Annotated in this window: 53 protein-coding genes and 4 tRNA genes (1 of these 57 cut by a window edge); 29 read left to right on the top strand and 28 right to left on the bottom strand. The window is 63.0% G+C overall.

Annotated features, from left to right (window positions below; translation table 11 throughout):
• From Q0X68_RS04215 to secA, 3 genes are all read left to right on the top strand, one after another.
• A protein-coding gene (locus Q0X68_RS04215; protein WP_297748014.1) for a ComF family protein crosses the window boundary here: on the top strand, positions 1–19 show its end. Its footprint begins 611 nt before the window's first position; the window shows 19 of its 630 coding nt (coding positions 612–630); the start codon falls outside the window, past its left edge; it ends in the stop codon at positions 17–19.
• Positions 20–146: 127 nt separating this feature from the next.
• Complete coding sequence (gene raiA, locus Q0X68_RS04210; RefSeq protein WP_297748011.1) at positions 147–752, top strand: ribosome hibernation-promoting factor, HPF/YfiA family; 606 nt, start codon at positions 147–149, stop codon at positions 750–752.
• Between the two features lie 138 nt (positions 753–890).
• Complete coding sequence (secA, locus tag Q0X68_RS04205; RefSeq protein ID WP_297748039.1) at positions 891–3,614, top strand: preprotein translocase subunit SecA; 2,724 nt, start codon at positions 891–893, stop codon at positions 3,612–3,614.
• Between the two features lie 33 nt (positions 3,615–3,647).
• Here the strand turns inward: secA and Q0X68_RS13105 are convergent, their stop codons facing one another.
• The 3 genes from Q0X68_RS13105 to Q0X68_RS04195 all read right to left on the bottom strand — a co-directional run bounded on the left by Q0X68_RS13105 (position 3,648) and on the right by Q0X68_RS04195 (position 5,710).
• Positions 3,648–4,007, bottom strand: coding sequence for an Rv3235 family protein (locus tag Q0X68_RS13105; RefSeq protein WP_366127693.1), 360 nt, complete (start codon positions 4,005–4,007; stop codon positions 3,648–3,650).
• A gap of 96 nt (positions 4,008–4,103) precedes the next feature.
• Entirely contained in the window at positions 4,104–5,378 is a 1,275-nt protein-coding gene (locus tag Q0X68_RS04200) for a hypothetical protein (RefSeq protein ID WP_297748009.1), read from the bottom strand.
• Positions 5,375–5,710 carry a hypothetical protein gene (locus Q0X68_RS04195; RefSeq protein ID WP_297748007.1) on the bottom strand — a complete coding sequence of 112 codons (336 nt, stop codon included), beginning with the start codon at positions 5,708–5,710 and terminating at the stop codon, positions 5,375–5,377. The genes Q0X68_RS04200 and Q0X68_RS04195 overlap by 4 nt, the downstream gene beginning before the upstream one ends.
• Positions 5,711–5,820: 110 nt before the next feature.
• Between Q0X68_RS04195 and Q0X68_RS04190 the strand changes: the two genes are divergently transcribed.
• Positions 5,821–6,279, top strand: a complete 459-nt coding sequence (locus tag Q0X68_RS04190) for a DUF6912 family protein (protein ID WP_297748005.1) — start codon at positions 5,821–5,823, stop codon at positions 6,277–6,279.
• Between the two features lie 8 nt (positions 6,280–6,287).
• Here the strand turns inward: Q0X68_RS04190 and Q0X68_RS04185 are convergent, their stop codons facing one another.
• On the bottom strand, positions 6,288–6,758 hold the full coding sequence (locus Q0X68_RS04185) for a DUF2505 domain-containing protein (RefSeq protein ID WP_108872136.1): 471 nt from the start codon (positions 6,756–6,758) through the stop codon (positions 6,288–6,290).
• Between the two features lie 89 nt (positions 6,759–6,847).
• Between Q0X68_RS04185 and Q0X68_RS04180 the strand changes: the two genes are divergently transcribed.
• Both Q0X68_RS04180 and trpS read left to right on the top strand, forming a co-directional pair.
• The gene (locus tag Q0X68_RS04180) at positions 6,848–7,699 is read left to right on the top strand and encodes a PHP domain-containing protein (RefSeq protein ID WP_297748003.1); all 852 of its coding nucleotides are present in this window, start codon (positions 6,848–6,850) and stop codon (positions 7,697–7,699) included.
• 42 nt (positions 7,700–7,741) lie between these two features.
• Positions 7,742–8,833: a tryptophan--tRNA ligase gene (gene trpS, locus Q0X68_RS04175; protein WP_297748001.1), complete on the top strand. Its 1,092-nt coding sequence runs from the start codon at positions 7,742–7,744 to the stop codon at positions 8,831–8,833.
• Between the two features lie 22 nt (positions 8,834–8,855).
• Here the strand turns inward: trpS and Q0X68_RS04170 are convergent, their stop codons facing one another.
• The 3 genes from Q0X68_RS04170 to Q0X68_RS04160 all read right to left on the bottom strand — a co-directional run bounded on the left by Q0X68_RS04170 (position 8,856) and on the right by Q0X68_RS04160 (position 11,395).
• Positions 8,856–10,232 (bottom strand): DEAD/DEAH box helicase, encoded by a 1,377-nt coding sequence (locus Q0X68_RS04170; RefSeq protein ID WP_297748036.1) that lies wholly within the window; start codon positions 10,230–10,232, stop codon positions 8,856–8,858.
• A 96-nt stretch (positions 10,233–10,328) separates the two neighbouring features.
• A complete protein-coding gene (locus Q0X68_RS04165) occupies positions 10,329–10,553 on the bottom strand; it encodes a DUF3107 domain-containing protein (protein ID WP_297747999.1) in 225 nt (74 codons plus the stop codon).
• A gap of 53 nt (positions 10,554–10,606) precedes the next feature.
• A complete protein-coding gene (locus Q0X68_RS04160; RefSeq protein ID WP_297747996.1) occupies positions 10,607–11,395 on the bottom strand; it encodes a PP2C family serine/threonine-protein phosphatase in 789 nt (262 codons plus the stop codon).
• Between the two features lie 159 nt (positions 11,396–11,554).
• Here Q0X68_RS04160 and Q0X68_RS04155 point away from each other — a divergent pair, with 159 nt between their 5' ends.
• From Q0X68_RS04155 to nudC, 3 genes are read left to right on the top strand one after another with little or no spacing between them, the layout of a single operon-like run.
• The gene (locus Q0X68_RS04155; protein WP_297747993.1) at positions 11,555–14,560 is read left to right on the top strand and encodes an ATP-dependent DNA helicase; all 3,006 of its coding nucleotides are present in this window, start codon (positions 11,555–11,557) and stop codon (positions 14,558–14,560) included.
• The gene (locus Q0X68_RS04150) at positions 14,557–17,547 is read left to right on the top strand and encodes an ATP-dependent DNA helicase (RefSeq protein WP_297747990.1); all 2,991 of its coding nucleotides are present in this window, start codon (positions 14,557–14,559) and stop codon (positions 17,545–17,547) included. The genes Q0X68_RS04155 and Q0X68_RS04150 overlap by 4 nt, the downstream gene beginning before the upstream one ends.
• Before the next feature lie 7 nt (positions 17,548–17,554).
• Positions 17,555–18,328, top strand: a complete 774-nt coding sequence (gene nudC, locus Q0X68_RS04145) for an NAD(+) diphosphatase (protein WP_297747987.1) — start codon at positions 17,555–17,557, stop codon at positions 18,326–18,328.
• A gap of 21 nt (positions 18,329–18,349) precedes the next feature.
• Here the strand turns inward: nudC and Q0X68_RS04140 are convergent, their stop codons facing one another.
• Positions 18,350–18,550, bottom strand: a complete 201-nt coding sequence (locus Q0X68_RS04140; protein ID WP_297747984.1) for a hypothetical protein — start codon at positions 18,548–18,550, stop codon at positions 18,350–18,352.
• A 125-nt stretch (positions 18,551–18,675) separates the two neighbouring features.
• Here Q0X68_RS04140 and Q0X68_RS04135 point away from each other — a divergent pair, with 125 nt between their 5' ends.
• Entirely contained in the window at positions 18,676–20,754 is a 2,079-nt protein-coding gene (locus Q0X68_RS04135; RefSeq protein WP_297747981.1) for a type IIA DNA topoisomerase subunit B, read from the top strand.
• Positions 20,755–20,764: 10 nt separating this feature from the next.
• Here Q0X68_RS04135 and Q0X68_RS04130 read toward each other — a convergent pair whose 3' ends face one another.
• The 11 genes from Q0X68_RS04130 to Q0X68_RS04080 all read right to left on the bottom strand — a co-directional run bounded on the left by Q0X68_RS04130 (position 20,765) and on the right by Q0X68_RS04080 (position 35,469).
• Positions 20,765–22,150: a toxic anion resistance protein gene (locus Q0X68_RS04130; protein WP_297747978.1), complete on the bottom strand. Its 1,386-nt coding sequence runs from the start codon at positions 22,148–22,150 to the stop codon at positions 20,765–20,767.
• 11 nt (positions 22,151–22,161) lie between these two features.
• Positions 22,162–23,277 (bottom strand): hypothetical protein, encoded by a 1,116-nt coding sequence (locus Q0X68_RS04125; protein ID WP_297747975.1) that lies wholly within the window; start codon positions 23,275–23,277, stop codon positions 22,162–22,164.
• Complete coding sequence (locus Q0X68_RS04120; RefSeq protein WP_297747971.1) at positions 23,278–23,892, bottom strand: hypothetical protein; 615 nt, start codon at positions 23,890–23,892, stop codon at positions 23,278–23,280. It lies immediately after the preceding gene.
• Positions 23,889–25,478, bottom strand: a complete 1,590-nt coding sequence (locus Q0X68_RS04115; protein WP_297747968.1) for a VWA domain-containing protein — start codon at positions 25,476–25,478, stop codon at positions 23,889–23,891. Before Q0X68_RS04115 ends, Q0X68_RS04120 begins: the two co-directional genes overlap by 4 nt.
• A 110-nt stretch (positions 25,479–25,588) precedes the next feature.
• The gene (locus tag Q0X68_RS04110; protein ID WP_297747965.1) at positions 25,589–27,823 is read right to left on the bottom strand and encodes a glycoside hydrolase family 3 C-terminal domain-containing protein; all 2,235 of its coding nucleotides are present in this window, start codon (positions 27,821–27,823) and stop codon (positions 25,589–25,591) included.
• 4 nt (positions 27,824–27,827) lie between these two features.
• On the bottom strand, positions 27,828–28,703 hold the full coding sequence (locus tag Q0X68_RS04105) for a carbohydrate ABC transporter permease (RefSeq protein WP_366127702.1): 876 nt from the start codon (positions 28,701–28,703) through the stop codon (positions 27,828–27,830).
• 11 nt (positions 28,704–28,714) lie between these two features.
• The gene (locus Q0X68_RS04100) at positions 28,715–29,614 is read right to left on the bottom strand and encodes a carbohydrate ABC transporter permease (RefSeq protein ID WP_297747962.1); all 900 of its coding nucleotides are present in this window, start codon (positions 29,612–29,614) and stop codon (positions 28,715–28,717) included.
• Between the two features lie 112 nt (positions 29,615–29,726).
• Positions 29,727–31,082, bottom strand: a complete 1,356-nt coding sequence (locus Q0X68_RS04095) for an ABC transporter substrate-binding protein (RefSeq protein WP_297747959.1) — start codon at positions 31,080–31,082, stop codon at positions 29,727–29,729.
• A gap of 396 nt (positions 31,083–31,478) precedes the next feature.
• Positions 31,479–31,970 carry a carbonic anhydrase gene (locus Q0X68_RS04090; protein ID WP_297747956.1) on the bottom strand — a complete coding sequence of 164 codons (492 nt, stop codon included), beginning with the start codon at positions 31,968–31,970 and terminating at the stop codon, positions 31,479–31,481.
• Between the two features lie 10 nt (positions 31,971–31,980).
• Complete coding sequence (locus Q0X68_RS04085) at positions 31,981–34,425, bottom strand: DNA topoisomerase (ATP-hydrolyzing) subunit A (RefSeq protein ID WP_297747953.1); 2,445 nt, start codon at positions 34,423–34,425, stop codon at positions 31,981–31,983.
• Positions 34,426–34,434: 9 nt separating this feature from the next.
• On the bottom strand, positions 34,435–35,469 hold the full coding sequence (locus tag Q0X68_RS04080) for an App1 family protein (RefSeq protein WP_297747950.1): 1,035 nt from the start codon (positions 35,467–35,469) through the stop codon (positions 34,435–34,437).
• Between Q0X68_RS04080 and Q0X68_RS04075 the strand changes: the two genes are divergently transcribed.
• From Q0X68_RS04075 to Q0X68_RS04060, 4 genes are read left to right on the top strand one after another with little or no spacing between them, the layout of a single operon-like run.
• A complete protein-coding gene (locus Q0X68_RS04075) occupies positions 35,468–36,088 on the top strand; it encodes a DUF5998 family protein (protein ID WP_297747947.1) in 621 nt (206 codons plus the stop codon). The two genes, Q0X68_RS04080 and Q0X68_RS04075, sit on opposite strands and share 2 nt — an antisense overlap.
• Positions 36,085–37,203 (top strand): alkaline phosphatase family protein, encoded by a 1,119-nt coding sequence (locus Q0X68_RS04070; RefSeq protein WP_297747945.1) that lies wholly within the window; start codon positions 36,085–36,087, stop codon positions 37,201–37,203. The genes Q0X68_RS04075 and Q0X68_RS04070 overlap by 4 nt, the downstream gene beginning before the upstream one ends.
• A complete protein-coding gene (locus tag Q0X68_RS04065; RefSeq protein WP_297747942.1) occupies positions 37,200–38,444 on the top strand; it encodes a glycosyltransferase in 1,245 nt (414 codons plus the stop codon). The genes Q0X68_RS04070 and Q0X68_RS04065 overlap by 4 nt, the downstream gene beginning before the upstream one ends.
• Positions 38,437–39,096 (top strand): thymidine kinase, encoded by a 660-nt coding sequence (locus Q0X68_RS04060; protein ID WP_297747939.1) that lies wholly within the window; start codon positions 38,437–38,439, stop codon positions 39,094–39,096. The genes Q0X68_RS04065 and Q0X68_RS04060 overlap by 8 nt, the downstream gene beginning before the upstream one ends.
• A 13-nt stretch (positions 39,097–39,109) precedes the next feature.
• Here the strand turns inward: Q0X68_RS04060 and sepH are convergent, their stop codons facing one another.
• Positions 39,110–40,090: a septation protein SepH gene (sepH, locus tag Q0X68_RS04055; RefSeq protein WP_366127700.1), complete on the bottom strand. Its 981-nt coding sequence runs from the start codon at positions 40,088–40,090 to the stop codon at positions 39,110–39,112.
• 89 nt (positions 40,091–40,179) lie between these two features.
• Between sepH and Q0X68_RS04050 the strand changes: the two genes are divergently transcribed.
• Positions 40,180–40,476 (top strand): DUF4193 domain-containing protein, encoded by a 297-nt coding sequence (locus Q0X68_RS04050; protein ID WP_297747932.1) that lies wholly within the window; start codon positions 40,180–40,182, stop codon positions 40,474–40,476.
• Positions 40,477–40,526: 50 nt separating this feature from the next.
• Here Q0X68_RS04050 and Q0X68_RS04045 read toward each other — a convergent pair whose 3' ends face one another.
• Entirely contained in the window at positions 40,527–40,850 is a 324-nt protein-coding gene (locus Q0X68_RS04045; RefSeq protein ID WP_297747929.1) for a DUF4235 domain-containing protein, read from the bottom strand.
• Positions 40,851–40,900: 50 nt separating this feature from the next.
• Between Q0X68_RS04045 and Q0X68_RS04040 the strand changes: the two genes are divergently transcribed.
• The 4 genes from Q0X68_RS04040 to Q0X68_RS04025 are packed head-to-tail and all read left to right on the top strand — an operon-like array spanning position 40,901 to position 42,884.
• Positions 40,901–41,329 (top strand): DUF3093 domain-containing protein, encoded by a 429-nt coding sequence (locus Q0X68_RS04040; protein ID WP_297747926.1) that lies wholly within the window; start codon positions 40,901–40,903, stop codon positions 41,327–41,329.
• Entirely contained in the window at positions 41,329–41,766 is a 438-nt protein-coding gene (gene dut / locus Q0X68_RS04035; protein ID WP_297747923.1) for a dUTP diphosphatase, read from the top strand. Before Q0X68_RS04040 ends, dut begins: the two co-directional genes overlap by 1 nt.
• Positions 41,767–42,534 (top strand): DUF3710 domain-containing protein, encoded by a 768-nt coding sequence (locus tag Q0X68_RS04030; protein ID WP_297747921.1) that lies wholly within the window; start codon positions 41,767–41,769, stop codon positions 42,532–42,534.
• 2 nt (positions 42,535–42,536) lie between these two features.
• Positions 42,537–42,884 (top strand): DNA-binding protein, encoded by a 348-nt coding sequence (locus Q0X68_RS04025; RefSeq protein WP_297747918.1) that lies wholly within the window; start codon positions 42,537–42,539, stop codon positions 42,882–42,884.
• Here Q0X68_RS04025 and Q0X68_RS04020 read toward each other — a convergent pair.
• Positions 42,845–43,564, bottom strand: coding sequence for a TrkA family potassium uptake protein (locus tag Q0X68_RS04020; protein ID WP_297747916.1), 720 nt, complete (start codon positions 43,562–43,564; stop codon positions 42,845–42,847). The genes Q0X68_RS04025 and Q0X68_RS04020 overlap by 40 nt on opposite strands.
• Positions 43,561–44,229 carry a TrkA family potassium uptake protein gene (locus Q0X68_RS04015; RefSeq protein WP_297747912.1) on the bottom strand — a complete coding sequence of 223 codons (669 nt, stop codon included), beginning with the start codon at positions 44,227–44,229 and terminating at the stop codon, positions 43,561–43,563. Before Q0X68_RS04015 ends, Q0X68_RS04020 begins: the two co-directional genes overlap by 4 nt.
• 47 nt (positions 44,230–44,276) lie before the next feature.
• Here Q0X68_RS04015 and Q0X68_RS04010 point away from each other — a divergent pair, with 47 nt between their 5' ends.
• The 4 genes from Q0X68_RS04010 to dxs all read left to right on the top strand — a co-directional run bounded on the left by Q0X68_RS04010 (position 44,277) and on the right by dxs (position 50,712).
• Positions 44,277–45,389 carry a class I SAM-dependent RNA methyltransferase gene (locus Q0X68_RS04010; RefSeq protein ID WP_297747909.1) on the top strand — a complete coding sequence of 371 codons (1,113 nt, stop codon included), beginning with the start codon at positions 44,277–44,279 and terminating at the stop codon, positions 45,387–45,389.
• A gap of 211 nt (positions 45,390–45,600) precedes the next feature.
• On the top strand, positions 45,601–48,273 hold the full coding sequence (gene acnA / locus Q0X68_RS04005) for an aconitate hydratase AcnA (RefSeq protein WP_297747906.1): 2,673 nt from the start codon (positions 45,601–45,603) through the stop codon (positions 48,271–48,273).
• 87 nt (positions 48,274–48,360) lie between these two features.
• Positions 48,361–48,750, top strand: a complete 390-nt coding sequence (locus Q0X68_RS04000; RefSeq protein WP_297747903.1) for a hypothetical protein — start codon at positions 48,361–48,363, stop codon at positions 48,748–48,750.
• Positions 48,751–48,795: 45 nt separating this feature from the next.
• Complete coding sequence (gene dxs / locus Q0X68_RS03995; RefSeq protein ID WP_297747900.1) at positions 48,796–50,712, top strand: 1-deoxy-D-xylulose-5-phosphate synthase; 1,917 nt, start codon at positions 48,796–48,798, stop codon at positions 50,710–50,712.
• On the opposite strand, the gene Q0X68_RS03990 is transcribed toward dxs, so the two are convergent.
• The 5 genes from Q0X68_RS03990 to Q0X68_RS03970 form a co-directional block, all read right to left on the bottom strand.
• Positions 50,677–51,870 carry an HRDC domain-containing protein gene (locus tag Q0X68_RS03990; RefSeq protein WP_297747896.1) on the bottom strand — a complete coding sequence of 398 codons (1,194 nt, stop codon included), beginning with the start codon at positions 51,868–51,870 and terminating at the stop codon, positions 50,677–50,679. The genes dxs and Q0X68_RS03990 overlap by 36 nt on opposite strands.
• Positions 51,867–52,439 (bottom strand): DUF3000 domain-containing protein, encoded by a 573-nt coding sequence (locus Q0X68_RS03985; RefSeq protein ID WP_297747893.1) that lies wholly within the window; start codon positions 52,437–52,439, stop codon positions 51,867–51,869. Before Q0X68_RS03985 ends, Q0X68_RS03990 begins: the two co-directional genes overlap by 4 nt.
• 57 nt (positions 52,440–52,496) lie before the next feature.
• The gene (gene msrB, locus Q0X68_RS03980) at positions 52,497–52,913 is read right to left on the bottom strand and encodes a peptide-methionine (R)-S-oxide reductase MsrB (RefSeq protein ID WP_297747889.1); all 417 of its coding nucleotides are present in this window, start codon (positions 52,911–52,913) and stop codon (positions 52,497–52,499) included.
• Positions 52,914–52,928: 15 nt separating this feature from the next.
• Positions 52,929–53,729, bottom strand: a complete 801-nt coding sequence (locus Q0X68_RS03975; protein ID WP_297747886.1) for a sirohydrochlorin chelatase — start codon at positions 53,727–53,729, stop codon at positions 52,929–52,931.
• A 26-nt stretch (positions 53,730–53,755) separates the two neighbouring features.
• Positions 53,756–53,830, bottom strand: a tRNA-Val gene (locus tag Q0X68_RS03970).
• 192 nt (positions 53,831–54,022) lie between these two features.
• Between Q0X68_RS03970 and Q0X68_RS03965 the strand changes: the two genes are divergently transcribed.
• The 6 genes from Q0X68_RS03965 to thrS form a co-directional block, all read left to right on the top strand.
• A tRNA-Gly gene (locus Q0X68_RS03965) sits at positions 54,023–54,095 on the top strand.
• A gap of 45 nt (positions 54,096–54,140) precedes the next feature.
• A tRNA-Cys gene (locus Q0X68_RS03960) sits at positions 54,141–54,211 on the top strand.
• 1 nt (position 54,212) lies between these two features.
• Positions 54,213–54,287: transfer RNA gene (locus Q0X68_RS03955), tRNA-Val, on the top strand.
• Between the two features lie 90 nt (positions 54,288–54,377).
• The gene (locus Q0X68_RS03950; protein ID WP_297747883.1) at positions 54,378–54,917 is read left to right on the top strand and encodes an HAD domain-containing protein; all 540 of its coding nucleotides are present in this window, start codon (positions 54,378–54,380) and stop codon (positions 54,915–54,917) included.
• Positions 54,918–54,955: 38 nt separating this feature from the next.
• Positions 54,956–55,231, top strand: coding sequence for a GNAT family N-acetyltransferase (locus Q0X68_RS03945; RefSeq protein WP_297747881.1), 276 nt, complete (start codon positions 54,956–54,958; stop codon positions 55,229–55,231).
• Positions 55,232–55,286: 55 nt separating this feature from the next.
• Positions 55,287–56,986: threonine--tRNA ligase (thrS, locus tag Q0X68_RS03940; RefSeq protein WP_297747878.1), on the top strand; the 1,700-nt coding region annotated here is incomplete at its 3' end.

Raw genomic sequence — 56,986 nt, 5'->3', positions numbered from 1 at the left:
CGATGAACCAGTGCAATAGTGAACAAATTCACTACCACAGTCACCAGCTTTGGAAGTAGGCGGTAACGTTGTCATATGGAACAACCGCAGAGCTCAGCAACACCACTGAACTTTGCGGTTTCGCGTTTTCTACTCATGGAGGAGTCATGGACATCGTCGTCACCGGCCGGCACTGCAACCTCAGCCCTGAGCTGAAAGAGACCGTTGCCGAACGGCTCGAAACCGTTGAGAAACTGCGGGATCGGGTGATCCGCTCCGAGGTCGAATTTCACGCTCGCGAGGCCACGAAAGATCCCGAAGACGCCGTCGTTGTGCAAATCACCCTGCGCAGCAAGGGCCCGGTCGTTCGTGCAGAAGGCCGGTCGTCCGACAAGATGCTCGCCTTCGAGGCAGCGCTGGATCGGTTGAAGGCGCAGCTCCGGAAAGCAGCAGACCGAAGGAAGAACCACCGGGGGCTCCGCTCAGCGATCGGCGATATTGCTCCCGTCCCGCCCATGCCGGAGCCTCAGGACGACGATGCGGTGCCGGAGCAGGAGGTTGCCGGTCTCGTCGTCACGGGAGACGGCCCGCTGGTGGTACGTGAGAAGGAATTCGACGCAGTACCGCTCACGCTCGCACAGGCTCTGGATGAGATGGAGCTCGTCGGGCACGACTTCTTCCTCTACGAAGACGCGGAGACGGGTAGGCCGTCGGTGGTCTACCGGCGCAAGGCGTACAACTACGGCGTCATCCACTTGAACGTCGACAAGTAACCTAGCCAATCTCATCGTTCGTGGGCGTTCGGCGTAGTCACGCTGGGCGCCCACGAACATTTCCACGTGTATTGCGCGACGGCGCTAGGATGGCGAAGGCATCTGTTGTGAAATCGAAGGACACTCGACGTGGGTTTCATGGAATTCCTGAGCGGCTTGGGCTCTGGCTCGCAGCTGAAGAAGCTGCAAAAGGTGGCAGACCAAGTTAATTCGATCGAAGAAGACTTTCAAGCCCTCTCCGACGCGGAACTCCGAGCTGAAACAGACAAGTTTAAGGAGCGCGTCGCCGACGGAGAGTCGCTCGACAAGCTCATGCCCGAGGCCTTCGCAGCGGTGCGTGAAGCGTCGGTGCGCGTGAGCGGCAAACGTCACTTCGATGTCCAGCTCATGGGTGGCGCTGCCCTGCACTGGGGCAATATCGCCGAGATGAAGACCGGTGAAGGTAAGACGCTTGTCGGTACGTTGCCCAGCTACCTGAACGCGCTGTCGGGTAAGAGCGTGCACATCGTCACCACCAACGATTACCTCGCCAAGTACCAGTCGGAGCAGATGGGCAGAATCCATCACTTCCTCGGACTTCGGGTGGGCGCCATCTTGGCGCAGATGACGCCGGCGCAGCGCCGTGACGCCTATGCAGCAGACATCACGTATGGCACCAACAACGAATTTGGCTTCGACTATCTGCGCGACAATATGGCGTTGCGCAAGGAAGACATGGTGCAGCGCGGGCACCACTACGCGATCGTCGATGAGGTTGACTCGATTCTCATCGACGAGGCCCGTACGCCACTCATCATCTCGGGCCCCGCACAAGACTCGAAGGAATGGTTCCCCGTCTTCGCCCGGATGGTGAAAACACTCACGCGCGATGAAGACTACGAGGTCGACGAAAAGAAGCGCACCATTTCAATTCTCGCCCCTGGCATCGAGAAAGTGGAAGACCGCCTCGGCATCGACAACCTCTACGAATCCGCGAACACCCCGCTCATCTCGTACCTGAACAACGCCATCAAGGCCAAGGAACTGTTCAAGCGCGACAAAGACTACGTCGTGGCCGGGGAGGAAGTGCTCATCGTCGACGAGCACACCGGCCGAACCCTCGAAGGGCGCCGGTACAACGACGGTCTGCACCAGTCGCTCGAAGCGAAAGAATCCGTCAAGATCAAGGACGAGTACCAGACGCTTGCCACCATCACGTTGCAGAACTACTTCCGCATGTACGACAAGCTCGCAGGCATGACGGGTACCGCGAAGACGGAGGAATCTGAGTTCCAGAAGATCTACGGCCTGGGTGTCATCACGATTCCCACGAACAAGCCGATGATTCGTATCGACAACCCCGACCTGATTTACCGCACGGAAGAGGCGAAGTTCCAGGCCATCATCGACGACGTGGTGGAGCGCCACGAAGCGGGCCAGCCCATCCTCATTGGAACGGCTTCCGTCGAGAAATCGGAGCTGCTCTCGGCAATGCTGAAGCGCGCGAACGTCCCGCACAATGTGCTGAACGCGAAGTATCACGAGCGTGAGGCGTCGATCGTGGCTGAGGCGGGCCGCAAGAGCGCGGTGACGGTCTCGACGAATATGGCTGGCCGTGGTACCGACATCATGCTCGGCGGTAACCCCGAATTTCTCGCTGACTTGCAGCTTCGCAAGCAGGGCCTCGATCCCGTCGAAACGCCCGAAGAGTACGAAGCACAGTGGCCGGACACGCTGAAAGCGCTCGAGGAGCAGGTCGCCAGCGAACATGATGAGGTCAAGGAGGCCGGTGGTCTGTACGTCATCGGCTCCGAGCGCCACGAGTCTCGACGCATCGACAACCAGCTGCGCGGCCGTTCCGGACGTCAGGGTGACCCGGGAGAATCCCGCTTCTACCTTTCTCTGGCCGATAACCTGATGCGCTTGTTCCGCCCTGAGCTGCTCGAGCGGGCGATGACGATGCTCAACGTTCCCGACGACATGCCCATCGACTCCAAGATGGTCTCCAAGCAGATTGAGGGCGCCCAGAAACAGGTGGAGAGCCAAAACTTCGAGATGCGAAAGAACGTCTTGAAGTACGACGACGTCATGAACCGCCAACGTCACGCCATCTACGGTGACCGCCGACGCGTGCTCGACGGCGTTGACGTCTCTCCGCAGCTGCGGAAGACAGCGGAGCGATTGGTCTCCGACGTGGTGACCGAGCACACCATCGGCTTCGAGGAAGACTGGGACCTCGAGCAGATGATGACCCAGCTCGAGACGCTCTACCCGGTGAGCATTTCGCTCGACGAGCTCGAAGAGGATCTGCCCGACCAGGCAGGCATGGTGGAGCGCTTCGTCGACGATGTTGACCAGGCCTATGACCGCCGTGAGGAAGAGATCGGCGAGGAGCGCATGCGCGAACTCGAGCGCCAAGTGTTGCTCACCGTGCTCGACCGCAAGTGGCGCGAACACCTCTACGAAATGGACTATCTGCGCGACGGCATTGGGCTGCGCGCTATGGCCCAGCGTGATCCCCTCACCGAGTACCAGCGTGAGGGCGGCGACATGTTCAACGCCATGATGGGCGCCTTCATGGAGGAAGTCACCGGCTTCTTGTTCCATCTCGAGGTGCCGAAGCAAGACGACGCCGACGCTGACACGGACGCAGGCGACACTGACGATGGGGCAGCAGCCGGTAGTGATGCTGAACCACTCGCGAAGGGTCTGGAACGTAAGGAGACGGATGGCAGCTCGCTGCAGTACTCCGCTCCGAACGAGTCGGGTGAAGCCACGAAGTCTGGTGCGCAGGCGACAGCGAAGAAGAAACCCGGCCGAAACCAGCCTTGTTATTGCGGCTCTGGCAAGAAGTACAAGGTCTGCCACGGCGCTAAGCAGTGACGCTCACGCCGCACGCCATCGTGCGTGCGGGGCTCAGGCACCGAGGATGTGAAACTCGGAGCATCGCCACTGCTTGAGCAAATCGAGGCGCATCACACACACGAGCCAGCGCCCGTGCAAGGACACCCTGATGCAGACCTCGGCGGCTGTCGATGTCGGCATCTGGCAACGCCAGGAGCCGATGGTCGATCGCAGAAATTGGCCCGATTCTCTACCCGCTGCCAGGCTCTCAAAGGCATTCGCGCTCAGGTGCTGGCGCAGGTGGTGGAGGGGGCGTCGGCCAAAGAGGGATTCAACGATGGCGGTGGCGAGCCCAATCGCTTGGCGAGGTGGGGGTGACCCGGCTGTACGGGGGCGCTGAGCGCCGGCATGTGTACTGGTTTTGTGAAGCATGCTCCCACGCTAAGTGTGGAAACAGCCCAACAACTGGGTACTACAAACCGTCGGACAACACTTTCTTCTCACCCAACAATCGGGAAGGAAGAGCGGCTAGCTTCCGCCAAACATGAGCAGCAGCCCACCGACGGTGAACACCACCATCACGAGCAGTAGCGGCAACTGGCGCATCATCACCTTGCCCGCCGGGCGGCGCAGGGCGACGTCGTGCGTGACGATAACACCGAGCACATGCCCGCCGACGATGAGCAACACCTGGAGCCACGCTACGAAGGTGGGGAAGGCGAACAGATCAACGTTGGGGCCTGCCTCTGCGAAGCCAAACCAGTTCTGCCCCGTGCCGAGGGGATCGTTGAACCGAATGGCGGTGCGTTGTCCCTCCAAATACAGGTAGGTGCCGTAGTGGGCGAGACAATACCCGACGATCAGCGGCACCAAGCCGGGGGAGAGGCGGTTCATCGTGGACCGCAGCCCCTCACCCTCGTCGAGGAACTTGCAGCCGAAGGCATAGAGCGCCGCGACGAGCGCGATCATGGCAGCCAGCCCGATGGTGCCCAAAATCCACGCAGGTGTGGTGATGTCTTGGATCATGCGCTGCCATCGAGGCGTGTTGGACATGGCATCGAATGCGGTACCTCCCAGTAGCACCACCGCGACGGTGTACGTCGCCGTCGGCGGGACCCAGCTCGCGAGGTTGCGCACCGGATTCATCCGATGCACGACGCCATCCTTGCGTTTCCACGGTGACAGGCTGGCCACGGTCGTGCCGTACACCTCGAACGGATCAGCCCGTTCAATCCAGTGTGGGCGCACGAAGAATCCGACGATGCACCACGTCAGCCACAGCCCAGCCGCAAGGCGTAGGGCCGGCAGCGTGATGCCTTGGGGGAGTACGAGCTCCATGTAGAGGAAACCCGCGAGCGCGAGCGCTGCGGGCGCGCGGGAACCGGGGCCGTCGGGAGCTATCACAGCGCTGCCGCGGAAGGCGAGCAGCGTGCGGATGGGGTTCGTCTCCTTGTACGCCTTCCCCAGGAAGACGGAAAACACCACGAGCCCAACCCACAGCCAGACGTAGATGAAGCCGATGACAGGATTGTCGATCCGGTCGGCGCCGAAGATGAGCGCGATCGCGCTGAGAATCCAGATTGCTCCCACAGAGGTGCGTGCGATGATACGTCCAGGAAGACTATCGATCGCCTTGGTGAGACGCGGCATAGGCACGCCGTCATCGTCTTCAAACCGTGAGCGCTTCCAGGCGAAGAACAGAAAGTAGAACGTGACGAGTAACACCACCGCAGCGGCGAGTAGCACGAGCCAGAACGGAAGCGGGAGGTCTGAACGGGACGCGATTCCGTGGAGAAGAATCATTCGACAACCAACTTCATGTACACCTGGTTGGCGCCATGACTTTCGATTTCGTAGGCGCCCGCCATGTTGGCGGTGAAGGTGATCTCGTGCGGTTCGCCGGCTTTCGTGGGGAACGAATGCTCGTAGCCGTGGACGTGGATGTCGTCGTCGTAGGCCGTCGTCACGATCAGGGTGAGCTCGGATCCGAGCGGAACCGACTGCTTGATCGGCGTCGAGATGCCACCCTCAGGAACATCGAGGTTCACTGTCACTGGCTCGGCGGAGCCGGCGCTGCCGCACGCGGTGAGGATCAGCATTGAGCCAGCAGCGGCAAGGAACGTCCTGCGGAACATGCACATCTCTTTCTACGGGTTCGTGGCCATACCGGGGCAAAGCCTATCAATGAGTGCCCATATGGGCGCGTGGCTGAGGCGTGCCGCTCGAATGCGCCTACGCTTGGTGTGTGGTCAGAAAGCTTGTGTTCATTCCCATTGCTGCAGCAGAACTCCCCATGCTTACAGGGGAGGTCCCCGTTGAACAACGTCGCGCATTCACAGTGACGAGTGACCTGCTCGACGAGTTGGGGTACACCGAAGACATGTCCGAAGATGCCGAGTACGCGGCCATGGTGTTGGCCTCCATCTCCGGGCTGATCGAATTCGGCGAGCGCGTGGTCATCGTCGCCGAGGTCGACGCCGCGCTCATTGAAGCGGGCAAGGACTCGGCGAACGGCGAGTGCTTGCTTGTGCGGTGCCCGCATGAAGCCATGACGGCCTGGTTCGAAGACGCACCAGGGGTCGAACTCCCGACGGTGCCCGCAGGCTCAAGTATCGACGACGCCTGGGAACTGCCCGAAGTGCAAGCCTTGCTGCAAGAACACGACCTGCTATGGAACGACGTCGTGGAGTACCGACGCAGCTAGTTCCGCAGTCAGCGCGTCAGCCACACGCGAGCGCGGCGCTCCATGCCGGCAAACGCTTGGACGATGAACGGCTCCACCTGGGCCTCGACTTTCTTGCCCACGAGCGGAATCTTGACCTTGAGCTCTCCTTCGTAGTCGCCCACAGTGCCTGTACTCGTCGGCGCGAGCTTCGACGTGGCACTCGCCTCGACGGGCATGCCGGGCACGTCGACGTTCACCGTCCCCGGAATGGTGCCGTCCGAGGACTCGTCAGAGAAGGCCATGAGAATCGAAACCTTCACCGTCTTGCCCAGGATTTTTTGCACCTGTTCGGGGGCGGGCAGCATCATATCGACGCGCGTACCGACGTCGCCGACTGAGACGGTATGCTGCACCGCCCCGGCGTGCTGGGCAACGTCGTCGAGGAATGCTTCGTTGCGTAGTAGCGCCGCGACATCGCGGGGAGGGGCTGGGTAGGAGTGCTGAAAGATCAACTGCATGGGGCCTAGTCTATTGCCACTCATGCATGGTCCGGGACGGAAAATGCGCACTCCGCGTGCGGGCGAGCGCGGGCAACTACCATGGGGCCATGCGGATCGACTTGCACACTCACTCGAATGTCTCGGACGGCACAGACTCACCTACGATGCTGGTGCAAAAAGCCATTGCTGCGGGTCTGGACGTCGTGGCGCTGACCGACCACGACACCTTTGCCGGCATCACGGAGGCACAGGAAGCCGGGAAACGGTCGGGACTACGAGTACTGAACGGGCTCGAAATGTCGACGAAATTTGAGGGGAAGTCGGTACACCTACTTGGCTACGGCTGTGATCCGCGCAACGCAGACTTGAAAGCAGAACTAGCTCGTATCCGCGCCGGGAGGACGGAACGTCTGCCCCGCATGATCGATAACCTGCGGGCCGCAGGCATCGACATCACCATCGACGAAGTGTACGAGCACGCGGGAGACGCGTCGGCTGTGGGGCGCCCACACGTGGCTGACATCCTCGTGCAAAAAGGGGTCGTAGCGAGCAGGACGGAGGCGTTCCAAACCTGGATTGGGGAAGGTCAGCCGGGATATGCCGAACGCTACGCGTGCCCGCTGGAAGAAGCCATCGACCTCATCCATGGCGCCCGCGGCGTAGCCGTGATCGCTCACCCGTGGTCGCGCGGATGCCGGCAGGTGCTCACTGCTGAGGTGCTGGAACGACTCATCCGCGAGCATCAACTCGAGGGTATCGAGGTGGAGCATCAAGATCACAGCCCCGAGGCGCGGGAATTGCTGTTCCAGATGGGCGCCCGCCTCGGCCTCATCCGTACGGGATCATCGGATTACCACGGCACCGGCAAAGTCAATCACGAGCTTGGCTGCAATACGACAAGGGTGCAGGCCTACAACGAGTTGATCGCTCGGATTCGTCGGCGAGGCGGCGTCGTCTAGCGTGTAGGCGCGAAGCCGACGCAAGACGCTACGCTGGAGCGCATGACAACTTCGACCCACTTCGATCCGGAAGCATCGCTCGCGCGTTCCACGCAACGCAGCCTGGCTATTGAACAGGAGATCGCCAAGGATCCCAGCAAGTTTCGGATCCTGACGGGCGACCGCCCCACAGGCAACCTGCACATCGGGCACCTGTTTGGGTCGCTGGAGAATAGGGTGCGCCTGGCGAAAGCGGGCGTCGAGACGATGGTGCTTATTGCCGACTACCAGGTCATCACTGATCGCGACGGCGTGGGCCCCATCCGGGATCGTGTCTACTCGCTGCTAACCGACTACCTCTCAATCGGGCTGGACCCAGAAAAGGTCACCTTCTTCACGCATTCTTCGCTGCCGGAGTTGAACCAGCTCATGTTGCCGTTCCTCTCATTGGCCACCGACGCAGAACTTCGTCGCAACCCGACGGTGAAGACGGAACTGGAGGCTACCGACGGACGACCGATGTCTGGCCTGCTGCTCACCTACCCGGTGCACCAGGCTGCTGACATCTTATTCTGCAAAGCGAACCTCGTGCCAGTGGGTAAAGACCAGCTGCCGCACCTCGAGCAGGCCCGTGTCATCGCTAGGCGTTTCGACGAGCGCTATGGGCGCGCTGACGAGGCCACCCCCGTCTTCCCCGAGCCCGAAGCACTGCTGAGCAAGTCGGGAACCGTGCTCGGTCTCGATGGTGCGAAGATGAGCAAATCTCGCAACAACACCATCGAGATCGGGTTCACTGCCGACGAGACGGCCAAGCTTATCAAGCGTGCTGTAACCGATTCCGACCGCCACATCACCTACGAACCTGAGCAGCGTCCCGAGGTGTCCAACCTGGTCAACATTGCGGCACTCGCACTCGACCGTGACCCCGTCGACGTTGCCGCCGAGCTCGGCGACGCCGGAGGTGGCGGGCTCAAGAAGCTCGTCACGGAAGCACTCAACGAGTACCTTGCGCCCATCCGGGCCCGTCGTGCGGAGCTGGAACAAGATCCGGGCTTCCTGGAGAGCGTGCTGCGGGCGGGCAATGAGCGGGCACGCGAGATCGCGGTACAGACCTTGGAAGAGGTCCGCACCGCGATGCAGATGGTGTACTACTGAGCCTACGTAGCGCCGGCCGCCGTCACTTCGACGATGGCTGCGCTTTATCGTGTGGCTCCCGCACAACCTCGACGCCGTTGCGCACGCGCCTGCGTCGACGGGGCTTCGAGGAACGAGTGCGACGACGCTCCCGCTGCCCTTGTGGCTTCTCCGTGCCCTTGTCTCGTTTGGGCGGTGCGGTGGCGACGCGTCCCTTGGTGCCTTCGGGGATGTCGAGGTCGGAGTACAAATGCGGCGACGACGAGTACGTCTCGACAGGCTCCGGTTTGCCGAGATCGAGGGCCTGGTCGATGAGCTTCCAGCGATGCACGTCCGCCCAGTCAACCAGCGTGACAGCTACGCCGTTGCGTCCCGCGCGGCCGGTGCGGCCGATACGGTGCACGTAGGTGGCATCGGTGTCAGGGCACTCGTAGTTCACGACATGCGTCACGCCGGTGATGTCAATGCCACGGGCTGCGACGTCGGTGGCCACAAGAACGCGAATGGTGCCCTGACGGAACTTCTTGAGTGAGCGTTCCCGTGCGGATTGATTGAGATCGCCATGGATGGAGGCAGCGGGGAAGCCCCTGTCCACCAGATCTTCCGAGAGGCGCTGTGCTTCGCGCTTCGTACGCGTGAAGATCATCACTTTGCCAGCGTCCTTGGCCTGGATGATGCGCGAGACCACCTCCGGCTTGTCGAGCTGGTGGGCCTGGTAAATAAACTGCACGGTGTCTGGCACCGTCGCCTGGGCGTTTTCGCCTTCAGCACGAATATTGATGGGCCGGTTCAGACGCGAACGGGCCAGCGAGAGGATCTGGCCGGGCATCGTCGCAGAGAACATCATCGTCTGACGCGACTTCGGTGTGGCGTCCATGATGCGTTCCACGTCGGGGAGGAACCCGAGGTCGAGCATCTCGTCGGCTTCATCGAGCACGAGCACCTGGATTTCCGAAAGATCGAGTGCGCGACGCTGGACGAGGTCAAGCAGGCGCCCGGGGGTTCCGACGACGACATCCACGCCCTTCTCGAGCGCTTCGAGCTGGTCGTCGTAGCTGGTGCCGCCATAGATCGTCAGCACGCGAGTATGGAGGTTCTTGCCGGCCGTTTCGAGATCGCGGCCAACCTGGACGGCGAGCTCTCGGGTGGGGCACACGGCGAGCCCGCGCGGCTTGCCGTGCGTGGGTTCGTGGTCTTCTGCGAGGGCTTCGAGCCGGTGCAGCATCACGGTGCCAAACGCCAGCGTCTTGCCGGTGCCGGTTCGAGCTTGCCCAATCAGATCTGTGCCTCCCAGGGCGAGGGGGATGGCGAGTGCCTGGATGGGAAATGGCTTGACGATGCCCTCGGCGGCGAGTGCCTCTGCGATGGGCTCGGCGACGCCGAGATCCAGGAACGTGTCGTGTGCTGCCTGCTCAGTCAGGGTTCAACCTCTTGTTCGAACAACGCGGTGCGCTGACGCGCATGCCTGGGCAATCTGCCCGGACGTGATCCTATCAGCGTCTCCCCACAGGACGGGTCAGACGCGACCGAAGCCCACTGGCCTGGCATTGGGTGAGCCAAGCTCCACGTACCCCACGCGACCTGCAGGGATGAGAATTTTGCGTCCCTTGTCGTCTGCGAGCTCAAAGATGCCATTCGACTCGACGGCCGACGCCAGGCGGCTGCTGATTTCTTCGGCAGATTCCTGCGTTTCAAGCGTTATCTCCCTGGCCACTTGGACGATGCCGAGCTTGATCTCCATGATGCTCCTTGTAGATGAATGAATAATGCCCTTATTCACACTAGCGGGCAGCGTCAAACGTCGACCCGAGCGACGGTGACAGTGGTGTTGTCTTTCCCACCTTGTGCGTTTGCCCAATCGACGAGCCCCTCAGCAATGTCGCTCGGGCGCTCACAGCGCGCTCGGAATTCTTCGAACACCGCGGCCATGGCCTCGGGCGCGCTCGCGTAGTTCCACAGTCCATCGGTGCATAAAATCAGCCAGCCTGCGGTAGCAGGCTCGTGGTTGGTGACCGATGGCGTGACGTTCGATGCGTCACGGCCCAGCCACTTGGTGATGGCATGTGCGTGGGCTCCTTGTTCCGCATCGTCGCGCGACATGCCGAGCATGATGCGTGCCTGTGCCATCGAATCGTCGGTGCTGCGCAGCATGCAGGTGCCGTCGTCGGCCACCCAGTATGCCCTCGAATCGCCAATGTTGGCGATAGATATCCGTCCGGTGCGTACGTACGCGGTGATCAGTGTGCAGGCCGAGGGCTCTCCGTCGACGGTGGCCTCGAGCACGTGGCGATGCGCCTCAGAGAAGGCCTGTACGAATGCAACGTTCTCGGGTAGGCCCTGCGAGAGGCGGTCTTGCAGCACACTCACGCAGCGTTCGACGGCGACCGATGATGAGATCTCAGAGCCTGCGGCGGTCGATACGCCGTCGGCTACCGCGATGAGGGCGGTGGGATCGTCGGCCAAGTCTCGCACTGCGATGCACAGGGCATCCTGGTTTGATGTGTGGCGGAGCCCGACGTCGCTGCAGCCGGCCACCCATGCAGCGGGCATCCGAGTGTAATGAGCGCGCTCTGACTTCGACATCACGTCTCCTGGCTCGCAAACGGTTACGGTGTTCTCAATCTAATGGCATGTAGGGTTCGCCTGCCCAGCGGGGCGCGCCGAGGATGTGCGCCAGTTGGGAAACCGCTCACGGACTAGGTCGAACGAAGATTGTCAGTGCTTCGTGATTGCATAGTGAGCATGTGGACGTTACTGCCTCCCCAGTCAGTTCCTAGGTGCGAACTCGATGACGCCCAACGTGAAGCCAGTGAACCTGCCGCAGGTGTCTCCTGCGTGCTGGGCGGGCCCGGCACGGGCAAGACGGTCACCCTCGTCGAAAGCGTGGTGCGGCGCGTGCAGGAAGGCGCGCCCCTGTCAGAAATCGCCGTGCTCGCAGGCTCTCGACAAGCTGCCCAGCAATTGCGCAGAACGGTGATTGGGCGCATCGGCCAAGCGCAGACTCAACCGCTGTTCACCACGGTGCATGGCCTAGCCCTGGGGCTGCTTCGTCTGGCCGAACCATCCGACGAGCTCCCATGGGCGCTGCTGCGGGCGCCAGAGCAAGAGGAGCGCATCCGGGATCTGCTCGCGAACGGACGTGCCTCGTGGCCCACATTGTTGCAGCCAGCCTTGAAAACTCGCGGCTTTGCCCGGCAACTTCGAGAGGTGCTCGCTCGAATCCGTCAGCGTTCGCTCGACGAGCACGATGTAGCGCATCTCGCGCAGGAACGCGAGAGCCCGACGCTCGCTGCCATCGCCGACTTTCTCGACGAGTACCTCGCCGTCGGCGATCTCGCACAAACTCTCGACTACGCGGAGTTGGTATATCGCACCCGCCTAGTGCTCCACGATCCGGCCTCCAGCGGCATGGCGCGCGAACACATTCGTGAGGTCTTCGTCGACGACGCACACGACCTTGACCCGGCGCAAACCGCACTACTTGGTGATCTCGCCATGCTCGGCATCCCCGTCACGGTCTTTGGCGATCCAGATCAGGTGGTGAGTGAGTTCCGCGGCGCCACCGCGCAGGGCATGTTGCACCTCACGGAGCTCGAACCCTCACGGGTCATGTCACTCGCCCACGACCACCGCCACGCCGTCGCTGTTGTGGAGGGCCTGAATGCGTTACGCGGGCGCATCGCTGCATCCACGGCTCGCGCACCGCTCGTGCCGGTACGGAGCGAACAGGGCGAGATCTGCGTCGAGTTGTGTTCATCGGAATCAGCGGAAGTGGCGCACGTCGCCGACGGCATCCGTCGGGTGGTGGCTTCAGGGGCATCGTGGTCCGACATCGCGGTCATCGCACGGGCTGGAAAGGCGCAGCTCATGCCGCTGACGCGAGCGCTGCTTCGGCTCGGCATTCCGGTGGAAGTTGCGGCCGACGAGTTAGTGCTCGCCGAAGACGATGCGGTGGCGGCCTTGCTCAGGGCGCTGTGTTTGGCAGCGTCGAGCGAGGCACCCACTGACGATCAGGCGCGAGCATTGGCGCTCTCACCGTTGGTGGGGCTCGATGCCATCGCACTTCGACGCCTCGAACGCCACATCGATGGCGACGGGGTGTGGGCCAAGATGCTTGCTGCTGACCCGGAAGGAGAATGGGCAATCGCCCGATCCGTGGCCGACACCGTGACGAGCGTCTCGTCAGGTTTAGAGGACGGCTGCAGTGTTGCGGATGCCTTGTGGGAGCTGTGGTCGTGCACGAGTTGGCCATCGGTGTTGCAGAAGGCGGCGCTCGACGGCAACAGACAGGCCAACCATCACCTCGATGCCGTGGTCGAGCTGTTCGAGCGGGCTGGGCACGAGCCGGTCCTGAGCGGCACCCCCGGCGTATGGAAATTTGCTCGCGACTTAGAAGGCCAAGAGATCCCCGCCGACACCGGCAGAGAATCCAGAATCACCGGCACCGGTGTGCTCGTCACTACAGCCCACCGGGCCAAGGGCCGCGAATGGCAACATGTATGGGTGGTGGGCGTGCAAGAAGGGCGCTGGCCGCAGGCAGCCCCCGGCGGACAGCTCCTCGATCCTGGGCGATTGCTCGACGGGGAACCTCGCACCATCGCAGAACATCTGCAAGAAGAGCGCCGACTCTTCTACCTTGCTTGCGCTCGGGCTTGCACTTCTCTGCACGTGAGCGCCGTCGCTAGCAGCGATCTCCAACCCTCGCGGTTCCTTACCGAACTGGGGGCGCCGCTCGTCGAGGTCACAGGGTATCCTGCGCGTCCACTCACGGCGCAGGCCCTCGTTGGTGAGCTCCGACAGGTGCTCGCAGACCCGGAACGCAGCATGGTTTTGCGCAGGGGAGCGGCGGCGCGATTGCAACATCTCGCTGCCGAAGGCATTGCGTCGGCGAACCCCGCCAACTGGTGGGGGGCGTCACAACACCCACCGCATGCTGGCCACTCGGTTCTGCGTCTCAGCGGGTCTGCGCTCGAAGGCATCCTCACCTGTCCGCGCCAGTACTACCTGGCGCGACGAGCACGGGCCAAGCGCCCGTCGAACCAAGCAGCGAGTTTCGGCAGCCTCATCCACGAGGTTGCACAGCACGCCCAGACTGACAACCTCGATGCAGCTGGCATGCGGGCGTTGCTTGACGATCGCTGGAGCACCGTCGACTTCGCCGCTCCTTGGCAGGAAACCAATGAGCGGGTACAGGCCGAGAGCATGATTGACCGGCTCGCGGCATGGTTCCCTGAACAATCGGCAACGCTGCTCGGTGTGGAGCAAGGCTTCGAGGCTCGCGTCGAGGTGGAAGGGCGCGAGGTGCTCTTGCACGGCTTCGTTGACCGACTGGAGTTGATGCATACCGACGAAGGACCGAAGCTTCGCATCCTGGATTTCAAAACAATGCGTTCGAAACCCACTGCCAGTTCCGTTGCTACCAACGTGCAGCTGGGGCTCTACCAGCTGGCTGCGCAATCGGGCGGGTTCGACGCTCTCGCCCCCGGTGTGCGCGAGGTGGCGTCAGCGGCCCTGGTGATGCTGCGTATCGACGCATCTGGGTTGCCACTGGTGATGGAGCAGTCGTCGTTGACGGCGGCCCCGGAATTGCCAGACGAACCGCTGATCGTCGGCCCGACGTGGATGCACGATCGCATCGCATCGGCCAAGGCCGTGCTGGAGCGTGGCGAATTTCCGGCGACGCCTGGTGATGCGTGCCGCATATGTGACTTCCGCTCGGGCTGCCCCGCGATTCAGGAGATAGCGTGATAGAGAACACCGATCGACTCTGCGAAGCACTCGGTATCGAGCTGAGCGATGAACAGCTTGCCGCCGTGACGGCGCCGCTTGCGCCCGGCGTCATCGTCGCCGGCGCAGGGACGGGTAAGACGACGGTGATGGCAGCCCGCGTGGTGTGGCTAGTGGGCACTGGGCAAGTGCGCGCCGACGAGGTCCTCGGGCTCACGTTCACGCGCAAGGCTGCCGGCGAACTGGGGGAGCGCGTGCTGGCGGCTCTCGAACGTGCGGGGCTGCGCGCAACGGGTTCAGATGAGGGTGTCCCTAGCACCAGCACCTACGATTCGTTCGCCGCACGCATCGTCGCCGAACACGGCCTGAGAGCAGGCATCGACGATGCCCCATTATTGGTGACGGGCGCCACGAGCGCGAGGCTCATGCATCACGTCGTGGCACAGTCCAAGGGCCCCTATCCAGCGCTATCGGAGTACTCGATGCCCACCATCATCGAACGGGCACTGAAGCTCGATGCCGAGATGCGCTCCAACCTGGTGGAACCAATCGAAGCACAGCGCTTCACGGAAGACGCGCGGGCCCAGTTCTTGGCCGCGCCGGGTCACGGCAAGCGGCGCCCGAAACCGTACAAGTCGATGATGCAAGCCGCAGATCGCTGCACCGAGCGCCTCGAGTTGCTGCGCATTGTCGAGGAATACCGCGCCTACAAGCGCGAATTGCAGGTCGCAGAGTTTTCTGACCAACTTGCCACAGCCGCCCAGCTGGCGTTCGAGGTGCCGACGGTGGGGGAAACGATGCGTAGCCACTATGCCGTCGTGCTCTTGGACGAATATCAAGACACCTCGTCGGCTCAGGCAGCCTTGCTGAAGGCACTGTTCGCTGGCCACCCGGTCACCGCTGTCGGCGATCCGTATCAAGCCATCTACGGTTGGCGCGGAGCCGCCGCGAGCAATATCCCAGAGTTCCAGAACGAGTTCGGTGCCTCCACAGCGCACGCCCTATCAGTGAACCGCCGTAGCCACACATCCATCCTCACGGTGGGTAACCGGCTCGCCTCCACCATTCCGGGAGATGAGGGCATCGAGCTCCGCGCTCCCGCGGGCACTCAAGCAGGCACCGTCGAAACAATCCGGTTCGACACAGAAGACGAAGAACTCGACGCGATAGCTGAACACATCCTGCAGCTGCAAGATACCTGCGAATGGAAACAGATCGCCGTACTGTCCAGGCGCAGGAGCCTGCTGGCCGCCATGCACCAACGCTTACAGGTGCGCGGTGTTCCGACGGAGATCGTCGGACTGGGCGGGTTGCTGTGGCTTCCCGAGATCGTGCCCATTGTCGCGCTGCTTCGTTTGCTCGTCGATCCACTCGACAACCCATCGCTGGCGACGCTACTTACCGGGCCTCGCTGGAATCTTCCGTTTCCTGATCTGGAGCTGCTCGGGCGGCACGCTGCACAGCTCGCAGATGGAGGAGAACCCTGTCTCCTCGAAGCGGCAGAGCATCGCCCCGAAGGGATCACCGATGCCGGAGCACGCGAATTGACTTCGTTCATGCATGTGTTTTCCCGCTTGCGGAGCCACGCAGCAGAACCGGTCACTGACCTGCTCATGCACGTCATCCGCGGACTGGGCATCGAGGAGGAACTGCGCGCTCGCAGCCTTCCGACGGATCAGCTCGATGCATTCGTCGCCGCCTGCAGCGACAGGCCAATCATCGCCGGCGACGCGTCGCTCGCTGGGTTGGTTGCCTTCCTCGATGCGGAAGCCTCGGACGGCGAGGGTCTCGAGCAGGCGGTGATCTCCGAGTCCAACTCGGTGAAGCTCGCGACGGTGCATGCGGCGAAAGGCCTCGAATGGGACCACGTGTTTCTTCCCGCACTGAACGCAGGCGTGTTCCCGTCGACGAATAAGGGCGGCAACTGGGTCACTCGAGCCGAGCTTCTCCCGAGTCCGCTACGCGGTGACGCCCACTCGATTCCCCAACTGGGCGACTACTCCGACGCGGCGCTCAAAGAGTACGGAGAGGAACTGACGGAAGAGCACGAGCACGGAGAGGATCGTCTCGCCTACGTCGCCGCGACGAGGGCTAGAACACGGCTGGTGGCTGCCTGCCATCGGTGGGCGAACCAGGTCAAGCGGGAGCGAAAGCCCTCGCGGTATTTCCTGGTCTGCGAGGAGGAGGCTCGGCGCACAGGCACCGCAATCGATGCCACCACAGGCTGCGAGAACCCAGGACTAGCAGCCAATGTCGCATTCGCCTGGCCTGCACCACACGACGAGGACGACCAGGAGCGACAGTCGCAAGCTGCGGAGCTCGTACGCGCCGCTGAGCGGCATCATGGTGCGGAAGACTGGGTGCTGGAGTCGGGGCGTGTTGCAGATGAGGAGTTGCGCCAATTTCAGCTCTGGGATGAGTCTGCGGCTCACGTGCTGTCTCGGCAGCGGCGTCGAGAGATTCGCCTTCCACAAGGGCTCTCGGCCACGCAACTCATGCAGTTGCGCGACGATCCGCAAACATTAGCGGAACAGCTGGTGCGTCGGATGCCCCGCAAGCCGTCCGCAACGGCATCGCTCGGAACGGCCTTTCATGACTGGGTGCAGCGCCGGTTCGAGTTGCCGAGCGGATTCGATGAGTTCGAGCGTCAACCGCCCGCACTACAATCGCTCATTGACTCGTTTGAACGCGGCCGATTTGCCAACCGTACTCCGTTGGCGTGCGAGGTGCCCTTCTCGATGGTCGTTGGCGGTTTCCAAATCCGTGGCCGCATGGATGCCGTCTATCGCTGGGAAGGGGAGTTCGACGAGCTCGTCGTCGACTGGAAGACCTTCGACGCCCCCGCCGACGAGCTGCAGCTGGCGGTGTATCGTCGCGCTTGGGCCGAGGCGCGCGGAATCGCACTGGAACGCGTCGGAGCTGCGTTCTACCACGTACGATCCGACCGGTTGGTGTTCGCAAGTGCCCCGCCGGAACTCGTTGACGCAGCCGCTCAGCTGCAACGTTAGGAGCACCATGGACTGGGCACAGCCATCTGCGTTGGATCGCACACCCAACCCAGCGCTTCCTGCTGAAGTGCACGAGGTGAGTGGTGATGGGCGGGTGGCGCTCGAGCCACTGGTAGGGGTGCAGCCAACGGATGCCGACGTGCTGATTGGGGCTGCCGAGGGGGTCCGCTGGTTCGCGCGGTACTCTCCGGAGCCGGCCGGGCCGACGGTGACGTTTCGGGAACTACCCGACGATGTGGTGGCCACCGCGTCGGCGCTCGTGCGCTGGCACACGGAGGCTGTTGCGTGCGAGCGCTGTAACGGGGCGACGCAGCCCTCGGAAGAGGGTCAGCGGCGCCGGTGCACTACGTGTGGGCACCTGATGTTTTTCCGAACGGACCCGGCGGTGATCGTCGCCATCACCGATCCCGACGACCGCATCCTGCTCGCCAGACACGTCAAGTGGCCGAAGGGGAGGGTGTCCGTGATTGCCGGATTCGTGGAGGTGGGAGAGTCTCTGGAGCAGGCCTGCGCACGCGAAGCGAAGGAGGAAGTTTCGCTCAGCCTGCACAGTATTCGCTACTTCGGCAGTCAGCCATGGCCCTTTCCCCGCTCGCTCATGCTTGGGTTCACCGCACGCACCGATCATCCCGAGGCAGTACGTCCCGACGGGCAGGAAATAGCGGAGGCCAGCTTCCTCACCAGGGAGGAGCTGGCCTCACGCATCGCAGAACAGTCGATCACGCTGCCCGGCACGGCATCTATCGGTCGGGCACTGATTGACAGCTGGATGCAGGGCTGACGTCGTGGCGCAGTCAGATAACTACGCCTCGTGCAGCTTCGCCGTTTCGTCGTGGATGTGGCTGGCCACCTCGGCCAGCTTCTCGCGGTGTGCAGCGGCGTGGTGGGCGCAGAACAGTAGCTCGCCACCGCTGCGCAGGAACACGCGGAGGTACGCCTGGGCGCCGCAGCGGTCGCAGCGGTCGAGGGCTGTGAGCGTTGGGTCAGAAAGCGTTTCGGTCATACGACACCTCCGGATGAAGAACCATCGTTACGTCATCAACGATAACGTGCTTTGCAACAGTATCCAGCGGCTCGACAGGCATTTCGCTGCGAGCAAAGTCACAACACCACGGATAGGGTGGTTCGGTGCAGGTTTCTCAGAGAAAACAACAGCATTCGCGCGATTATGAGGCGAAGAACCTTCTTGTCCTCGAGGGGCTCGAAGCTGTCCGTAAGCGTCCGGCCATGTACATCGGTTCGACGGATACCCGCGGCCTCATGCATTGCTTGTGGGAAATCATCGATAACGCCGTCGACGAAGCACTTGCAGGCTACGGTGATCGCGTCCACATCAAACTCGAGCACGACGGATCCATCGTCGTGCATGACACCGCGCGAGGCATTCCCGTCGACACCGAACCGAAGACGGGCCTGAGCGGCGTCGAGGTGGTGTTCACCCGACTGCACGCGGGCGGCAAATTCGGAAACTCGTCGTACAACGCCACGGGCGGCCTGCACGGCGTCGGCGCATCCGTGGTGAATGCGTTGGCATCCAGGCTCGACGTCCAGGTCGATAGGGGAGGCGCAACCTGGGAGATGAGCTTTCAGCGTGGCGTTCCAGGCACCTTCGACGGTGATGGGCCGAGCGCTCCCTTCACGCCGGCCAGCGGCCTTCGCAAGGTTGGGAAGGTTGCCAAATCGAAGACGGGCACGCGGGTGCGGTACTGGCCGGACCGCCAGATTTTCCTCGCAGACGCCGAACTGAACATCGATCATCTTCGCGACCGAGCCCGCCAGACGGCATTCCTTGTGCCGGGGCTGGAGCTCACCGTCGAAGACCACCGGACGGACGAAGTCACCAACGAGAGCTTCCTCTTCGCTGGTGGCATCACCGAGTTCGCTGACTACCTTGCCCCCGACGCAGCCCTCACCGAGGTGCTGCGCCTGCAAGGCCGTGACACATTCACCGAAACCGTGCCGATTCTCGACGAGAACGGCGCCATGACTCCCACCGACGTCGAACGCGATCTTGACGTCGACATCGCCGTGCGGTGGGGCACCGGTTACGACACCAAGCTCAAATCGTTCGTGAACATCATTGCCACGCCCAAGGGTGGCACGCATGTGTCGGGCTTTGAGCGGGGCATCACGCGAGCCTTCACCAAGTCGCTGGACGGCACCCGCATCCTCAAAGCAGGCGAGGAAGTGGTGAAGGACGACTGTTTGGAGGGCCTCACCGCCGTGGTTACGGTGCGTCTGGCAGAGCCTCAGTTCGAGGGCCAGACGAAGGAAGTGCTGGGTACTCCGCCAGTCTCACGACTGGTGGCGAAGATCGTCGAGCAGGAGTTCTCCGAGTTTCTGCAGTCGACGAAGCCCGCAACTCGTACCGTCGCTCGGCAGCTCATGGAAAAGGTGGTCAACGCGTCCAGGACGCGCGTCGCTGCCCGTGCCCACAAGGAAAACCAGCGACGCAAGACGGCGCTGGAGTCGTCGTCGATGCCTCCGAAGCTGAAGGACTGCCGCAGCACCGACGTGGAAGCCACCGAGCTGTTCATCGTCGAGGGTGACTCCGCGCTGGGTACCGCCAACGTCGCGCGCGACTCGGAGTATCAGGCGCTGCTGCCCATCCGTGGCAAGATCCTCAACGTGCAGAAGGCGTCCGTGGGCGACATGCTGAAGAACGCCGAGTGCGCATCGATCATCCAGGTGGTGGGCGCCGGGTCTGGGCGGTCGTTCGACCTCGACAGCATCCGTTACGGCAAGGTCATTTTCATGGCCGACGCCGACTCCGACGGCGCCCATATTCGCACGCTCCTGGCGACGCTGTTCTTCCGGTACATGCGCCCGATGGTGGAGGCTGGCCGGGTGTACTCGGCGGTGCCCCCGCTGCACCGCTTCGAGCTTGTTCGCCCGAAGCGCGGCTACGACAAGTACATCTACACCTACACGGAGCAGGAGTACCAGCGGAAGCTCGCAGAACTCACGAAGAAGGGGCAGGCGTTCAAGGAGCCGCAGCGCTACAAGGGCCTCGGCGAGATGGACGCGTCGCAGCTCAAGGAAACGACGATGGATCCCCGCCATCGCACGCTGCGGCGCATCACCGTCGACGACATGGAAGCAGCCGAACGCGTGTTCGAGATGCTCATGGGCAACGACGTCGCACCCCGCAAGGAGTTCATCGTCGATAACGCCTACACGCTCGACCAGGAGCGCATCGACGCCTGAGGCGCGCGCCTCAGCGCATGACTTGCCCCGCCTGCGCGGTGATGGCCACCGGAATGTCGGGGATGGCGGGCAGCTCGAGCGGCTCGTCGGCGCGCCTCGTCAGCTCGACTACCGCGTTGGAGAGCTTGTTCGACGACTGCGAGATCGACGCCTGCGCCGTGAGCAGTGCGTCGACGACCTCCTGTCGGGCGCCGCGCCCGTACTCGAGGGCCTGGATCATCGACTCTGCCTGATCGTCGAGCGATACCGCCACCTCGAGGATGGTCTCTGGGCGTAGCGTCGGGGTCTGGATGGTCTTTGAGATTTCGCCAGCCGCTCTCCCTGAAGCCTGCGCGTAGGCGGTGAGCACCTCGTTGGCACCATCGGCCACCACCTGCTGCATCTTCGCCGCCTGTTCGGCCTGCATGAGCAAACCCCACTGCGCGATGGTGAGCTTCATCGTCGGAATGGTGAGGTTGACCATAAGCGCCAGCCGCTGGCCGAGTCCGTAGTGCAGTGAGCGGGTGTTGCGCACCTGTGGGCTCGTCGACCATGCGACGAACAACCGCTGCTGGAACTCGTTGATCCGCACCTCCATGGCGGAGACGAACTCGGACAGCCGAGAACGCTGCTCTTCGATCTCGCGATGGTTGGGGTCATCGGGGCTGATCACGGCCTGATCGAGCGCAGCGACGGCCTGATCGCGCACACCCTCCATGACGGCGACGGTGCCGATGAGCTGGCTGATGGCCTCTTCGTTGGCCTTGTAGAGCTCATCGCACAGCACCACATTGCGGCGCATCTCCCGCTGGCGGGTGGTCAGCTCGCCCGCGATCCGGTCGAGCTGCTTCTCAACGGTCTGGGCCTCTTCGAACAGCATCTCGACGATGTCGCGACCGCGCTGAAAGATACCCCGGACCGAATCCATGAACCGGTTGAATGCGTCGCGCACCTGAGGGATCGTCGGATCATACGTCTTGCGGAACGAGCGCATCGAATCGTTGATCTGCTGCATCATGTTGGTCAGCTCGGGGATCTCGACGGGGCCAATCTCCTTGAAGATGCGCGCCACCTGCATGTTGACGCCTTCGAGAGCCTGGTTGCCGAAATCGCTCAACAGCTGGGTATTGTCGAGCATCTTCGGCATGAGCTGCACGGCAGCCTCCTGCGCCTGTTGCTGCTGGGCAGGGCTCAGCATCGTCATGCACGAGAACTCACCGGCTCCCTGACCAGGTAGCCGTGCTTCGTCGGGTGAGACCTCCAGTTCGCGCGACGGGGCCTGCGCGATCTCGTGGGCGGCTTCGGCCAGCATGGTGTCGGCTGTGCCCTTTGCGGGTGCGCTGCCGCCGGTGATCGCAGAGAAGTCGATGGCGAGGGCGTCGGTGGGCTCGGCGTCGGCGTACGGGTTGTCGGTCATGGTGTGCTCCTTCACTGGCAAGCGTTGCGGTCGCGGAGGCAGTCCAGCAGCGCGAGGGTGACTTCCGAATTGGGGGCAGGGACGGTGATGAACTGCTCGGCGAGCGGCAGTGTTTCGAAGACGGACATGTCGTTGTAGGCGGCGTTTACCGACGACCGGAAGCCGTACTTAGTCCATGCGAGCTTCTGGATTTCCTCGTCCTTCATCGCCTCGATGAGGCGTTGGGCATCGCTGTTGATCGCCAGGATCGGATGGTCGGAGTAGACCGTTGGATCCGGGTACAGCATGGTGACGTTCTTCATGAGTCTCTCGGCGTTGCCGCCCACCGTCATCTGCTGGATGTTCTGGCTTTCGTAGCCGGCATAGAGGGGTGCGGAGAATTCGCCGCCTTGTGTGAGCCATTGACGGAATCCGTTGTCCGACGACGTAGCCTGCAGGCCCTGCGCGTCGTAGATCTGGCGCATCGTCGGCAATGCGGCCCGCGCTTCGGCGATCGATGGTGACTGGTACGGATCTGCGGAGGCGAGCATCGTGAGTTCCAACTGCGCCAGTGTGAAGCCCGAGTTGGACTTCACCGGGTCAGTAGAAGACACGTTGATGGGGCCACGGAGCTTGCCAGCATGGAGCTCCTGCCACTGTTTCTTGGGCACGATGTGCTCGTTCAGCAGCGCCTTGAAATCGAGGACGTGGTGTTTGTCTTGCTCGGTGACAAGACCCGCTTTCGTCAGCGCCTCGGTGCCCTGCGGGCCGGCGTAGATGACCTCAGGAGACTGCAGCACAGTCTCTGCTCGGTAGTCGGAGAATTCACCGCCATGCGTGGCCTCGAATACGTTTCGTGCTGAAGCGCTTGATGGCCACAGGCAGTTGAACCCGCGCGACTCAATCTCGTCCTTGCTGAGCAGCACCTGATCGTAGGATCCCATCGAGGTCCACTTGACCGTGATGTTGTACTTCTTGTCGAGGATCTTGACGACGTCGGGGTCTCGCATCAGATCGGACTTCTCCGATCCGCCCACACAGTTGATCGTCACCGGCTGAGGACCGGAATTCTGGTTGACGACCAGCCAGGTTCCGCCTGCCAGCACAGCAATGACAGCGATCAGTCCAATGATGAAGCGACCCTTCATCTACCCCTCCAATTTAGGAATCGCGGGTGGCGCGACGGTATCCAGATTGGCCTGGTACTCCGCCATGTCGCCCTGGGTCAACAATTGCATGGTCTCGATGGTGAACTCGTCGAATCGCAGGATCGCCTGCTTACCCTGCTCGAGCAGGATCGAGGAGTTCTTGTAATAGTCGGGATGTCTCGTGATGTCGATGTACGACTCGACAACCCCCTTGAGGCTCGCCACGTGCCCGTCGAACTTGGACGCCGACGAATACAGCGAGTTGGGCTGGTCCTCCTCGACGCGGGAGAGCATCTCGGGGACGGTACGACTGGCGCGTCTGAGTGCCGACTGGATCTCAGCGTCGGTGATGTCACCAGCCATCGAAGCCGTTTCCGCCATGTCGCGCTTGACCTTCGACGCGAGCGCCTTGGCATCGTCGCGGTAGTTGTCGTCCTCAATCTGGGCCTGGTCCCGGGACAGCATGAATTTCACACCTATCGCACCCATCGCCGCCAACGCGGCGGGAGCAGCGATGCGCAGGAGTACGTCGGAATTGCCCAACAGCAGGAAGAGCGTGAAGTAAATGACGATGGCACTCGCCAGCGCGATGGGGGTTGCGTAACGGCGGATCACTTGTACCCAGCAGCCTCACGCAGAGCCTTGACCAGATCGTCGGAGTCGACGTAGGCGCCACCCGTGGAAGTGGCAAGGGCTTGGAGCTGACGCTCGTCGGCATCACCAAACGCGATTGCGACGATGGGGATCCCCGCCTTGTTCGCAGCGGTGAGCGTGGCCTGGTTCTCGCCATCGGATACGCCATCGCTCATCACGACGATCAACTTCTTGCGGGAGTCGTCCTTGATGTCGTTCACCGCCAGGTCGACGCACTGGTAGAGGTTGGTGCCACCACCCGGAGGGGTGGTGCGGACATCCTGCTCGAGCTGCTTCAGCGCCGACGGGTCGTTACCATCGACGGTGAACGGCCCGGCCTTGATTCCCTCATTGAAGACTGTTACCGACGTTCGATCGTCGGGACCAGTCTGCAGCAGGTTAATCCGAGCACGCTCGACGTCAAAGATTTCGTGCGCCGCATTCTGGACGCCCTCCCAAGGTTCCCCGCTCATAGAGCCGGAACCATCGAGGCAATAGTAGGTGTTCACCGGCTGGCGGTAGCGCGTGTGGTAGCGATCCAGTGCTGCCTCGATGACTGACGACGCTGGGTAGGAGATGCCCTGCTCCTGGATGTCGGTTTGGATGCCCCAGTCGGGATTGAACACGGACGTGTCCGGGTTGTCCAGCGTCAGCCCGATCGAGTCTGCTGGGCGGCGGCCGAGGTCACGGATTTTCTGCAGCGCGTCGTCATCGGTGCGGAGGTACTGCTGCAGCTCGGTGAAGATGGTGCGCTTATCTTCCTTCTTGTCGCCGACGGGAAGGAAGCCGAGCGGCGCGTCGCTGATGGCCAGGGAGCCCTTCGGGTAGACCAGTCTGAACTGATCGTCGCCAGCGCGCTGCTTGTTGTGCTCGATGACGAGTGCCTCGTAGGTGAACAGCGTTTCGCACTCATCGGAGCTCACGCACTCGCTCATCATGGTGCCCGTCGAGGGTGGCGTGCGGTCCATAGCCTGCACAAATCGTTTGATGCCTTGATCGACCGGCTTCGAATCGAGCTGTTCCATAGTGAGGGGTTGGCCAGGCCCGTTGCCAGCGAAATGGTTGAGGAAAGCAAACAGCGTTGTCGCGCCGGAATTGGACTGTGTCGGGTTGGTGGTCCACACCTTCATTTTCTTGCCTTCGACAGCCTCGAGGATCTCTTCGATGTCGACGTCGGTGCGTCCTGCGAACCCCAGCTTCTCCATTGCGGGTTTCTTGCCTGCGAAGACGATCGGAGTGATGAACATAGGCTCCAAGTCGATCAGCTTGCCGTCGCTGTTACCGAGCTGCGCGAACACGCTCGACGCAAACCAATAGGCGTCGTAGTCCTCGGAACCCGATTGCAGCAGCCGAGCCTGATCCACGGAGCCCAGCAACGTCCACTCGCAGTGGTAACCCTTGTTCTTGCACCAGGGGTCGACCACTTGCTCGAGTACGGACTTTTGCTCAGACCCGGCGACGATACGGAGGGTCTTGGACTCGTCCTTTGGCAGGGAGCACCCGCTGCCGAGGAGCAGCGCAAGTACCAGGCCGACAACCGAGATGGCGCGAAGCGCGCGTCGATACATTACACCCACAGTGCATTGATACCGGATGCCGGGGTCGTGATGGTGACGAACGAGTGAACGACAGATGAACGAGGAGCCGCCGGCGACGCCTCGTCCACCCGCCGCACTAGCTAGCGTTCAAGCCCGGCATTAGCGCGATCGAGTAGTTCGGTGAGGCCGGCTCGATCAAGATCAAAGATGTTGAAATCGACGAAGGTGATCGCAGGAATGTCGGGCGCTTGAGCCTGGAACTGCGCGGGCTGCGCTTCGATCACCTTGCGGATCTCGTCGCCGATCACGGGGTTCGCCATCAGCTCTCCGATGGTGGACATGGGTGTCAGCGGCTGGCGGAGATCGTCGCCGGTGAGGGTCACCGTCGCGCTCGCCACGATGTGGCGCGAGCTCGTGCCCACAAGGAGCTTGACGTCGCCGCCTTCAACCCCCCAGCGCTGGAGCGGCGAATGCCAGAATGCGAAGCCACGGCCGCGCAGCGGCAGCTCGACGATACGCGCTTCGCCCGGGTTGAGCTCCACCTTCGCGAAGGCCCGCAGTTGCTTAGGCGGACAAGCCACCGTCGTGGATACCTCGCCCACGTACAGCTGCACCACCTCGGCGCCCCGGACGGGGCCGGTGTTGGTGACGCGCACGAGTAAGCGTCCTTCGGTGGCGCTGCCAGCGCCCTCGACGTGCACGTCCAGCAGCTCTACGTCGAAGCTGGTGTAGCTCAGCCCGAATCCGAATGGGTAGGCCACCGGGTTGTCGTGGTAATCGTGGCCGCGATAGCCCACGAACACGCCCTCGGCGTAGCGGGAATGCCCGAGCTCCCCGGGGAACGACAAGTACGAAGGTGAGTCCTGGAGACGCTCAGGGATCGTCTCGGTGAGTTTGCCCGACGGGCACACGTCACCGAACAGCACATCAACGACGCCTTCCGCCATGGCTTGTCCGCCCAGCCAAGCTTCGAGGATGCTCGGTGCCAGTGCGCGCCAAGCGTTGACCGTCACGACGCTGCCGTTGGCGAGCACCACCACTACCCTGGGGTTCACTGCGGCGACGGCCTCGAGCAGCGTGAGTTGATCGGCGGGCAGATCGAGCGTGCTCCGGTCGTAGCCTTCCGACTCGGCGGACGGCGTTAAGCCGAGGAACAGCACGGCCACGTCGGCGCCTTCCGCGACGGCGACGGCCTCGGCGACGAGGGCTTCGTCGGGCTGTTGATCGATACGGTAGCCGGGTGCGAACACCGCGGGAATGCGACGTGCCTCGAGGGTATCGAGGATGTTCGAGACCTGTCGTGGGGTCACCTGGGCCGCTCCGGCACCTTGGTAACGCGGGGTGCGCGCAAACTCTCCGATGATGGCGAGGTTCTGCCCTGCCCGCAGGGGGAGCAAGGGGGAACCGTCGTGCATAGGCTCGTTACGCAACAGCACGCAGCCAGCTGCCGCGGCGCGCCGCCCCAGGTGGTGGTGGGCGTCGAAATCCACGGGCTGCGTCGCATCAGTATGCGCGACTGCCGCGATGAGTTCCAGCATGCGTCGGGCCGACTCATCGACGACCGACGCGTCCAGCTCACCCCGTTCGACCGCGTCGAACACTTCCTGTTCGGTGTGGCCACCGCTGTAGGGCATCTCTAAGTCGAGCCCCGCGCGCAGCGTGGCGACGCGATCGAAGACGGCACCCCAGTCGGAGACCACGACACCGTCGAATCCCCACTCGCCGCGCAGCACGTCAGTGAGGAGTTCACGGCTCTCGCCCGTGTAGGTGCCGTTGACGCGGTTGTAAGAGCTCATCACGCACCGCGGATGGCCGCCCGCGATGGCTTCCTCGAAGGACGCGAGATAGATTTCCCGCAGCGCGCGATCATCCACGTCGGCGCTGATGCGAAGCCGGTCTGTTTCCTGGTTGTTGGCAGCGAAGTGCTTGAGGCAGGCAGCAACGCCACGCGACTGGATGCCTCGAATCATCGCAGCAGCGATGCGCCCCGAGAGCAGCGGGTCTTCGGAGTAGTACTCGAAGTTGCGTCCACACCGGGGGTCACGTTTGATGTTTGCCCCCGGGCCGAGCACCACGCTCACCTCCTCATGCGCAGCTTCGGCACCCAACGCCGCTCCCACTTCCTCGACGAGCTCTTCGTCCCATGTCGACGCGAGCGATGCGGGGGTGGGGAAGCACGTGGCGGGGCGTGCGGCATTGAGGCCGAGATGGTCTGTGGCGTCAGCCTGTTTCCGCAAGCCGTGCGGGCCATCGGTGAGCATGATGGCGTCGACGCCGGCGCCGGGGAAGGCCTTGGTATGCCAGTAGTCCGCACCGGTCAGGAGGGCCACCTTCTCCGCGAGGGTGAGGGTGGCGAGGGCCTCGTCTGTGGTCATGCAATCAGCCCTTCACTGCGCCGGCGGCGAGTCCTGCCTGCCAGTACCGCTGCAGCGTCAGGAACAAGATGATGAGCGGCACGACGCCGAGCAGTGCACCCAGCATCACTGCGCCCTTGTCGGGTGCGAAGTAGCTCATCATGCCGTAGAGGCCCAGGGTGACCGGCTTCAGCTCAGGCTTGGAGATCATCATCAACGGCAACATGAAGTTGTTCCACGTGTTCACGAAGATGAACAGGAAGATCGTCACCATGGCAGGTGCCAGGAGGCGCAGAACGATCGTGAAGAAGATGCGGAACTCGCTCAAACCGTCGAGGCGCGCGGCCTCGAGGAGCTCGTCGGGAACGGAAGCTTCCGCATACACCATACCGAGGAACACGCCGAACGGGAGCACAGAGCAGGGGATGATGATCGCCCACACGGTGTCGGTGAGCCCCAAGCCGTGGAAGACGGTGTACATCGGGATCGTGAGGATCGAGACGGGGATGAGCAGCCCGGCGGAGATGGTGCCCATCATGATGCGACGGCCGGGGTAGCGGAACTTCGTCACCGAGTAGCCCGCCATGACGGAGATAAGGCAGCCCAGCGTAGCCGCCGACAGGGAATAGAAGATGGAGTTTCCGACCCACCGCCAGAACATGCCGCCGGTCCACGACAGGAGGCTCTCGTAGTTGCGGGCCAAGTTGAAGTCGGCGAACCAGAAGCCGAACGACGTCGCCAAATCGTTGTTGGTCTTGGTGGCGGCCATCACGAGCCAGACCACGGGCAGAAGGAAGTACAGGGCCGCGAAAACGAGGATGATCCAGGTGATCGTCTTGGCGCTCGGCGTCGGACGCAGCGCAGGGGGAATGTCGTGGCGCTTCGAGGTGCGCTTAGGCATGGTTGAGGTAGTCACTTCGTCACCTTCCGTTGCACGCTCCAGTAGACGAAGGCCATCACGCCCGCTACCGCTGCCATCATCACGGAGAGCGCAGAGGCATGGCCGTTACCCGACGGGGAAAGGCCACCCGTCATAGTGTTGTAGGCCATCATCATGGGTGTATACGCCTTGCCCATCCACGGGTTCACCGTTTCCATGACGACGGGTTCATTGAACAGCTGGACCGTGCCGATGATCGACATGAGCACCGAGAGCAGAATGGCGTTGCCCATGATCGGAATCTTGATCCGCGTGGCGATCTGCCATTCCTTGGCGCCGTCGATGCGGGCTGCCTCGTAGAGCTCGTGGGGGATGGCTTGTAGCGCCGCCAGGAAGATCAGCATGTTGTAGCCGGTGTACGTCCACGTCGTCATGTTGGCCATAGACGCCAAGATGACGTCAGGCGCCATGAAATTCACCCACGACGGCAGGTAGCGCATGATCGGGGAAAGCTCCGGCGTGTAGAGATAGAGCCAGAGCATTGCTGCCACGATGCCTGGAATCGCGAAGGGCAGGAAGTACGAGATGCGAAAGAAGCCGGGGCGACGGATCACAATCGAGTCGAGTAGCAGTGCGAGGAGCATCGCGCCGAGGGTCATCACCGGAATCTGGAAGAGCGCATAGGCACCCACCCGAGCGATTCCCGTCCAGAACGCCTCGTTCGTCGCGGCCCACTGCAGATTGGCCAACCCAACGAACTTCTCAGTCATCTCGCCGCCGCCGAAGAGCCCGCCACCAGTGGACTCCATGCGATACAGCGACGACCGGATCGCCGTGATCATAGGAATCAGCAGCACGAACGCGAACAAGATTGCAAACGGGGCCATGAAACCCCAGCCCGCGATGATTTCGGAGCGGCGAATTCTGCTCATACGACGACGTTGGCGCCGTGGCTGCGTTACGGAGTTGGAACTCATAGGGATGTCCTCAATGAGGGGTTGGGCGCGAGGCGGGTGTCTGCCTCACGCCCAACCGAAGGGGGAATTAGCCTTCCTTGACAGGCAGGCCAAGGTTCTTCAGAGTGTCCACGCCCGTCTTCTGGGCGGTGTCGAAGATGTCCGTCATCTTCTTCGTACCAGCACCCACCTCGTCGGCGACCTGGTTCATGGTGGACAGTGTGGAGAAGCCGGGGGCGTAACCGAAGTCGATTGCGAGGTTCTCCGATGCGGTCTTCATTTCAGCCAGCACATCCTGGCCGCCGAACTGCTTCTTCATCTTCTCCGGGGTCTCCACGGTATTGGTGCTCGCGGACACGATCCCCTGAGTAGCCAGATCATCGGTCTGGGTGTTGAACCAGTCAATGAACTCCATAGCCTCGGCCGGGTACTTGCAGTCCTTCATGACGCTGAGTCCGGAGCCGCCGTCGGGGCCGGTGACGTTGCCTGCGCCAAAGTCCATCAGCTGTGCGACGCGCCACTTGCCTTCATGCTCAGTGCCGTCGAGGGGGTCAAGGATGAAGCCGGCCTCCCATGCTGCACCGATGTGGCCGATGAGCTGGCCGTCTACGAGGGCCTTAGTGAAGCCATCGCCCCAGCGCTGAGTGACCAGCGTGGTCTTGTCGTCGAGCATCTTCTGCCAGAAATCAGCGACAGCCTTGGAGCCATCTCCGTTCGCCGAGACTACCCACTGGTCGTTGTCTGCCGAGAACCACGAGTCACCGGCCGCCGCGGACTGTGCGGAGAGCCAGTTCTGGGCTTCATCAGGAGTGAAGGCAGAGATGTACTTGCCCTTCTCCTTCGCCTTGGCGGCAGCTTCCTGGAAGCCTGCAAGGTCGGTGGGAACGTCGATGCCGAGTTCCTTGAAGGCGTCTTCGTTGTAGAAGTACACCAGCGGGCCGACGTCCTGGGGCAGGCCAGTCATGGTGCCGCCCACGCTCATGAGATTGTATGCGCCCTCGGTGTAGTTGCCCTTGTATTTTTCGGCTTCCTGGGTGACATCGGCCAACATGCCCTTCACATAGAGCTCCGGCACCTCGGCATAGCCCGTGAACGCGATGCAGGGGGCGTTGCCGGCCTTGAAGTCGGACTCGAGGCGCACGATCATCTCGGCTGCCTTGCTGTCGAACTTGGTGGATTTCACCTGGATGTCGGGGTGTTCCTTGTTCCACTTCTCCACGATCTCCGACACCGGTGTCATGCCCTCACCATCGGGAAGGCGGTGCATGAAATCGAGTTCGATCTTCTCCCCTGGCTTCTTAGGCTGCGCGGCTGAGGCGCTGCCGTTCTCGCCAGGCTTGGTGCCTTCGCTACCTCCGTCACCGCCGCATGCGGTGAGGCTCAACGCCAGCGCAGTGGCCACTGTGCAGCCAACCACCCAGGGGCTTCGATGTTTCATACTCATGAAGGGATCTCCTCTTTGAGAGTGCAGTTGCTCCTGATTGAAAGCAATAAGTACTGTACCTGAACATTTTGACCTGCTGGGAGGCAGGCCCGGCATGTTCCCGAAACGTTATGGAAGGGCGATGGATGTCGTCGCGCCGGTGGTTGAGTAGCCCGCGGAGCGGGCGTATCGAAACCACCAGAACGTCTTCAGTGTCAGAAGTTTGCTCGAACACGAACCAACATCTGACACTGAAACATCTCCGTACGCCTCCGTAGCCCGCGCAGGATGATTTCGACTCGCGGGCTGGGCCCGCGGCTCAATCATCTGAGGTGCCTTCGGGCTACTCGATGGTCGAAAACAAGGGCCCGATGGTTGAGTAGCGAGCGAAGCTCGCGTATCGAAACCCAGCGAGTACTACAGGAGCTGCTCGAGGAGGCCGTTGTCGACGTCGTACATGAAACCGCCCACCTCGACATGATCCTTGAGCAACGGATGGTTGCGCAAGGTGGCCACGTCGGCCTTCAGGCGCGTGAGCTGGTCGGGGCTTGCGCCGAAGCTGACCCACGTGGTGTCGAGTCCGCTGCGCTGCGTGATGAGTTCGCGGATGTTGGCGTCGGTGCCGGAGGCCATGGCGCACTTCGTGTGCGGCATGACGAGGATGCGCTCGACGCCCAGCAGGTGCACACCCAGGATGCAGCCCTGCAGCATGGTCTCGCTCAGAATCCCGCCAGGGGAGCGCAGGATCTTGGCATCGCCGTGTGTGAGCCCGATCACGTCGAGCGGGTCGATACGCGAGTCCATGCAGGTGAGCATGAGCACACCCGCCCTTGCTATGCCATCGAAATCAGCGTGGGGGAACGACTCGGCGTAGCGACGGTTGGCTTCCATCAGGTCATCAAAACTCACCTGATGGAGGCTACTCCTTTTCGGTCTGGGTGGACAGGCGTCCCGCAATTTCGACGACGGGTTGAGCAAGCGGCGTGCCTGAGCCGTCGCGTCGGGCATGGCCTTCCGGCAATTCGACGGGGCTGCCCGACGCTGCAGTTGCCATCATCGGGGCTGTGCCGATGCCAGCTGCGATCAACGCGTCCTCGCCCTTCAAGAAGCGGTGACAACGCACGCCACCGGTACCGCGGCCCTTCGTTGGGTACTCGGCGAGCGGCGTGATTTTTGCGGAGCCCGCCTCAGTACCCGGCAGCGAGCCCGACGAGCCCGAGACGGTCACCACTTCGTCGACGTCTGGGTCGGCCAACCCAAACCAGATCACCGACGCACCCCTACCCAACTTGATTCCCGCGACGCCGCCGCCGGTGCGTCCCTGTGGGCGCACCAGGTCGGCCTTGAAATGGAGGAGCTGGGCGTCGGAGGTGATGAACGCCAGGTTGCAGTGTTCGTCGACGAGCTCCTGCGCGCCAACTACCTCGTCGCCGTCCGCGAGCCGGATCACCTCCCACGAATCCCTCGCGAGGTAGTCGGGGCGCACCCGCTTCACCACGCCGTCGCGAGTGCCGAGTGCGATGCCGGGCGAGTCGTCTGCCAGCGACACCACGCCCAAGATGCGCTCGCCCTTGTCGAGCTGCCACAGCTCGCCGACGGGGGAGCCGCCCTGCAGGTTGGGGGCCTGCGTCGAGACGGGGACGGTGGGGAGTTCGATCGCCTCCGCACGGATGCATCGCCCGGTGTTCGTAATCACGCCGAACTGGCCCTTGGCCGTGGTGACGCATGATGAGACGATCACGTCGTGCGCCGCACGCCCCGTCGCGCTCGGCAAATCGACGGCATCAACGCGGGCAATCAGCCCGGAACCGCTCAGCAGGACGCGGCAGGGCACGTTTTCAATCTCGAGCGGGGTGGCAGCCGTCGACGACGTGCCCGCCCCGGCCAACAGCACCGTACGCCGCGGAGTGCCGTACTCCTTGGCGATCTCATCGAGCTCACCCAGGAGCACCCGGTCGCGCTCCTTCGGATCGTCCAGAATGGCTTGCAGCTGCGTGATCTTGGCCCGCAGATCCTTCGCTTCCTTCTCGAGTTCGAGCGTCGAGAACTTAGTGAGGCGGCGCAGCTGCATCTCGAGGATGTAGTTCGCCTGCGGCTCCGTCAGCTCGAAGGCGCCCATGAGACGCTCGCGGGCCTCAGCGACATCGTCGGAACTGCGGATGATGGCGATCACATCGTCGATGTCGAGGATGGCGATCATGAGCCCCTCGACCAGGTGCAGGCGGTCTTCCGCCTTGCCAAGCCGGTATGCCGTGCGGCGATCGATCACCTGGCGCCGATGCTCGAGGTACACCTCGAGCATCTCTTTCAGCGTCATCGTGCGCGGCTGACCGTCCACGAGCGCGACGCTGTTGATGGCGAAAGTATCTTGCAGCTTGGTCTGCCTGTAGAGCTGTTCGAGCAGGCCCTCAGGGTTGATGCCGTTCTTGACCTCGATCACCAGGCGAGTGCCACGCTCCAAGTCGCTCAGATCCTTGACGTCATGGATGCCGGTGAGCTTCTTGGCACTGACAGCTTTCTTAATCTGCTCGATGATGCGCTCGGGGCCCACCATGTACGGCAGTTCCGTAACGACGATGCCCTGGCGCCGCGGGCCCACCTTCTCAATGCGGGTGGTGGCGCGCACCTTCACGCTGCCGCGACCGGTGGCATAGGCGTCGCGAACTCCGTCGAGGCCGACGATCTTGCCGCCGGCGGGGAAGTCCGGGCCAGGGATATGTTGCATGAGCTCGTCGAGGGACACTTCCGGGTCGCGCACGAGCTGACGAATCGCGCCGACCACTTCGACGAGGTTGTGGGGGGCAATGTTGGTAGCCATGCCGACAGCGATACCCGACGCGCCATTGACCAGCAGATTCGGGATGGCCGACGGCAGCACCTCCGGCTCGGACTCTTTGCCGTCGTAGTTGGGACGAAAATCGACGGTGGACTCGTCGATGCTCTGCGTCATCGCGAGCGCCGGTGGGTCCATGCGGCATTCGGTGTACCGCATGGCGGCGGGGCCAGCATCGAGCGACCCGAAGTTACCGTGACCGTCGACGAGTGGAAGCCGCATCGTCCACGGCTGCGCCAGGCGAACGAGCGCATCGTAGATGGCGCCGTCACCGTGGGGGTGCAGCGATCCCATCACTTGCCCGACGACGCGGGCGCATTTCACGTGCCCCTTGTCGGGGGTGATGCCCATCTCTCCCATGGAGAACAGAATGCGGCGCTGCACCGGCTTCAACCCGTCGCGGGCGTCGGGCAGAGCGCGGGAGTAAATCACCGAATACGCGTACTCGAGGAAGCTCGCTTCCATCTCGGCGGTGACGTCGATATCGACGATTTGTTCCTCGTCGAGGATGTCGTCGTCAGCCTTCGCCACGGTGGCCTCCTAGAAGTCGATGATGTCCAACTGCCTCAGCTTATCCGCGAGACCGTCACCGTCGGGGGCACGAAACTCCGGGGCGGTGTGTTGATTCCAACGTGTTTCGGGGCCTTCGAGGCGGATGCCGTGTGCCAACACGGCCTCGCCGGGCGCGAGCTCACGGATTGCGCGAGCCAGAACGTGGGCCGGTTGCAGTTCGGCAAACTCGCCGTACAAGTCTGGATCGTGCTGTCCGTCGTCGCCTACGAGCAGCCAGCGAACATTGGGCAGATCGCGGGCAAGCTCTCGCAGGGCAGAGCGCTTGTGGTCCGTGCCGCTGCGGAACCATCCCGTGTTCGTCGGCCCCCAGTCGGTGAGCAGCATTGGGCCGACGGGCAGCCCATGGCGTTGTTGAAAGCGGCGAATCATGGGGAACGTGTTGAATGCGCCGGTCGACACATAAATGATGGGCGAGCCCGGGTGCGCGGCAAGCAGCTGTTGGTACCAGCGAGCCATGCCAGGCACCGCCTGCCGGGCCTGTTCCGTCAAGACGAACGAGTTCCAGGCGGCGAGCATGAGGCGGGGAAGCCACGTCGAGATGATCGTGTCGTCGATGTCCGAGACGATCCCGAACGTCACGTCATCGCCCACGATGTGTACCTGCGTGAGTGCGGAGGCGCCGTCGGAGCCCTCGATGGTGACAGTATGCCAGCCGGGTTCGAGCCCGGGATTGTCGATGCGCACGTCGATGTAGCCGCCGCGATCGGCGTACACGGGGATAGCCACATCGCCGACGTGGATCGTGGCGCGAGCGTCCACCTTGCTCAGCGCGATGAAGTTGCGCCAGCCTCGGCGGTACAGCACAGCGTTGGCGGCTTGGACGATGCCGAGATCTTTCGGGGGGACCAGCACGATGCGTGCCAACACTCGGATCATGCTGCTCGAGCCGTATCCCAAATAGGGGCGGATTGCCTCTTGCCACCCGCGCCTTCGCATGACGGAGTTGAGCATCTTGTTGAGGCGGTCTTCCAACCGGGCGCCGATGAAGGGGCGGTTACGCATGCGTCCAACCTACTGCCTGGCGCACGCTGGCGTCGAAGGTGCCTATGATGGGGCGGTGAGTTTCAGCCCCGATCCCATCGCAACACTGCCAGACCGTCTCCTCGTGGAGGTGGCCGATTGCGGCTTCTACCCAACCATTATTTGCCGGGCTATTGCCGGGGCGGTGGGTGAACGTCGGGTCGCTGCGCACCTGGTGCATCATGAGGCGACGTTCGCGGGCAGCGAGGCTCACCGCCACTTGACGGTCTTGGTGCTGGTAGATGGAGCCTTCATCATCTGCCATGCCGATGAGGGTGAGTTTGGGCGAGCCATCGTCTCGACCGAAGTGGTGAAACTCTCTGCCATCGACTCCGTCATTTGCACCCAATCCGTCGCAGACCCGGCCTCCCCGCGCCCCGACCTGGCGGAAGCCTGGCTCACCGTCATTTGGGGAGCCACCCGGCGCATCGACGTCGGGCCTGCCGCCTGCGATAACCCGACGTGCGAAGCCGACCACGGCTACACCGGCGTAGACGCCGCCGACGACTACGTGGTACGCATGAGCCGAGACGCAGACGGGGTTGCGAGCATGCAGAAACTCGTCGAATTCGGAAGTCTGCTACAGGCGGCAGTGCGGTGACCGACGAGTTCGTGCTGCCCCGCTACGACGCTGGCGCGCTGTGCAACGTGCTACCGAGCGTCGCCGCTCGCCTGAAGGGCGAGACCCCGATCATTGGCGTGCCACGCGCGAGCAAGTACGTCATCGTGATGGTTGACGGGCTCGGTCTCGACGTGATGCATCAATGGGGCGACCACGCGGAGCGCCTGCTGTCGCTCGACGAGCAGGTGCTCACATGCTCCGTGCCGTCCACGACGGCTTGTTCGCTCACGAGCCTCGGCACCGGGCGCCCTCCCGGCAGGCACGGCGTCGTCGGATATACCTTCTACGACCCGCAGGTCATGGCGGTGGTGAACGCGCTCACCTGGGAACACGGGCAAGCAGATGTAGAGCTCTTCCGGCAGGAACCCACGATCTTTCAACAGCTCGCCGAGAACGGCACAGCCAGCGCAGCAGTGACGCTCGGACGCTTCGACGGCAGCGCGCTCACCCAGCTGGCCTTCGGTGGCACGGCGCTGCACCCCAGGCCGGAGGACGAATCCGACGTGGATGGCACCGTCGCGCTCGTGGAACTGGCGCTGGCCACCCACGACGTCGTGTACTGCTACCAGCGTCTACTCGACCACGCCGGACACACCTCGGGGCCAGGATCATGGCAGTGGCTGCAGGAGCTCGAGACCGTCGACGATCTCGTCGCGGGCATCGTGACCCTGGCCAGCGACGACGTGTGCGTGCTTGTGACTGGCGACCACGGCATGATCACCGTCCCGCCGCACCGCAGAGTCGTCGCTGAGCAGGAGCCGTGCCTGGAAGGCTTTCATACGATCGCCGGCGAAGGGCGCTTCCGCCAGCTCTATACCGACGAGCCCCAACGCTTGGCGGACGCCTGGCAGGAATTCCTGGGGAAGCGGGCGCACGTGGTGCTGCGTGAGGAAGCCATCGCTTCTGGATGGTTCGGTTCTCACGTCACTCCCACCACTCGCGAACGCATTGGTGACGTCCTCGTCGCCATGCGAGACGATTGGGCCGTGATGAGTACCCGATTCCCCGACGAGTTCAGCTTGGTCGGTATGCATGGCTCACTCACGCACGCCGAAATGGTGGTGCCGCTGTTGTCACGAGGAGGAACACGATGAAGCCCCTGCGAATTGCCCTGCTCCTCGACGACTTCTTCCCAGCGTCGGGCGGCATCGCACGCTCGGTGCAAACCCAGATCGAGGCCCTCACCGAACTGGGCCACGACGTCACGTTGTTGGCCCCTGCCAAGTACTTGAGTGTTCCTGAGCAATGCCGCACGATCGCGTGCAAGTCGCACCATATCGACGGGCTTCCCGCGCATCTGAACGTGCTGCACTCGTCTCGCTGGGCAGCACGCAAGATCCGGCAGCAATTCGACGTCGTGCATTCCCAAACCGAACGCGGAGCCGTGGTGCTTGGCGCCCGGATCGCCCGTAATCAGGGCGTGCCTCACGTGCACACCTTCCACGCCAACATCGCAGGCACGCACGCCACGCTGCCGTTCTCCGCGATGTGGGGATCATTGAGCTACGAGTTTCTAGTGACGCGAGTGCTGGCCATGGCGTCGGGGCGCTCGCCGAGGTTCTACCCGTCGCTGCCACCGGCCACCCCGGAACCCGACAACAACAACTACTTCTCGCGGCTGGACTGGCGCTCGCTCGGCTGGATTGCCGCGCACGTCGACGAGGTGACGAGCCCCGCCGCATACATGCTCGCCAACATTGAGAACGCCGTCGGGCAGCCCATTGGCGGAGTGCAGATTCCGAACGCCTGTCGTAAAGCCACGATCAAACCCGTGCCGGCCGCTCAGACGGACCGCGGTGACGTGAGCGTGCGGTTCTTGAGCGTCGGACGACTGTCCCGAGAGAAGCGCCTCGACGTGCTGGTGAAAGCGTTCAATCACGCGCGCATCCCCGGGGCCGAACTCGTGTTCGTGGGCGACGGCGACCAGCGCAAACGTCTTGAACGTCTGGCCGGGCCGGGCGTGAGCTTCCGTGGACAGCTGAACAGCCGAGCCGACATCGCCAAGGAGTATGCCGAAGCCGACGCGCTTGTACTCGCCTCATATCGCTTCGACGTGCAGGCCATGGTGTTGCTCGAAGCCGGGCTCGCGGGCCTGCCCGTGCTGTATTGCGACGATCGGCTGACCATTGGTGTGAGCCCCGAGTCGAGCCTGCTGGTACGCCCCGACGCGGTCTCGCTCGCTGAGGGGATGCGCCGCCTGGCAGAACCGGACACCCGCTCGGCGCTGCGCGCGAACGTTGCCCGCGTGGTGGAAGGCCTCACGCCAGAGTCGATGGCGCAACGCTATGTCGAGGTGTATCGCACGGCAATTGAACGAGGGAGGCGCGGTGGCTGAGCTCGTGTTCCACACCGGTCCGATGGATTGCGGCAAGTCGACGCTCGCGCTGCAGATGCATTTCACACAGTCGCAGCACGGCCGCCAGGGCAGGCTCTTCACCCGGCAAGACCGCTCCGGCAGACCTGCAGTAACCTCGAGGCTTGGGCTGTCGTTGGAGGCACTCGAGGTGGACGACGAGTTCAACTTTTGGGCGTTCGTGATCCGGGAGCTCACGCACGCCAAACGGGTCGACTACCTCATCTGTGACGAGGCCCAGTTCTACACGGCTGAGCAGATCGATGAGCTCGCGCGCATCGTCGACGAATTGCAGATTGATGTGTACGCGTTCGGCATTCTGGCGGATTTCCGCACTCGGCTATTTCCCGGATCACAGCGCTTGGTTGAGCTCGCTGACCGGATGGAGACGCTGCCACTGGGGCCCCTGTGCTGGTGTGGTAACAAGGGCACCCACAATGCCCGCACCGTCGACGGAAAGATGGTGACGGAAGGCTCGCAGGTCGAGGTCGGCGATACCGCAGACGGGGGAGAGCAGACAATTCGATACGAGGTGCTGTGCAGGCTGCACCACCGTCGCAAGGTGACGAAAGCGATGGCGCAAGCCACGCTGTCTCCCGACCCGCTGCCGTTCGACAACGACGCCTGGACGTAATGTCCCGGCGGCGCTAGCTCCGCGGACCGCCAAACATGATCTCATCCCAACTGGGCACATGGGCGCGCCCACGGCGCTTGCGAGGCTTCTTTTCCTTGGGCTTCGGAGCGTCGCCTTCCGGCTCATCTACCAGCGAATCTTGCACGGGCTCCGCGACGCTCGGCTGGGTATCAGCCGGTCGCTCAGTTGACGACTGCTCCGGGGCGGATTCGGGCTCCGCATCTTCAACACGAGGCTCCTGCTCGGTAGGAACGGCCGCCTCGACGTCGGTTGCCTCCTGCTGCTCGTCTGCAGCGTCGAGCTCGCTCAATCCGGTGTAGATGCGCACTGAATCTTCGGAGATGCCGCTCAGCATGTCGTAGAGCTCATCGAGTGAGGACGTGTCTTCATGGCCATCGTGCATCGCATCAGCAACCGGGACGTCGTCGCCAGGGGATGCGGGTGCCTGCTGCTCTTCCTCACGGGTGGCGCGAAGCAGGGCCAGCTCGTCGTTGAAATCGACGGTGTTCTCGTCTTGTCCGGCGGCGTCAGGCAGCTGTTCGCCGATCATCCAACGCGCATCGGCATTGTCCGCGACGCTGAAGCGGCGCTTGTGGTCGAAGAGGAACTCCGCGGTGCGGGTGCCAGCGTCGTCGCCGAGAATGCCGACGACCCGCCAGCGCAGATCTTCCTGGCGCCATGCATCCCACACGATGGCGTCAGCATCGAGTCCTCGCTGCTGGAGGCGTTCACTCACCAGCTCGCCTAGGCGGCGATGGGATTGCTCTCCACGGCGGCGAATGGTGGATTTCAAGGCGTTGGTGACCATGAACTCGCGTTCGGCGAGAACAGGGCCTGCAAATCCCTCGATATCGGAGACATCAACCCCGGCATCGCGCGCGACGTCGCCGACGGATTCTCCACCGCGAATGCGGGCCTGGATCTCGCGGGGGGACAGTGCACTGTTCATCGTTGGATTCCTCGGGGGTCGAACCTTTCCGGGCCAATCTACCAGCGAATGTGTAGATCGCCGGGACCGTCTTCGTACGCCTTGGCGAGGTGTGGTATCAATATGCGCGAACTATTACAACGGTAAGGACTGCAATGGCAACGGATTACGATGCTCCTCGCAAGACGGATGAGGAGATGCAAGAAGACTCCCTCGAGGAGTTGAAGTCTCGTCGCAACGACCAGAACTCCGGCAAAGTCGACGAAGATGAGGTTGAGGCGGCCGAGTCGTTCGAGCTGCCCGGCGCGGACCTTTCGCACGAGGAACTGACGGTTCGGGTGTTGCCTCGTCAGCAGGATGAGTTCACCTGCGCATCCTGCTATCTCGTGAAATCGCGCAGCCAGCTGGCAGAAACACGGGGCGAAGAACAGTTCTGCGTCGACTGTGACTGAGTGAAATCAGTCACAGCCGACGCAGATCGGCACCCAGGGTGTTGAGGCCCTTACTTCTTCTTTTTGTTCTTGTTCTTTACTGCGGCGTCGAGCAGGTTACGTCGATTGCCAGGGGCGCCGTGGCCAGTGTTTGACCACCAGCGGCGCTGCACGAAGCGGTTCATCATGATCTGTGTCACGCCGACGCCGACGCCGCTCGCAGCAGCCCAGACAATTGCCTGAAACCCAGGAGTCTCGGGGTCGTTCGGGTCCGGCGGCTCTTCGCCAGTGGACGCCTGCCACGCCATCGTGATCAGTTTCTGGGCAATAAATGTGGCGAGCGCGCCAAGAATGCCCGAGTAGACATTCCAAATTACCTTTTCGGTCAGCTTCATGGTGGTCCTCCTGTGATCCATTATTACCGACTCAGGGTAGATTTGCCGACGTGACCTACCAAGAACGTCTCCGTGCCCCCTGGCTGTGGTGGCTCCTCGGCGTGGGCCTCGTCGCATCCGTCATCCTGGCGGTATTCGTCTTTGTTGAACTCTGGCTGGTCATCACGCTTGCAGTGCTGTCGACGCTTGTGGTGGTGCTTGGGATTCTCGGTTTCTCGCTGGATATCAAGGTCGACGAGCGCGGTCTGGCCGTAGGGCGTCACCTTCTTGAGGCGCCGTACATCGCTGGAGCTGAGGTCGTCGACGGGGATGTGCGCGCTGACACTGACGAGCGCAGCTTCATGCTGACTAGGCCGTATGTGCGGCAGAAGGTGCGAGTGTTGATTGATGACCCGGCAGATCCGCACCCAGCGTGGCTCATCTCCACCCGTCGCCCCGCCGAGCTCGTCTCCGCGGTCGAGGCTGTGAAGGAGCTCTAATGGACATTCCTGTTGTTGGCCCAGCCCCCACGTACGCCCATCCTGGCGATGCAGGCGCAGACTTGCGAGCCAACGAGGATGCGCGCCTGGCCCCAGGCGAGCGGCGGCTGGTTGGCACCGGTGTACAGATCGCGCTGTCGGAAGGCACTGTCGGCATGGTAACGCCTCGCTCGGGCTTGGCTGCCAAGGTGGGGCTCAGTATCGTGAACGCTCCGGGCATCATTGACGCGGGATACCGGGGGGAGATTAAGGTATGCCTGGTGAACCTGGATCGTCACGACGACATCCAGATCAGACGGGGTGAGCGCATCGCACAACTGGTGATTGTCCCGTTTGTGACGGCCAATTTCGTCGAAGTGCACGAACTGGATGCCACTGAGCGCGGAGCCGGTGGCTATGGTTCTAGTGGTGGAAGCCAACTGTTGAGTGGAGCGTAAGTGATTTTTGGACGCAAGAAGCGCCAGAGTGCCCAGAAGGCCGAGGAGCGCGTCGTCGATGTCGAGGAAGAACTTCCCGCAGACGACGACGCGCACACCCAGCCCGAAGCTACAGATGATGAGGCCAAGGCCCGCCAGGCCATGGAGAAGCACGAAGCGCAGTGGCTCGCGTGGGACGACGAGTTCGACCGCGAGGACGGCCCCTTCGACATCGACGAGGTGGATCTCCACGCGGACGACGTCAAGCGCCTCGACCTGGGTTGCATCGTTGTGACCCCATTCCCCGGGATGAAGATGCAAATCTCGGTCAACAATCAGCAGGTGCCGCAGGCCATCATCGTGCAAGATGAGCATTCCGCCATCGAGGTTGCCCTATTCGGCGCACCCCTGCGCAGCGCCTACGTGCCAGAGATTCGTCGGGAGCTCATCGCGGCTGCCAGCCAACAGCAAGGCACCCGTATCTCCATGTCGAAGGGTCCGTTCGGCACTGAAATCAGGCGCGCGGTACCCGTTGAAACTCAGGACGGCCGGAAAGGCGTGCAGATCACGCGCACCTGGCTTGCGGAGGGTCCGTCGTGGGTACTTCGCGGCGTCGTATTTGGTCAGGCGGCCACCGAGCCGGAGAACGAGGACGCCACCATTACCTTGGAAGAGTTCTTTGCCAACCTCGTCGTGCGCCGTGGGGAACAACCCATCGCTCCTGGCACGGTGATTCCGTTCACGCTTCCGGAAATTGCCGACGCTGACGAAGCTCAGTCTAAGGAGTAGCCGTGCCGAACTCGCTTGGGACTCGGCTGAAACGCTGGTTCTTGGCGGAACCTGAACGCACTCCACGTCGCGATGCGTCGGAGTGCACCCGCATTGCCGACTGCCGACCACGCGAACGCGTAGAGATCGGCGGCACTATCACCCAGCACGGCGTCAATCTCGAGTACGGCTGGTTTGAAGCCGAGCTTACGGATCCGACGGGCAGCGCCCTGCTGATCTGGATGGGGCGGCAGCGCGTCGATTGCCTACACGACGGGGCAGTGGTGACCGCGCGCGGACGCCTAGCGACGCTCGACGACCAGTTGGTGCTCTACAACCCCGAGTTCTCCGTGCTGCCAGATGGCGTCTGAACGTCGAGCGTGATGCTCGGCTCCTCGGCGGCAAACTGTTCCTCGAGATCGGTTTCTGCGTGCTCGGGGGTGAGAAAGAAGAGCTTGTCACCCAGCTGTAGGCGTTCGTCGATCTTCGGTGGCTGCGCCTTGGATTTGCGCACCAGCGCAACGACGGCAACCTCCTCGGGGATCGCCAGCTCGCCGATTGCACGCCCAACCAGGCCGGATTCTTCTGTGATCGTGACCTCGGAGAGATGTGTATCGTCGTCTTTGAAGCTGAAGATGCGCACGAGATTGCCGGCACCGACGGCCTCTTCCACGAGCGCGGCCATGAGTCGCGGGGTAGACACCGCGGCGTCAACGCCCCAGTGCTCGTCGAAGAGCCATTCATTGCCTGGGTGGTTCACTCTCGCGACGGTGCGCGGCACGCTGAACTCGGTTTTCGCCAGCAGCGCGTGGACGAGGTTGACTTTGTCGTCGCCGGTGGCGGCGATCGCCACGTCGAAGGTGTCGAGCTCAGCTTCCTCGAGGCTTTCCATCTCGCAAGCATCGGCGTGGAGCCACGTCGCCCCGAGCACCGTGTCTTGTTTGAGCGCTTTGCCGTCGCGTTCGAGGAGCGTGACTTGGTGGCCGTTGGCGAGCAGCTCGCGGGCGATGGAACGGCCCACCTGGCCCGCGCCAGCGATCGATACCTTCATCGGGTGGCTCCCTTCGGAGGATTGCCGAGCACCATTTCCATCGTCGACGTTTGCTCCACTTCGCAGCAGGCGAACACCAGGTCGCCATCCTGGAAGACTGTTTGTGCGGTCGGCACGATGCCAGTGCCCAGCCGCGTGATCACAGGAATGATGCAGCCGGCCGCGTCGGCCAGATCGGAGATACGACGGTTCACCCAACCTGGATGCACATGCACCTGCAGCATGCGCACCTGTCCCGAAGGGTCGCGCCACACGGGTTCGGAGCCTTCCGGCAGGAGGCGTCGCATCACCATGCCGGTGCTCCACCGGACTGGGGCGACCGTCGGGATACCGAGGCGTTCGTAGACCTGTGCCCGGCCCTGGTCATAGATGCGTGCCACCACGTTTTCGACGTGGTAGATCTCTTTCACCACTCGGGCAGCGAGAATGTTGGAGTTGTCGCCGCTGGAAACCGCCGCGAAGCCACCGGCGTTGCGAATACCGGCAGTCTCGAGCACTTGGCGGTCGAAGCCGACGCCTTTCACCGTCTGCCCCTTGAACTGGGAACCGAGACGCCCGAAGGCCTCTTCTTCGACGTCAATGACGGCGAGTGAGTGACCTCGCTTTTCGAGGCCCCGGGCGAGCATGGCGCCCGTGCGCCCGCAGCCCATGATCACGATGTGCATGGATACTCCTAGAATCCATTGCACGCTATCAAATCCTGGAGGTAATCGTGACCGAGACCCGAGCCGACGTGGTGCTGGGTGACGTGGCGCACGGCGGGTGGTGCGTGGCCAGGATTGACGGCAAAGTGACGTTCGTCTCCGGCGGGCTGCCAGGAGAACGCGTGGACGTGGAGATCACCGAACGCGGCAAACGCTTCGACAGAGGGCGTGTCGCACGGGTACTCGATGCCCACGACGAGCGCGTGCCCGCGCCGTGCCCCGTCGCGGGAATCTGCGGCGGATGTGATTGGCAACACGCGAGCCCGGCGTTACAGCTGGAACTCAAACGACGTGTGGTTGCGGAGCAGCTGCAGCGCCTGGCTGGGTTGGAGTGGAACGGACAGGTACAGGCTGTCGCGCCGCTTATGGGCTGGCGTACCCGGATGCAGTATTCCGGCACTGGTGATGGCCTCGGGCTGCGTGCCCGACGCAGCCACGACGTCGTTGCACTTCCCGACGGTGGGTGCCGCATCGCTGCATCGTCGGCGCCGGCGGTGCGGGGAGAGCGCGTCGAAGTCGTGGACGCCGCGTCTGGGCGGGTGGTGCTCGTCGATGGGCAGGTCGTCGAAGGTGCACCGTCGGTGCAGGAGCGTGCGGCGGGGCGAGACTACACAGTCGATGCTGATGGATTCTGGCAGATTCACCCCCAGGCGGCGAACACGCTTGTCAAGGCGGTGTTGGACGGGTTGGAACCGAATACGGGGGAGAACGCTGTCGATTTGTACTGCGGCGTCGGGCTGTTCGCGGGTGCCCTTGCCGGGGCCGGCTGTGACGTGTTGGGAGTAGAGATCAACAAGCGGGCAGTGATGCACGCCCGCCGCAACGTGCCGGAAGCCCGCTTCGAGGCGGCCGCCGTCGACCGCTTCCTACAACGTCTCCCCAAGCACGCCGACCTCGTCGTGTTGGACCCGCCGCGCAAGGGCGCAGGAAAGCGGGCTGTGCAGAAGGTGGCGTCGATGCAGCCGCGACGGGTGGCCTACGTGGCCTGCGACCCGTCGGCCCTGGCGCGAGACCTCAGCTATTTCGGTGACGAAGGCTACGCGCCTCAGCGTTTCGACGCTTTCGACCTCTTCCCCCAAACCCACCACGTTGAATGCGTCGCGGTGCTCGTGCCCGCTTGATCCGTACCCTCGATCTCTGGTGTTCCACCCCACCAAGCACAGGTAACCTGTGCGGCTCAGTTGCGGAACAATGTTCATGTGCCTCGGGCCAAGCCGACGGAGGGGAGCGGCGGCGGCGACCCTATCCGGCACCGCTGCGCGCTCAGGCAGCGCAAATGATGGTTTGGCAGTAGACTCGGGGGCGGATTCACAAGCCGCCATAAGGAGAACGATGAGCGTCAACTCGTTCGGGGCCAAGGCGAGCCTCGATGTGCAAGGGACTTCGTACGAAATCTTCCGGCTCGATGCTGTGCCGGGTTCGGAGAAGCTGCCGTACAGCCTCAAGATCTTGCTGGAGAACCTGCTGCGCACCGAGGACGGTGCGAACATCACCCGCGAGGACATCGAGTTCCTCGGAAACTGGGACCCGAACGCGCAGCCTGACCACGAGATCCAGTTCACGCCGGCGCGCGTGATCATGCAGGACTTCACTGGCGTGCCCTGCGTCGTCGACCTCGCCACCATGCGCGAAGCCGTCGCTGAGCTGGGCGGCGACCCGTCGAAGATCAACCCGCTGTCGCCCGCCGAGATGGTCATCGACCACTCCGTCATCGCCGAGGTCTTCGGCATCCAGGGGGCATTCGAGGCCAACACCGATATCGAGTACCAGCGCAACCGCGAGCGCTACCAGTTCCTGCGTTGGGGTCAGACCGCATTCGACGACTTCAAGGTGGTGCCTCCCGGCACCGGCATCGTCCACCAGGTCAACATTGAGCACCTCGCTCGCGTGGTCTTCCCGCGCACCGTCGACGGCGTGCTCCAGGCCTACCCCGACACCTGCGTTGGCACCGACTCCCACACCACCATGGTCAACGGCCTCGGCGTCGTCGGCTGGGGCGTTGGTGGCATCGAAGCTGAGGCGGCCATGCTCGGCCAGCCCGTCTCGATGCTCATCCCGCGCGTCGTGGGCTTCAAGCTGAAGGGCAAGCTCAACGAAGGCACCACGGCCACCGACCTGGTGCTCACCATCACTGAGATGCTGCGCGAGCACAAGGTCGTCGGCAAGTTCGTCGAGTTCTACGGCGACGGTGTGGCCGAGGTTCCGCTTGCCAACCGCGCCACCATCGGCAACATGAGCCCCGAGTACGGCTCCACCATCGCGGTGTTCCCCGTCGACGAGAAGACCACCGACTACCTCCGCCTCACCGGCCGCGACGAGCAGCAGATCGCTCTCGTCGAGGCCTACGCGAAGGAGCAGGGCCTGTGGCATGACCCGTCGCGCGAAGCCAACTACTCCGAATACCTCGAGCTCGACCTCTCGACGGTGGAGCCCTCCATCGCGGGCCCGAAGCGCCCGCAGGACCGCATTCGCCTGAGCGAGGCGAAGGATTCCTTCGAGAACTTCCTTCCCAGCTACACCTCCAACCCCGACGCGGCAGTGCCGGTCAAGCTGCAGGCTGGCGACGAGTTCGACCTGCGCAACGGCGCGGTCACCGTCGCATCCATCACGTCGTGCACCAACACCTCCAACCCGAGCGTCATGATTGGCGCTGGGCTGGTGGCGAAGAAGGCCGTCGAGAAGGGTCTCACCCGCAAGCCGTGGGTGAAGACGTCGCTGGCTCCGGGCTCGCAGGTGGTCACCGACTACTACGAGAAGGCCGGGCTCACGAAATACCTCGACGAGATCGGCTTCAACCTCGTCGGCTACGGCTGTGTCACCTGTATCGGCAACACCGGCCCGCTCATCCCCGAGGTGTCGAAAGCCATCAACGACAACGACCTCGCCGTCACCGCGGTGCTCTCGGGTAACCGTAACTTCGAGGGCCGCATCAGCCCCGACGTCAAGATGAACTACCTCGCGTCGCCGATGCTCGTCATCGTCTACGCACTGGCGGGCACGATGGACATCGACTTGTTCAACGACCCGATCGGTCAGGACAAGGACGGCAACGATGTCTTCATGAAGGACATCTGGCCCACGGCAGCCGAGATCGCGGAAGTCATCGGCTCCTCTATCTCCTCCGAGATGTTCAAGGAGCGATACGCCGACGTGTTCAAGGGAGACGAGCGTTGGCGCTCCCTGCCCACGCCTGAGGGTGCCACCTTCGACTGGGACGACGCCTCCACCTACGTCCGCAAGGCGCCGTACTTCGAAGGCATGCCGCGCGAGGCTGCTCCCGTCGAGGACATCGCTGGGGCTCGGGTGCTGCTGAAGCTGGGCGATTCGGTCACCACCGACCACATCTCCCCGGCGGGCAACATCAAGGCCGACTCGCCTGCGGGCAAGTACCTCACCGAGCACGGCGTCGAGCAGCGCGACTTCAACTCCTACGGCTCGCGCCGCGGTAACCACGAGGTCATGATTCGTGGCACCTTCGCCAATATCCGGCTGCGCAACCAGATTGCACCGGGCACCGAGGGCGGCTTCACCCGCGACTTCACCGTCGACGACGCCCCCGTCACCACCGTGTACGAGGCCGCGCAGAGCTACGCCAAGGCTGGCACTCCGCTCGTCGTTCTGGCGGGCAAGGAATACGGCTCTGGTTCGTCGCGTGACTGGGCAGCAAAGGGCACCGCGCTGCTGGGCGTGAAGTTCGTCGTGGCCGAGAGCTACGAGCGCATCCACCGTTCGAACCTCATCGGCATGGGCGTGCTCCCGCTGCAGTTCCCCGAGGGCGAGTCGGCAGAGTCGCTGGGGCTCACCGGCGAGGAGACCTTCTCCGTCGACGGTGTGACTGAGCTCAACGACGGCGTCACGCCCAAGACGATGAAGGTCACCGCTGTCGCGCCTGATGGCAAGGAGACCACGTTCGACGCGGTGGTACGCATCGATACTCCTGGAGAGCGTGCCTACTACCTCAACGGTGGCATCATGCAGTACGTGCTGCGCAACCTCATAGGCTGATCCTCTCAACCACAGTACCCCCGCTAGTTCGGATAGCGGGGGCACTGTTGTATTGAAATGTCAGTGCGGCAGTGTTCAATAGAACACATGTTTGATACTGATGCATTGGTGCAGGTGTACGTCCCTCCGGGCTGGCCGTCAGCCGTGCCACCTCCAGGTGCCGACGATTGGTTGCATTGCGCAGTCGCCTTCCTCCTCGACGCATGTCCGCCGGAGTATCGGGGGTATCGCGTGCTGCGCAATCACCCAGTCGTGCTCGCCCGGTTGGCGCACGGGCATGTGGAAGCGCAGCTGGCCGCCACGAGGTCGCAGCGGGCGACGGTGCGCACGAACCTTGCTGGGTGGGTGGATGCCCGCGTGGCGGGGGAGGCCGTCGAGGTATTGCAACAAGAAGATGCGCGGTTGCTGCGCCTCCTGCGTGCGGTGCATCTCGTCGAGGAAGCGCTCCACGACGTGCGTTTCGTGCCGAAGTTATAGCTTGATAAGGCGCGGTTTTGGCGCTTGCGTCCTATGATGGAGGGCATGTCTTTGCTCGATTCCATTGCTGGCCCGCGAGATCTGCGTTCACTGTCGAAGTCGCAGATGGAGCGGCTCGCCGATGAGATTCGAGCCTTCCTGGTCACGAACGTGAGTCGGACGGGCGGGCACCTGGGGCCAAACCTTGGAGTGGTTGAGCTCACCATGGCTATCCATCGGGTGTTCAACTCTCCCCACGACCCGATCATCTTCGATACCGGCCACCAAAGCTACGTGCACAAGATGCTCACTGGTCGCGCTCACCAGTTCGCCACCCTGCGTCAGCAGGGCGGGCTCTCGGGCTACCCGGAGCCCTCCGAGTCGGAGCACGACTGGGTTGCCAACTCGCACGCTTCTGCTGCGCTGTCATGGGCGGAAGGCATGGCGAAGGGGTATGCCCTGCAGGGGGAAGATCGCACCGTTGTTGCTGTGGTGGGCGACGGGGCGCTCACGGGTGGCATGGCGTGGGAGGCGCTGAATAACATCGCTGCTGAGCCGAATCTGCGCCTGGTCATTGTGGTGAACGACAACGGGCGTTCGTACACCCCGACGGTGGGTGGACTCGCGAATCACCTCGCCGGTTTGAGGACGAACCCTCGATACGAACAGACGCTGTCGCTGGCGAAGCGTGTCATCAACAAGATCCCTCTCGTGGGGCGTCCTCTGTACGACCTCATGCACGGGTTCAAGACGGGCGTGAAAGACGTCGTTGCGCCACAAGACCTATTTTCGGATCTCGGCATCAAGTACACCGGCCCCATCGACGGCCACGACCTGGGCGCGCTCACCAATCATCTGGAACAGGCACGCCAGTTCGGTGGCCCGGTGATCGTGCACACCATCACGGTGAAGGGCAAAGGGTTCAAGGCCGCGGAAGAGAATGAGCAAGATCGCTTCCACGCCGTCGGGCAGATCGACGACGTCACCGGCGAGTCGCTCACCTCATCGGTGCAGGCGACGTGGACGGACGCATTCGCGGAAGCCATGGTGCAGCTCGGGCAGCGTGACCCGCGCGTGGTCGGGATCACCGCAGCAATGCTGCACCCCACCGGGCTCGCGCGCTTCGGCGCGGCCTTTCCGGATCGGATTTTCGACGTCGGCATCGCGGAACAGCACGCCCTCACGTCGGCGGCGGGCCTTGCCCGCACCGGCCTCCACCCAGTCGTGGCGTTGTATTCCACCTTCCTGAACCGCGCCTACGATCAGCTGCTCATGGATGTCGCGCTGCACGGCCTCGGAGTGACGATCGTACTGGATCGCGCAGGTATCACCGGCACAGATGGGCCGAGCCACAACGGTATGTGGGATGTAGCGATGGCCGGCATCATCCCGAGTTTGCAGCTCGCAGCACCGCGCGATCAGCGGAGGCTCGAGCAGGCATTGAACCGCGCGGTTACCGTCGATGACGCCCCCACTATCATCCGGTACTCGAAGGAGAAGCTTCCCGACGACATCGTGGAAGTGGCTCATAGAGGCGAAGGAGTGTCACGCGTCGACGTGATCAGCGCAGACCGCGATGCTCGCACGCTCATCGTCGGGTATGGGCAGTTCGTTGGGCTTGCTGCTCAGACCGCGGAGCTCCTTCGCGCGCAAGGTGTCGCCGCCACGGTGGTGGATCCGCTGTGGGCGCTGCCGGTGAGCCCGGAGCTCATCGCGCTGGCGACGGAGTTCGATCACGTCATCACGATCGAGGACAATCTCGTCGAAGGAGGCCTCGGCCAGCGGTTGCGGTCGCGCTTAGCAGAAGAAGACATCACCACCCCGGTGCATTGCTTCGGTATCCCGCATGAATTCCTGCAGCACGCGAGCAGGTCGCAGATTCTTTCGACGCTAGGCCTCACTCCGCAGAGCGTCGCGCATGCGGTGCTCCCGAAGCTCGTGGATTCCTCAGTCGAAGAGTTCGTCGATCAGCCCCGACAGTAAATCTGCTTGCCAGGGGCGCATTCCGGCGTCCAGCAAGTCACCTTCGGTGGGAACTCCATCCCAAATGGCCCGCTGCAAGGCGGCGGGGGGTGCCAACAAGCTGGGCTGGATGCCGATTTCGCAGGCGAAGTCGTCAATGGCGGGGCGGACGACACGCCACCTTGCGGCAGCGTCCTCGTTGGTGCGCTCCCAAGCTTTGGGGTGGGGAATGCTACCCGGTACATGGAGGCGCTTCGGCGGGTAGTCGCTCGCGCGCAGCGTGTTGAATCGCTTGATCGCTTCAATCCAGCGATTGAGGTAGCGGCGCCCGGGCGGCTTGGCGAACCCGTCAATCCGGCGCAGCGTATCCGGGGTCACGGCACGATCCTTGCCGGCGGCAACACCGGCGTCGACGAGTGCCGCGTCGGGAAGGATGTGCGTGGGAGGGCGGTCGCGGCGCTGGGCGATCGCTTCGCGTTCGTGCCACAGCTCGCGGACGAGGGCGAGGCCACGCGGGTGGCGTACCGCGGTGATGTGGGAGGTCCTTCGCCATGGATCTACGCGAGGCTCTACGGCCTTCGCGAAGGCGTCCAGCTCCCACTGGAACTCCTGTTCCGCCCATTCGCGACGGTGCACCTCGCGCAGCTGCGCGTCGAGGGTCGCACGCAGCTCGGCCAGGAAATCCACGTCCAGCGCGGCATAGGTGAGCCATGACTGTTTGAGGGGCCTCGTCGCCCAGTTCACGGCCGAGTGGGCTTTCCGCAGTTCGATGTCGAGCTCGGCTGCGAGGATCGCACCCAGCGAAACGCCGGGCTTGCCGAGCAAGCGTGCGGCGAGCTCAGTGTCGAAGATGCGCTGGGGCACGATGCCACAGTCGAACATCGATGGGAGATCTTGCGACGCGGCGTGGATGATCCACTCGTCATTGTCAGTGCGTTCGACGAGCTGCGCCAGCTGGGCGTTATCGAAGCATGTCGGATCGATCAGCCACGTGCCCGCGTCGCCTCGTCGGATCTGCAACAAGTAGGCGCGCGGCCAGTAGCGGTAGCCGTGGGCGCGTTCCACGTCGAAGGCGACGGGCCCAGCAGCGGAGGCGAGCGCGGCAAGGCAGCGGCTGAGCCCGTCGTTATCCGCGACGACAGGGCGCAGTGGCTCTCTGGGCTGATCGACGAGTGTCATCGGGTCTTGAGTAGCGAGATGCCAGCCGGGAGCGGGGGTTCGCCGGCAACGAGCCCTAAGAGGTCTTGCCAGGCGAAGAGGTGGCTGGTGAGTGGGTGCTGAGCGTCGAGGTGGGGTGTCCACGAGGAGCGCAGCTCCACCTCGGCGCGGTCTGGTTCGTCGGCCATCTCGCCGAACGACCTGCCGTACGAGGCCGTCACGGTGCCTGCGAGGAAAGACGCATCGCACTCGTTGTCCTCGAGGGCTTCAGTGAGCCAGGCCCAGGAAATATCGGGGAGGAGGGGGTCTGCCGCCATCTCGAGATCGACCTCTGAGCGGACGTATGACACGAGGCGAAACGTACCTTGCCAGGCTTCGTTTCCTGCGGGATCGTGCAGCAGGATGAGGCGCCCAGAACTGACGGTGTCGTCACCGACGGTCAGCTCGCCCGCGATCGCCAAAGAATGGGGAGCGATGCGCTGAGGCGAACCGATCTCGTCGATGCTCAGCTCGCGTCGCCACTGCATGTGGCGGAACTCCTCGACAGCGCGATGAAACGCATCCGGGGCGAGCCTCGTAACCTTCGACACACGGGCGACTCTACGTGTCGAGTCTTCGCGACGTAGCCTGCCACGCCGCGGAAGGCGCTACTTCGGGTTGAGAGTGAGGCAGACCGAGTTGATGCAGTAGCGCAGATCGGTTGGGGTGTTGTAGCCCTCGCCCTCGAACACGTGACCGAGGTGGGAGTTGCAGTTCGCGCACCGTACCTCCACCCGCGGACGGCCGGGAATACTGTGATCGTCGAGGTAGCGCACCCTGTCTTCTGCTAGCGGTGAGAAGAAGCTGGGCCATCCGCAGTGGGAATGGAACTTTTCGCTACTCGTGAACAGTTCCGCGCCGCATGCTCGACACGAGTACGTGCCCTCCGTTTCGGTGTCCGTGTACTCGCCGGTGAAGGGGCGTTCTGTGCCTGATTGGCGCAGTACGTGGTATTCCAAGTCGGTCAGGCGCTCACGCCATTGTTCATCGGGTAGTTGAAACGGTGCGATGTACTGCTCGCTCATGGTGAGCAGTGTAGTTCAGCGGCCAAAGGTTTCGCGCGGGCTGAGGAAGTGGTAATCGTCGTCGACGGTGACAGGCTGCGGGCTGCCGTCGAGCAATTCCATCGCGCCGAATGCATATCTGGCCAGGATGAGTTGGCTGAGGTGTCGGCTGCCGCTGATGGGGGCGGTGACGGCGATCGCTCCTGCCTGTTGGGCGGCGCGGGCGTGAGCACGGTAGGAGGGGCCGGGGGAGAAGAACGCTCCCCCCACGGCGATGTACCGACGCCCTTGCGAGCGGAGTGCGTGGACTGCGCTGGCAGTGGCGGCTCCGTCGCCTTCCTCGATGGCGAGCTGCACGGGCAGGCGGTGGTGGGCTGACCACTGGCGAGCACGCCGAGCAAGCAGCGCTGACCCTCGCGCGTCGCCGCCAATACGTCCGACGAGTACCAGCCCGTCGAGTTCCAGCGCGGAACGACGTTGCAGGGCGTCGCGAACGAGTTCGTCCAGGATATTGAGCAGTTCAGATGCTGGGCCGATGGGGCGCGATACGACGGCGCGGATGCCGGCTGCCTTCATCGCCCTCGCAGCGTCGTCGAGTTCGCTGGCGTACGATGTTGCCGACCGGAGATCAAGTGGAACGAGTACTGCCTCCTCCACCTGTTCGTCGTGCAGGCGGGGGAGTACAGCGCCGAGTGTGGGCCGAGCGCCCAGTTCGAGAAAGTGGATGTTGAGATCGGGCCGACGCGCGCGCAGCTGCGTTTCAATGGTGTGGAACGCTTCACTGACTTCGGGAATTCCTGAGGTGGTGTCGGCGAGGACGACTGCGGGTGCTGCCATCTCCGCCTCCTGCCACGTGCTCACTATGGTGGGTGATGGCGGGTTCGAACCGCCGACCTCTTCGGTGTGAACGAAGCGCGCTACCACTGCGCCAATCACCCAGCGACGGTTCACTCTAGCGCATCTTCGGCCACATGTACCATTTGGACCCTGACTGGCGTGGCGAGGGTGTCCGTCGGCTGGCGTGGTTCATCCCGAATTTGGGTTGGGTTCACCGACGATTTGTGTTTTGTGAAATGTGTGCGCTAGTGTTCTCAACGCGTCAGAACCGCAACAGCGTTTCTGGTCGACATGCGGACGTGGCTCAGTTGGTAGAGCATCACCTTGCCAAGGTGAGGGTCGCGAGTTCGAATCTCGTCGTCCGCTCGGAGAAGTCTCTCCCAATCCCCAAGGGGGAGGGCCTCCATCGGTGGTGGAGTGGCCGAGAGGCGAGGCAACGGACTGCAAATCCGTGTACACGGGTTCAAATCCCGTCTCCACCTCGGGCGGTTGGCGCAGCGGTAGCGCGCTTCCTTGACACGGAAGAGGTCGCCGGTTCAAACCCGGCATCGCCCACCATGCTGCGCTCGAGGTTCAAGCTGTAGCGTTCGTTGCGGGGTGTCAGACAGCCCGCCTGTGCGATGGGCGTGACAAGGGGAGGAAACGTTCATGTCACACCAGCCGTTGCTACTCCTTGATGTCGACGGTGTGCTGAATCTGCAAGTGCCTGCAGCGATGCGTGAGCACGCCAAGCATGAATTCGACGTGGTAAGGACGGTTCCCGACACCGACCTTCGCGTATGGGTTGGCCGCTACGGGCCATATTCCATTCATTGGCGCGAGAACATCGCTGACGTCTTCAAACCGCTCACCGATGTCTTCCAGATCGTCTGGTGTACCACTTGGCAGGAAGCGGCAAACCCGTTCTGGCTACCCAAGCTTCGCCTCGTGGATGAACTTCCGGTCATCCCGCTCGAATGGGAGCCCACCACCGACGGCACCTGCTGGAAGACGTCCCAGGTAGCCACGTGGCTGGATGAATTCGCCGGCCCAGATCCGGTCGGCGTCTGGCTCGACGACGACGTCTCCGAGCGTGATCGTGAGGGCCTGCCGCAGGGGATGCTCCCCATTGCCGTTGACCCTCGAAGTGGCCTGACCGACGACATCGTCGCACAAGCGCTCACACATGTTGGTGCCACCGCCGCATAGTCGCCGTCGCCCGTGACCGACACGACTAGTGTGGAGGCATGGACATCATGAAGAACGAGGCGCTGTCCCGGTACGAGATGCAGCTCGACGGTGAGGTCGTCGGCGTGATCGACTACACCGTCGAAGGCGACGTCGTAGACCTCCCACACACCGGGGTAGAACCCGCGCACGAGGGCAAGGGCTACGCAGGAAAGCTGGCGAACTTCGCGCTGGAAGACATCCAGGTCCAAGGAAAGCGTGTGCGGCCGACCTGCCCGTACATCGCTAACTACATCGACAAGCATCCGCAGTACAACGCGCTGCTGGCCGAATAGGGCAGAATAGCGTTTGGCATTGCGCCAACGACGAACGAATATCGAGGAGAGAATTATGAGTGGCGTCATCACCGTGCACCGCAACGACGAGGCGAGCAGCGTGGAACTGACGACCACTACCACCGGCCTCGACCTCTTCGGCGACGACCGCACGATCGTCGCGATGCACGTGAACGGTGAAACGCTTGACCTCCAACGCGAGCTGCACGATGGCGACGATGTCGAACCCGTGCTCATCGACTCACCCGAGGGGCTGTCCATCCTCCGACACTCCGCGGGGCACGTCACCGCGCAGGCGCTGCAGGATGTGTTTACCGAAGCCAAGCTGGGCATCGGCCCGCCTATCACCGACGGGTACTACTACGACTTCCAGTGCGAGCCGCTGACGCCTGAAGATCTCAAGCGCATCGAGAAGAGGATGCAGCAGATCGTGAAGGCCAAGCAGCGGTTCGTGCGTCGCGAGGTCTCCGACGACCAGGCGCGCGACGAGCTCGCGAACGAGCCCTTCAAGCTTGAACTCATCGACGACAAGGGGTCTGCCGGCGACGAGGACGGATCCAGCGTCGAGGTCGGCGCAGGACAGCTCACGATCTACGACAACGTGAACCGCGACGGCTCCGTCGCGTGGAAAGACCTCTGCCGCGGGCCGCACATTCCGCACACCGGGTACATCCCGGCCTTCAAGCTGATGCGTTCCTCCGCAGCGTACTGGCGCGGCGATCAGCGCAACGCCAGCTTGCAGCGCGTGTACGGCACCGCGTGGGCGACGAAGGACGACCTTAAGGCGTACGTCACGCGGCTGGAGGAAGCCGCCAAGCGCGACCACCGCAAGCTCGGCACCGAGTTGGACCTGTTCAGTTTCCCCGACGAGATCGGCTCCGGCCTCGCTGTGTTCCACCCGAAGGGCGCCATCGTGCGCATGGAGATGGAGGACTACTCACGCAGGCGCCACGTCGAGGAGGGCTACCAGTTCGCGTATACCCCGCACCTCACGAAGGCACACCTGTACGAAACCTCCGGGCACCTCGACTGGTATTCCGAGGGCATGTACCCGCCCATGCATATGGATGAGGAACGCGACGCCGAGGGCAATGTCACCAAGCAGGGCGTGGACTACTACATGAAGCCCATGAACTGCCCCATGCACAACCTCGTGTTCGCCGCGAGGGGGCGTTCCTACCGTGAACTGCCGCTGCGCCTGTTCGAGTTCGGCACCGTGTACCGCAACGAGAAGTCGGGCGTGGTGCACGGACTCACCCGAGCACGTGGATTCACGCAAGACGACGCACACATCTACTGCACCCGCGAGCAGATGCGCGACGAGCTCGCCTTCCTGCTGAAATTCGTGCTCGAGCTTCTCGCCGACTACGGGCTTGACGACTTCTACCTCGAGCTCAGTACCAAGAACCCTGAGAAGTTCGTCGGCGACGACGCCACCTGGGATGAAGCCACCGAGGTGTTGCGCGAGGTTGCCAGCGCGTCCGGGCTCGAGCTCGTCGACGATCCGGGTGGCGCCGCGTTCTACGGCCCGAAGATCTCGGTGCAGGCGAAGGACGCGATTGGCCGAACCTGGCAGATGTCCACCATCCAGCTGGATTTCAACCTCCCAGAGCGCTTCCAGCTCGAGTACCAGGCTGCCGACGGCACTCGCCAGCGCCCGGTGATGATCCACCGTGCGCTCTTCGGGTCGATCGAGCGGTTCTTCGGTGTGCTCACCGAGCACTACGCCGGTGCGTTCCCGGCGTGGCTCGCGCC

This window comes from uncultured Tessaracoccus sp. (genome assembly GCF_947286155.1).
In the GTDB taxonomy this organism is placed as follows: domain Bacteria; phylum Actinomycetota; class Actinomycetes; order Propionibacteriales; family Propionibacteriaceae; genus Arachnia.
Note: the sequence above shows the minus strand (reverse complement) of the source record. Positions and strands in the feature narration are given on the sequence as shown.

What these genes read in the sequence shown, in the direction of transcription:
- Q0X68_RS04110 (WP_297747965.1), bottom strand. Translation starts at nt 27,823, where the DNA reads ATGACCACAGACGAGGCCCTCGCCACCCTCACCCTCGCGGAGAAGGTG.
- raiA (WP_297748011.1), top strand. Translation starts at nt 147, where the DNA reads ATGGACATCGTCGTCACCGGCCGGCACTGCAACCTCAGCCCTGAGCTG.
- Q0X68_RS04165 (WP_297747999.1), bottom strand. Translation starts at nt 10,553, where the DNA reads ATGGAGATCAAGCTCGGCATCGTCCAAGTGGCCAGGGAGATAACGCTT.
- Q0X68_RS04160 (WP_297747996.1), bottom strand. Translation starts at nt 11,395, where the DNA reads ATGTCGAAGTCAGAGCGCGCTCATTACACTCGGATGCCCGCTGCATGG.
- acnA (WP_297747906.1), top strand. Translation starts at nt 45,601, where the DNA reads ATGAGCGTCAACTCGTTCGGGGCCAAGGCGAGCCTCGATGTGCAAGGG.
- trpS (WP_297748001.1), top strand. Translation starts at nt 7,742, where the DNA reads ATGACAACTTCGACCCACTTCGATCCGGAAGCATCGCTCGCGCGTTCC.
- Q0X68_RS04195 (WP_297748007.1), bottom strand. Translation starts at nt 5,710, where the DNA reads ATGTTCCGCAGGACGTTCCTTGCCGCTGCTGGCTCAATGCTGATCCTC.
- Q0X68_RS04045 (WP_297747929.1), bottom strand. Translation starts at nt 40,850, where the DNA reads ATGAAGCTGACCGAAAAGGTAATTTGGAATGTCTACTCGGGCATTCTT.
- nudC (WP_297747987.1), top strand. Translation starts at nt 17,555, where the DNA reads ATGGACTGGGCACAGCCATCTGCGTTGGATCGCACACCCAACCCAGCG.
- Q0X68_RS13105 (WP_366127693.1), bottom strand. Translation starts at nt 4,007, where the DNA reads ATGCTTCACAAAACCAGTACACATGCCGGCGCTCAGCGCCCCCGTACA.
- secA (WP_297748039.1), top strand. Translation starts at nt 891, where the DNA reads ATGGAATTCCTGAGCGGCTTGGGCTCTGGCTCGCAGCTGAAGAAGCTG.
- Q0X68_RS04115 (WP_297747968.1), bottom strand. Translation starts at nt 25,478, where the DNA reads ATGTATCGACGCGCGCTTCGCGCCATCTCGGTTGTCGGCCTGGTACTT.
- Q0X68_RS04140 (WP_297747984.1), bottom strand. Translation starts at nt 18,550, where the DNA reads ATGACCGAAACGCTTTCTGACCCAACGCTCACAGCCCTCGACCGCTGC.
- Q0X68_RS04155 (WP_297747993.1), top strand. Translation starts at nt 11,555, where the DNA reads ATGTGGACGTTACTGCCTCCCCAGTCAGTTCCTAGGTGCGAACTCGAT.
- dxs (WP_297747900.1), top strand. Translation starts at nt 48,796, where the DNA reads ATGTCTTTGCTCGATTCCATTGCTGGCCCGCGAGATCTGCGTTCACTG.
- Q0X68_RS04080 (WP_297747950.1), bottom strand. Translation starts at nt 35,469, where the DNA reads ATGCGTAACCGCCCCTTCATCGGCGCCCGGTTGGAAGACCGCCTCAAC.
- dut (WP_297747923.1), top strand. Translation starts at nt 41,329, where the DNA reads ATGGACATTCCTGTTGTTGGCCCAGCCCCCACGTACGCCCATCCTGGC.
- Q0X68_RS04200 (WP_297748009.1), bottom strand. Translation starts at nt 5,378, where the DNA reads ATGATTCTTCTCCACGGAATCGCGTCCCGTTCAGACCTCCCGCTTCCG.
- Q0X68_RS04000 (WP_297747903.1), top strand. Translation starts at nt 48,361, where the DNA reads ATGTTTGATACTGATGCATTGGTGCAGGTGTACGTCCCTCCGGGCTGG.
- Q0X68_RS04180 (WP_297748003.1), top strand. Translation starts at nt 6,848, where the DNA reads ATGCGGATCGACTTGCACACTCACTCGAATGTCTCGGACGGCACAGAC.
- Q0X68_RS04130 (WP_297747978.1), bottom strand. Translation starts at nt 22,150, where the DNA reads ATGACCGACAACCCGTACGCCGACGCCGAGCCCACCGACGCCCTCGCC.
- Q0X68_RS04095 (WP_297747959.1), bottom strand. Translation starts at nt 31,082, where the DNA reads ATGAGTATGAAACATCGAAGCCCCTGGGTGGTTGGCTGCACAGTGGCC.
- Q0X68_RS04050 (WP_297747932.1), top strand. Translation starts at nt 40,180, where the DNA reads ATGGCAACGGATTACGATGCTCCTCGCAAGACGGATGAGGAGATGCAA.
- Q0X68_RS04015 (WP_297747912.1), bottom strand. Translation starts at nt 44,229, where the DNA reads ATGCACATCGTGATCATGGGCTGCGGGCGCACGGGCGCCATGCTCGCC.
- Q0X68_RS04075 (WP_297747947.1), top strand. Translation starts at nt 35,468, where the DNA reads ATGCGTCCAACCTACTGCCTGGCGCACGCTGGCGTCGAAGGTGCCTAT.
- Q0X68_RS04020 (WP_297747916.1), bottom strand. Translation starts at nt 43,564, where the DNA reads ATGAAGGTATCGATCGCTGGCGCGGGCCAGGTGGGCCGTTCCATCGCC.
- msrB (WP_297747889.1), bottom strand. Translation starts at nt 52,913, where the DNA reads ATGAGCGAGCAGTACATCGCACCGTTTCAACTACCCGATGAACAATGG.
- Q0X68_RS04105 (WP_366127702.1), bottom strand. Translation starts at nt 28,703, where the DNA reads ATGCCTAAGCGCACCTCGAAGCGCCACGACATTCCCCCTGCGCTGCGT.
- Q0X68_RS03990 (WP_297747896.1), bottom strand. Translation starts at nt 51,870, where the DNA reads ATGACACTCGTCGATCAGCCCAGAGAGCCACTGCGCCCTGTCGTCGCG.
- Q0X68_RS04065 (WP_297747942.1), top strand. Translation starts at nt 37,200, where the DNA reads ATGAAGCCCCTGCGAATTGCCCTGCTCCTCGACGACTTCTTCCCAGCG.
- Q0X68_RS03975 (WP_297747886.1), bottom strand. Translation starts at nt 53,729, where the DNA reads ATGGCAGCACCCGCAGTCGTCCTCGCCGACACCACCTCAGGAATTCCC.
- Q0X68_RS04125 (WP_297747975.1), bottom strand. Translation starts at nt 23,277, where the DNA reads ATGAAGGGTCGCTTCATCATTGGACTGATCGCTGTCATTGCTGTGCTG.
- Q0X68_RS03950 (WP_297747883.1), top strand. Translation starts at nt 54,378, where the DNA reads ATGTCACACCAGCCGTTGCTACTCCTTGATGTCGACGGTGTGCTGAAT.
- Q0X68_RS04100 (WP_297747962.1), bottom strand. Translation starts at nt 29,614, where the DNA reads ATGAGCAGAATTCGCCGCTCCGAAATCATCGCGGGCTGGGGTTTCATG.
- Q0X68_RS03945 (WP_297747881.1), top strand. Translation starts at nt 54,956, where the DNA reads ATGGACATCATGAAGAACGAGGCGCTGTCCCGGTACGAGATGCAGCTC.
- Q0X68_RS04185 (WP_108872136.1), bottom strand. Translation starts at nt 6,758, where the DNA reads ATGCAGTTGATCTTTCAGCACTCCTACCCAGCCCCTCCCCGCGATGTC.